55 protein-coding genes (1 of these 55 only partly in view) are annotated in these 55,732 nt (G+C 58.2%); 22 read left to right on the forward strand and 33 right to left on the reverse strand.

Translation table 11 applies throughout. From position 1 onward, the window contains the following. Positions 1-427 precede the first annotated feature (427 nt). The 3 genes from ACTG2G_RS06980 to ACTG2G_RS06990 all read right to left on the reverse strand — a co-directional run bounded on the left by ACTG2G_RS06980 (position 428) and on the right by ACTG2G_RS06990 (position 2,463). The gene (locus tag ACTG2G_RS06980) at positions 428-1,474 is read right to left on the reverse strand and encodes an NAD(P)H-dependent flavin oxidoreductase (protein ID WP_421209687.1); all 1,047 of its coding nucleotides are present in this window, start codon (positions 1,472-1,474) and stop codon (positions 428-430) included. Continuing rightward, positions 1,471-1,749 (reverse strand): helix-hairpin-helix domain-containing protein, encoded by a 279-nt coding sequence (locus ACTG2G_RS06985; RefSeq protein ID WP_158112850.1) that lies wholly within the window; start codon positions 1,747-1,749, stop codon positions 1,471-1,473. The genes ACTG2G_RS06980 and ACTG2G_RS06985 overlap by 4 nt, the downstream gene beginning before the upstream one ends. 72 nt (positions 1,750-1,821) lie before the next feature. Then, positions 1,822-2,463 (reverse strand): ribonuclease T2 family protein, encoded by a 642-nt coding sequence (locus tag ACTG2G_RS06990; RefSeq protein WP_158112849.1) that lies wholly within the window; start codon positions 2,461-2,463, stop codon positions 1,822-1,824. 197 nt (positions 2,464-2,660) lie between these two features. Between ACTG2G_RS06990 and ACTG2G_RS06995 the strand changes: the two genes are divergently transcribed. Next, complete coding sequence (locus ACTG2G_RS06995) at positions 2,661-3,221, forward strand: gamma carbonic anhydrase family protein (protein WP_005335471.1); 561 nt, start codon at positions 2,661-2,663, stop codon at positions 3,219-3,221. Between the two features lie 80 nt (positions 3,222-3,301). Here ACTG2G_RS06995 and ACTG2G_RS07000 read toward each other — a convergent pair whose 3' ends face one another. Further along, complete coding sequence (locus ACTG2G_RS07000; RefSeq protein ID WP_439985308.1) at positions 3,302-4,210, reverse strand: SAM hydrolase/SAM-dependent halogenase family protein; 909 nt, start codon at positions 4,208-4,210, stop codon at positions 3,302-3,304. Between the two features lie 198 nt (positions 4,211-4,408). Between ACTG2G_RS07000 and ACTG2G_RS07005 the strand changes: the two genes are divergently transcribed. Together ACTG2G_RS07005 and ACTG2G_RS07010 are read left to right on the forward strand one after the other, a co-directional pair. Continuing rightward, entirely contained in the window at positions 4,409-4,873 is a 465-nt protein-coding gene (locus tag ACTG2G_RS07005) for a hypothetical protein (protein ID WP_421206984.1), read from the forward strand. A 217-nt stretch (positions 4,874-5,090) separates the two neighbouring features. Continuing rightward, the gene (locus ACTG2G_RS07010) at positions 5,091-6,341 is read left to right on the forward strand and encodes a DEAD/DEAH box helicase (protein WP_439985309.1); all 1,251 of its coding nucleotides are present in this window, start codon (positions 5,091-5,093) and stop codon (positions 6,339-6,341) included. Between the two features lie 82 nt (positions 6,342-6,423). On the opposite strand, the gene ACTG2G_RS07015 is transcribed toward ACTG2G_RS07010, so the two are convergent. Further along, positions 6,424-7,695 carry a hypothetical protein gene (locus ACTG2G_RS07015; RefSeq protein WP_439985310.1) on the reverse strand — a complete coding sequence of 424 codons (1,272 nt, stop codon included), beginning with the start codon at positions 7,693-7,695 and terminating at the stop codon, positions 6,424-6,426. Positions 7,696-7,911: 216 nt separating this feature from the next. Continuing rightward, a complete protein-coding gene (gene cphA, locus ACTG2G_RS07020; protein WP_439985311.1) occupies positions 7,912-8,676 on the reverse strand; it encodes a CphA family subclass B2 metallo-beta-lactamase in 765 nt (254 codons plus the stop codon). Positions 8,677-9,287: 611 nt separating this feature from the next. On the opposite strand from cphA, the gene ACTG2G_RS07025 reads away from it, so the two are divergent. Then, positions 9,288-10,235, forward strand: a complete 948-nt coding sequence (locus tag ACTG2G_RS07025; RefSeq protein ID WP_439985312.1) for a DUF262 domain-containing protein — start codon at positions 9,288-9,290, stop codon at positions 10,233-10,235. Positions 10,236-10,272: 37 nt separating this feature from the next. Here ACTG2G_RS07025 and ACTG2G_RS07030 read toward each other — a convergent pair whose 3' ends face one another. Further along, the gene (locus ACTG2G_RS07030; RefSeq protein WP_232093577.1) at positions 10,273-11,253 is read right to left on the reverse strand and encodes an IS5-like element IS5 family transposase; all 981 of its coding nucleotides are present in this window, start codon (positions 11,251-11,253) and stop codon (positions 10,273-10,275) included. A 275-nt stretch (positions 11,254-11,528) separates the two neighbouring features. On the opposite strand from ACTG2G_RS07030, the gene ACTG2G_RS07035 reads away from it, so the two are divergent. Both ACTG2G_RS07035 and ACTG2G_RS07040 read left to right on the forward strand, forming a co-directional pair. Further along, on the forward strand, positions 11,529-11,987 hold the full coding sequence (locus ACTG2G_RS07035) for an MAE_28990/MAE_18760 family HEPN-like nuclease (RefSeq protein ID WP_439985313.1): 459 nt from the start codon (positions 11,529-11,531) through the stop codon (positions 11,985-11,987). Between the two features lie 50 nt (positions 11,988-12,037). Further along, positions 12,038-12,151, forward strand: a complete 114-nt coding sequence (locus ACTG2G_RS07040; protein WP_439985314.1) for a hypothetical protein — start codon at positions 12,038-12,040, stop codon at positions 12,149-12,151. A gap of 91 nt (positions 12,152-12,242) precedes the next feature. Here the strand turns inward: ACTG2G_RS07040 and ACTG2G_RS07045 are convergent, their stop codons facing one another. Together ACTG2G_RS07045 and aguA are read right to left on the reverse strand one after the other, a co-directional pair. Next, positions 12,243-13,946, reverse strand: coding sequence for an amidase (locus ACTG2G_RS07045; RefSeq protein ID WP_439985315.1), 1,704 nt, complete (start codon positions 13,944-13,946; stop codon positions 12,243-12,245). Positions 13,947-14,072: 126 nt separating this feature from the next. Further along, a complete protein-coding gene (aguA, locus tag ACTG2G_RS07050; RefSeq protein ID WP_439985316.1) occupies positions 14,073-15,170 on the reverse strand; it encodes an agmatine deiminase in 1,098 nt (365 codons plus the stop codon). A gap of 156 nt (positions 15,171-15,326) precedes the next feature. Here aguA and ACTG2G_RS07055 point away from each other — a divergent pair, with 156 nt between their 5' ends. Beyond that, a complete protein-coding gene (locus ACTG2G_RS07055) occupies positions 15,327-16,280 on the forward strand; it encodes a LysR family transcriptional regulator (protein ID WP_368175497.1) in 954 nt (317 codons plus the stop codon). Between the two features lie 69 nt (positions 16,281-16,349). On the opposite strand, the gene ACTG2G_RS07060 is transcribed toward ACTG2G_RS07055, so the two are convergent. Then, complete coding sequence (locus tag ACTG2G_RS07060) at positions 16,350-16,916, reverse strand: TetR/AcrR family transcriptional regulator (RefSeq protein ID WP_005335495.1); 567 nt, start codon at positions 16,914-16,916, stop codon at positions 16,350-16,352. A gap of 199 nt (positions 16,917-17,115) precedes the next feature. Between ACTG2G_RS07060 and ACTG2G_RS07065 the strand changes: the two genes are divergently transcribed. Then, positions 17,116-18,153 carry an alkene reductase gene (locus ACTG2G_RS07065; RefSeq protein WP_421387050.1) on the forward strand — a complete coding sequence of 346 codons (1,038 nt, stop codon included), beginning with the start codon at positions 17,116-17,118 and terminating at the stop codon, positions 18,151-18,153. Positions 18,154-18,267: 114 nt separating this feature from the next. On the opposite strand, the gene rpoS is transcribed toward ACTG2G_RS07065, so the two are convergent. The 10 genes from rpoS to putP all read right to left on the reverse strand — a co-directional run bounded on the left by rpoS (position 18,268) and on the right by putP (position 26,731). Beyond that, the gene (rpoS, locus tag ACTG2G_RS07070; protein ID WP_421387049.1) at positions 18,268-19,251 is read right to left on the reverse strand and encodes an RNA polymerase sigma factor RpoS; all 984 of its coding nucleotides are present in this window, start codon (positions 19,249-19,251) and stop codon (positions 18,268-18,270) included. Between the two features lie 45 nt (positions 19,252-19,296). Next, positions 19,297-20,367, reverse strand: coding sequence for a LysM peptidoglycan-binding domain-containing protein (locus ACTG2G_RS07075; RefSeq protein ID WP_421387048.1), 1,071 nt, complete (start codon positions 20,365-20,367; stop codon positions 19,297-19,299). 9 nt (positions 20,368-20,376) lie between these two features. After that, positions 20,377-20,958: a YqaA family protein gene (locus ACTG2G_RS07080; RefSeq protein ID WP_021229508.1), complete on the reverse strand. Its 582-nt coding sequence runs from the start codon at positions 20,956-20,958 to the stop codon at positions 20,377-20,379. Continuing rightward, complete coding sequence (locus ACTG2G_RS07085; RefSeq protein ID WP_005335507.1) at positions 20,955-21,572, reverse strand: protein-L-isoaspartate(D-aspartate) O-methyltransferase; 618 nt, start codon at positions 21,570-21,572, stop codon at positions 20,955-20,957. The genes ACTG2G_RS07080 and ACTG2G_RS07085 overlap by 4 nt, the downstream gene beginning before the upstream one ends. Positions 21,573-21,579: 7 nt before the next feature. Beyond that, complete coding sequence (surE, locus tag ACTG2G_RS07090) at positions 21,580-22,341, reverse strand: 5'/3'-nucleotidase SurE (protein ID WP_005335515.1); 762 nt, start codon at positions 22,339-22,341, stop codon at positions 21,580-21,582. Further along, on the reverse strand, positions 22,322-23,380 hold the full coding sequence (truD, locus tag ACTG2G_RS07095) for a tRNA pseudouridine(13) synthase TruD (protein WP_005354508.1): 1,059 nt from the start codon (positions 23,378-23,380) through the stop codon (positions 22,322-22,324). Before truD ends, surE begins: the two co-directional genes overlap by 20 nt. Then, on the reverse strand, positions 23,380-23,856 hold the full coding sequence (gene ispF / locus ACTG2G_RS07100; protein WP_005335518.1) for a 2-C-methyl-D-erythritol 2,4-cyclodiphosphate synthase: 477 nt from the start codon (positions 23,854-23,856) through the stop codon (positions 23,380-23,382). The genes truD and ispF overlap by 1 nt, the downstream gene beginning before the upstream one ends. Before the next feature lie 146 nt (positions 23,857-24,002). Next, positions 24,003-24,695 (reverse strand): 2-C-methyl-D-erythritol 4-phosphate cytidylyltransferase, encoded by a 693-nt coding sequence (ispD, locus tag ACTG2G_RS07105; RefSeq protein ID WP_042059099.1) that lies wholly within the window; start codon positions 24,693-24,695, stop codon positions 24,003-24,005. After that, on the reverse strand, positions 24,688-25,005 hold the full coding sequence (gene ftsB / locus ACTG2G_RS07110) for a cell division protein FtsB (protein WP_005335520.1): 318 nt from the start codon (positions 25,003-25,005) through the stop codon (positions 24,688-24,690). Before ftsB ends, ispD begins: the two co-directional genes overlap by 8 nt. Before the next feature lie 208 nt (positions 25,006-25,213). Further along, a complete protein-coding gene (gene putP / locus ACTG2G_RS07115; RefSeq protein ID WP_139739835.1) occupies positions 25,214-26,731 on the reverse strand; it encodes a sodium/proline symporter PutP in 1,518 nt (505 codons plus the stop codon). 326 nt (positions 26,732-27,057) lie between these two features. On the opposite strand from putP, the gene ACTG2G_RS07120 reads away from it, so the two are divergent. After that, the gene (locus ACTG2G_RS07120; RefSeq protein WP_439985317.1) at positions 27,058-27,951 is read left to right on the forward strand and encodes a VirK/YbjX family protein; all 894 of its coding nucleotides are present in this window, start codon (positions 27,058-27,060) and stop codon (positions 27,949-27,951) included. A gap of 69 nt (positions 27,952-28,020) precedes the next feature. On the opposite strand, the gene ACTG2G_RS07125 is transcribed toward ACTG2G_RS07120, so the two are convergent. The 8 genes from ACTG2G_RS07125 to ACTG2G_RS07160 form a co-directional block, all read right to left on the reverse strand. Next, positions 28,021-28,947 (reverse strand): L,D-transpeptidase family protein, encoded by a 927-nt coding sequence (locus tag ACTG2G_RS07125; RefSeq protein ID WP_005354531.1) that lies wholly within the window; start codon positions 28,945-28,947, stop codon positions 28,021-28,023. Positions 28,948-29,136: 189 nt separating this feature from the next. Further along, positions 29,137-30,375 (reverse strand): mechanosensitive ion channel family protein, encoded by a 1,239-nt coding sequence (locus ACTG2G_RS07130; protein WP_439985318.1) that lies wholly within the window; start codon positions 30,373-30,375, stop codon positions 29,137-29,139. Between the two features lie 143 nt (positions 30,376-30,518). Then, entirely contained in the window at positions 30,519-31,718 is a 1,200-nt protein-coding gene (locus ACTG2G_RS07135; RefSeq protein ID WP_005354534.1) for an acetate kinase, read from the reverse strand. A gap of 221 nt (positions 31,719-31,939) precedes the next feature. Further along, entirely contained in the window at positions 31,940-32,410 is a 471-nt protein-coding gene (locus tag ACTG2G_RS07140; protein WP_019445320.1) for a YhcH/YjgK/YiaL family protein, read from the reverse strand. A gap of 314 nt (positions 32,411-32,724) precedes the next feature. Further along, positions 32,725-33,831 (reverse strand): 1-acyl-sn-glycerol-3-phosphate acyltransferase, encoded by a 1,107-nt coding sequence (locus ACTG2G_RS07145; RefSeq protein ID WP_005362790.1) that lies wholly within the window; start codon positions 33,829-33,831, stop codon positions 32,725-32,727. A 130-nt stretch (positions 33,832-33,961) separates the two neighbouring features. Continuing rightward, complete coding sequence (locus ACTG2G_RS07150) at positions 33,962-34,660, reverse strand: aspartate/glutamate racemase family protein (RefSeq protein WP_439985319.1); 699 nt, start codon at positions 34,658-34,660, stop codon at positions 33,962-33,964. Between the two features lie 126 nt (positions 34,661-34,786). After that, entirely contained in the window at positions 34,787-35,377 is a 591-nt protein-coding gene (locus ACTG2G_RS07155; protein ID WP_005335534.1) for a LysE family translocator, read from the reverse strand. A gap of 124 nt (positions 35,378-35,501) precedes the next feature. Next, positions 35,502-36,098 carry a LysE family translocator gene (locus ACTG2G_RS07160; RefSeq protein ID WP_005335536.1) on the reverse strand — a complete coding sequence of 199 codons (597 nt, stop codon included), beginning with the start codon at positions 36,096-36,098 and terminating at the stop codon, positions 35,502-35,504. Between the two features lie 116 nt (positions 36,099-36,214). Between ACTG2G_RS07160 and ACTG2G_RS07165 the strand changes: the two genes are divergently transcribed. From ACTG2G_RS07165 to ACTG2G_RS07175, 3 genes are all read left to right on the forward strand, one after another. Further along, positions 36,215-37,591 (forward strand): PLP-dependent aminotransferase family protein, encoded by a 1,377-nt coding sequence (locus ACTG2G_RS07165; RefSeq protein ID WP_439985320.1) that lies wholly within the window; start codon positions 36,215-36,217, stop codon positions 37,589-37,591. A 54-nt stretch (positions 37,592-37,645) separates the two neighbouring features. Beyond that, positions 37,646-38,113 (forward strand): hypothetical protein, encoded by a 468-nt coding sequence (locus ACTG2G_RS07170; RefSeq protein ID WP_439985321.1) that lies wholly within the window; start codon positions 37,646-37,648, stop codon positions 38,111-38,113. Positions 38,114-38,281: 168 nt separating this feature from the next. Continuing rightward, on the forward strand, positions 38,282-39,943 hold the full coding sequence (locus tag ACTG2G_RS07175; RefSeq protein ID WP_123172404.1) for a hypothetical protein: 1,662 nt from the start codon (positions 38,282-38,284) through the stop codon (positions 39,941-39,943). Positions 39,944-40,061: 118 nt separating this feature from the next. On the opposite strand, the gene ACTG2G_RS07180 is transcribed toward ACTG2G_RS07175, so the two are convergent. Next, a complete protein-coding gene (locus tag ACTG2G_RS07180; RefSeq protein ID WP_021229522.1) occupies positions 40,062-40,475 on the reverse strand; it encodes a CBS domain-containing protein in 414 nt (137 codons plus the stop codon). A 154-nt stretch (positions 40,476-40,629) separates the two neighbouring features. Between ACTG2G_RS07180 and ACTG2G_RS07185 the strand changes: the two genes are divergently transcribed. The 5 genes from ACTG2G_RS07185 to ACTG2G_RS07205 all read left to right on the forward strand — a co-directional run bounded on the left by ACTG2G_RS07185 (position 40,630) and on the right by ACTG2G_RS07205 (position 46,564). Continuing rightward, entirely contained in the window at positions 40,630-42,540 is a 1,911-nt protein-coding gene (locus tag ACTG2G_RS07185; protein WP_123172403.1) for an ABC transporter ATP-binding protein, read from the forward strand. Beyond that, on the forward strand, positions 42,533-42,994 hold the full coding sequence (locus ACTG2G_RS07190) for a DUF2390 domain-containing protein (RefSeq protein ID WP_005343337.1): 462 nt from the start codon (positions 42,533-42,535) through the stop codon (positions 42,992-42,994). The genes ACTG2G_RS07185 and ACTG2G_RS07190 overlap by 8 nt, the downstream gene beginning before the upstream one ends. Continuing rightward, complete coding sequence (locus ACTG2G_RS07195) at positions 42,988-43,842, forward strand: 23S rRNA (adenine(2030)-N(6))-methyltransferase RlmJ (protein WP_123172402.1); 855 nt, start codon at positions 42,988-42,990, stop codon at positions 43,840-43,842. Before ACTG2G_RS07190 ends, ACTG2G_RS07195 begins: the two co-directional genes overlap by 7 nt. A 916-nt stretch (positions 43,843-44,758) precedes the next feature. Beyond that, positions 44,759-45,453, forward strand: a protein-coding gene (locus ACTG2G_RS07200; protein WP_270657729.1) for an IS1 family transposase whose coding sequence is annotated in 2 segments (ribosomal slippage) — positions 44,759-45,005 and positions 45,005-45,453 — 696 coding nt in all. Because the reading frame shifts where the segments join, the coding sequence is not laid out codon by codon here. 298 nt (positions 45,454-45,751) lie between these two features. Further along, positions 45,752-46,564, forward strand: coding sequence for a DUF2971 domain-containing protein (locus ACTG2G_RS07205; RefSeq protein ID WP_439985322.1), 813 nt, complete (start codon positions 45,752-45,754; stop codon positions 46,562-46,564). A gap of 217 nt (positions 46,565-46,781) precedes the next feature. Here the strand turns inward: ACTG2G_RS07205 and ACTG2G_RS07210 are convergent, their stop codons facing one another. Beyond that, entirely contained in the window at positions 46,782-46,988 is a 207-nt protein-coding gene (locus tag ACTG2G_RS07210; protein WP_123172400.1) for a hypothetical protein, read from the reverse strand. A 191-nt stretch (positions 46,989-47,179) separates the two neighbouring features. On the opposite strand from ACTG2G_RS07210, the gene ACTG2G_RS07215 reads away from it, so the two are divergent. Beyond that, the gene (locus tag ACTG2G_RS07215) at positions 47,180-47,545 is read left to right on the forward strand and encodes a DUF2061 domain-containing protein (protein WP_042084552.1); all 366 of its coding nucleotides are present in this window, start codon (positions 47,180-47,182) and stop codon (positions 47,543-47,545) included. 187 nt (positions 47,546-47,732) lie between these two features. Beyond that, positions 47,733-48,329 (forward strand): MliC family protein, encoded by a 597-nt coding sequence (locus ACTG2G_RS07220; protein ID WP_439985323.1) that lies wholly within the window; start codon positions 47,733-47,735, stop codon positions 48,327-48,329. Positions 48,330-48,367: 38 nt separating this feature from the next. On the opposite strand, the gene ACTG2G_RS07225 is transcribed toward ACTG2G_RS07220, so the two are convergent. Next, positions 48,368-49,543, reverse strand: a complete 1,176-nt coding sequence (locus ACTG2G_RS07225) for a retropepsin-like aspartic protease (protein ID WP_216949250.1) — start codon at positions 49,541-49,543, stop codon at positions 48,368-48,370. A gap of 482 nt (positions 49,544-50,025) precedes the next feature. Here ACTG2G_RS07225 and ACTG2G_RS07230 point away from each other — a divergent pair, with 482 nt between their 5' ends. From ACTG2G_RS07230 to ACTG2G_RS07240, 3 genes are all read left to right on the forward strand, one after another. Continuing rightward, positions 50,026-50,454 carry a VOC family protein gene (locus ACTG2G_RS07230; RefSeq protein ID WP_439985324.1) on the forward strand — a complete coding sequence of 143 codons (429 nt, stop codon included), beginning with the start codon at positions 50,026-50,028 and terminating at the stop codon, positions 50,452-50,454. A 138-nt stretch (positions 50,455-50,592) separates the two neighbouring features. After that, positions 50,593-52,146: a hypothetical protein gene (locus ACTG2G_RS07235; RefSeq protein ID WP_236348508.1), complete on the forward strand. Its 1,554-nt coding sequence runs from the start codon at positions 50,593-50,595 to the stop codon at positions 52,144-52,146. 128 nt (positions 52,147-52,274) lie between these two features. Beyond that, positions 52,275-52,760, forward strand: coding sequence for a GNAT family N-acetyltransferase (locus ACTG2G_RS07240; protein WP_439985325.1), 486 nt, complete (start codon positions 52,275-52,277; stop codon positions 52,758-52,760). 124 nt (positions 52,761-52,884) lie between these two features. Here the strand turns inward: ACTG2G_RS07240 and eno are convergent, their stop codons facing one another. Together eno and pyrG are read right to left on the reverse strand one after the other, a co-directional pair. Beyond that, positions 52,885-54,186 (reverse strand): phosphopyruvate hydratase, encoded by a 1,302-nt coding sequence (eno, locus tag ACTG2G_RS07245; protein ID WP_005335583.1) that lies wholly within the window; start codon positions 54,184-54,186, stop codon positions 52,885-52,887. Between the two features lie 89 nt (positions 54,187-54,275). Next, a protein-coding gene (gene pyrG / locus ACTG2G_RS07250) for a glutamine hydrolyzing CTP synthase (RefSeq protein ID WP_005335584.1) crosses the window boundary here: on the reverse strand, positions 54,276-55,732 show its 3' portion. Its footprint extends 181 nt past the window's final position; 1,457 of the gene's 1,638 nt are visible here — the last part of the coding sequence; its start codon lies off the right edge, out of view; its stop codon occupies positions 54,276-54,278.

Genomic DNA, 55,732 nt, shown 5'->3' on the forward strand with positions numbered 1-55,732 from the left:
CAGATTGCTTGATTCAAATTGTTAAAGAGCGACGCAACAGTGTGTTGCTGCGGGAGTGGAATTCTACTCAACCGCCTTCTCGAGTCAAGCCTTATTTTCAAAGGCTTTTCGAGGTTACCGACGAGGTTGTTTGCGTTGCCGCTTGCCCTGTCGATGTGGCGCATTATAGAGATCCAGCTCACATTGGCAAGGCTTTACCGCAATAAAATTGCAAAAAAGTGCAATTTTTGGTTATTCATATCAACACACAGCCTTTATACAGACTTATCCACAACCAAGGGTAAAGTGAGGACGTTTTACACCGGATAAATGCCTTACAAGGGTACTGGCTTGGCACTCATCCACCATTGCCGCACTGTCGCGTCTAACGCGCAGCGCCCTCGACATCTTCTATATAAGAAGGCCTATGAGGAATATATAGAAGCGCTTATCCCAATCCAGCCTCTTTGACCCAGCACGCCATCAGCTCACCAGCGGGAAGATCCCGGCAGCCCGATACATCCTGCCCAGCCCAGAGCGGAGAGAAGCCACTATCCCCCGCCTTCTCGGCGGCGACGCGCAGCGGGGCCAGTGCGCCACTGGCATAGGGGAAGTGAGGGGCAAGATCCGAGAGCGGGCCCAGCTCTTTCATAAGACGGTTGACGATCCCCCGCGCCGGACGTCCACTGAACAGATTGGTCAGTGCCGTCTGCTGGCCCTCTGGTGAATGGATGGCGGCGCGATGCAACGCCGAGGTGGTCGCTTCATGGCAGCAGAGAAAAGCAGTGCCCATCTGCACGGCGCTCGCCCCCATTGCCAACGCGTTGGCGATCCCCTTGTCATCGACGATACCGCCAGCGGCAATCACCGGCAGATCGGTCACCGCGAGGATCTGCGCCAGCAGGGTCAAGGTGCTCTGCTGCAAGGCGAGATCATCGGAGAGGAAATGACCGCGATGGCCGCCCGCCTCCAATCCCTGAGCGATGATGGCGTCGGCACCGTGCTGGGCAAGCCATACGGCCTCCGCCACCGTGGTGGCGCTGGCCAAGACCTTGGCCCCCGCCGCCTTCACTTGGACAAGCAACTCGGGCGCGGGCAGGCCGAAGTGAAAGCTGACCACCGCCGGTCTGAACTCAGCCACCATGGCGGCATGTTCCCCATTGAAAGGTGCACGGCTTGGCGCCGTCGTAACAGCTGGGGGCTGTACGCCGAACTCGGCATAGTAGGGAGCAAGGCACTGCTGCCAGCGGGCCAGTACAACGGGATCCGGTTCCCGTTGCCGATGGCAGAAGAAGTTGATGTTAAATGGCCCAAGACCACTTTGGGCAAGACGCTCCAGTTCGCTGCGCAGCTCCGCTGGCGTGAGCATGGCGGCAGGCAAGGAGCCCAAGCCGCCCGCACGGGTCACGGCCAGCGCCAGCTCGCAGCCCTGCACACCGGCCATCGGTGCCTGAATGATGGGATAACGCATCCCCAGTTCGCTAAAGAAGCTCATCCATTCATCCCACTTGTCGTATCGGCGACCAGATGTGCACGGGCCAGCGCAATGGCGCCGTCGATGGCACTGCGCGCCTGCGGGCTGTTCTGCCAACAGGTCGAGCCCAGCATGCTGGCTACCCGCTGGACAATATGGGTGGTGTCGGCCTCGGCCAATCCGGCCAGGGTATGGTAGCCAAGCTGTTCGATCCGCTCGATAACCGTCGGCCCCACTCCTTTCACCCCGAGCAGCATTGCCCGCTCTTGCGGGCCAAACCGGTTGTTGCCATCCATCTTTCAGACTCCTTTCCGATAGCTGTGGTTAAACATCAGGCCCGCAAGGGGCCTGATGGAGAGAGTGAAGGCTTAACGCACGCTGCGCAGCAGGAAGTCCGGCTGACCACAGGAGCGACGCTCACGCTTTTGCATTTCGGCGGAGCAGGTGACCGCATCCGTCCCCTCTTTATTGACGCAGATGTAGATCTCCCGCAGGAAGCGGCCACCATCGGCGCAAGCCACCGTGATGTTGTCGGGCGCCAGCCACTGGTTGGCGCTCGCCAGATCGGCCTTGAGCTGGAAGGTGCTCTTGCGCAGCGGCGCTTCCGGGGATTGATAGGCCACCGGGATCTTCACCTTCTGGCGCAGATCGCTAGCCAGCTGATGGAAGGCCTGCTGGCTCAGACCGGAGCAGGTACCGTGCTTCTCCCACTCATGGCGATAGAGGAAACGGCTGGGGTAAAGGTCGGCAAACTCGCTCTCCATATCGGGATCGAGCCGTTCGCGGGTGCAACTGCTGGGATAACCGCGATCGTACTGAGGCCAGAGACCGTGCAGCACGAACCCCAGCTTGCGGGAACACTGGTCCCGATCCGCCGGTTTGACGGCGCAGTGCTCGGGCGACCAGGAGAGCGCCATGGCGTAATAATCAAACTCTCCCGCCTCCCCTTTGGCCTGTGCGGCCGAGGAGAGCAACAAACCACCCGCCAGCAGGGCAATCATCTTCTTCATCTATATATATCCATTTCAACCAACTCGGGAATGGCTGCAATGCTCCCATATTCCAGCGCGCGGAAACAGTGCTCCCGCCAAGGCTTGCGACAAGGGTCAGACCACTTCGGGGTTTCACCGGATAATAACGAGGCGTAAGCTGGCATCCTGGCGCCGGGTGCGCCACCGCATCATTTCAAGCAACCACAGGATGTAACATGATCCGCAAGAATCCCTCCGGCCATCTGCCTGTCATCGACGAATCCGCCTATATCGACAAGACCGCCATCATCTGCGGCAAGGTGATCATCAAAGAGAATGTCTTTGTCGGCCCCTATGCGGTGATCCGTGCCGACGAGGTGGATGAGAGTGGAGATATGGAACCCATCGTCATCGGCGCCAACTCCAATATCCAGGACGGGGTGGTGATCCACTCCAAATCCGGCGCCGCCGTCACCATCGGCGAGTACACCTCCATCGCCCACCGCTCCATCGTCCACGGACCGTGCGAAGTGGGAAACCGGGTCTTTATCGGCTTCAACAGCGTGCTGTTCAACTGCCATATCGGTGACGGTGCCGTGGTGCGTCACAACTCGGTGATCGATGGCTGCGATCTGCCGCCGGAGTTCTACGTCCCCTCCACCACCCGCATCAACCAGCAGAGCGATCTGACCCATATCCCGCGGGTTTCGGTAGATGCCGCCGAGTTCTCCGAGGACGTGGCCCACACCAATATCGATCTGGTCAAAGGGTACAAGGCGCTCTCCAACGAGTTCTGAGCCCTTTCTTTATTACCAGAGAACAAAACGGGCGCCGAGGCGCCCGTTGCTGTTTCTATTTCTACTTATATATGTGCGGGTCAGGAGCACTTCTTCAGGCTTATATGCCAGTTGGCGCCGGATTGCACCTGATGCTTGGCGGCGAAGCTGTCCATGTTCAGCGCCACCGACACCTGCAGCAGGCTGTTGAGGTAGACCAGCGGCTGACCTTCCGGCACGTCACCGAAGCTGCTGACGTAAGGGGCCTTGCCGTCATATTTGACCACATCCCCTTCGCGGATCTTGATGCAGGCGTTATCTCCCTTGTTGATCCCCGCCTTGGTCAGCAGGGCATCATCGATATTGGTCCAGACGTTGCCGTACTGCACATCGAGGATCGGGATGGTGCCCTTGAGGGTGCCATCCTGCTCGGCGACTGCAGGCTGATAGGGGATCTTCACCACTTCGAGGGGCAGCAGCGGGCCGACCTGCTCGTAGCTGATGGCGCCGGAAGCGAGCCGCGCGCCGGTATAGGCGTACACATCGCGGCCGTGGAAGGTGTAGGACTTCTCGGAGCCCTTGAGGCGGTTGAGCTTCTCATCAATCTGGCGCACCGCCTCGATGCCGAAGTGCTCGGCCACCAGGGTCAGGGTGCCGTTGTCCGGGGTCACGATGTAGTGGCCGCTCCTGGTCTTGAGCACTACTGACTTGCGCTCGGTGCCAACACCGGGATCCACCACGCTGACAAACACTGTGCCCTTGGGCCAATACTGCAGGGTCTGGTAGAGGCGGTAGGAGGCTTCCCAGATGTTGTAAGCCGGGATCTCGTGGGTCAGGTCATAGAGCGGCAGGGTGCGATCCACCCCGAAGGCAACCCCCTTCATGGCCGATACGGCACCATCTTTGAGGCCGAAATCGGTCTGGATCACCAGCGCTTCGTTGGCGGCGGCGATGCCGCTTGCCAGCATGAGGGCGAGCGCGATGGCGCGGGGAGCGGTGCGAATATCCATATCTGAACTCCTGAATCATCTGAGGATAACGAAACGGCGACAGCCATTTAGACATCCAGACTGCCACCAATGGATTTTTTTGCAAGGGGTTTGCAACAAAGTGAGGGACGACTCGCAGAAATTGTGCTCGCCAAACGTCGGCGACGGGGGTATCAAAGGCAGAATGGGAAAACGTTTACAATACAGGAGCTCAGCACCATGACACAACCCGTACCGGAGATGATGACCCTGCTGCTGGAGATTGGTGAACAGAGCAGTCAGCTCTGGCTGAGCCAGCCAGAAGCGGCCCCGTCACACTACCCGCTGGCCTTTGGCACCCACGCCATCCAGCCCGGACCGTTTCGCCACGCGCCGCCCACCCCGCTCGAACTGGAGCGGGCCATCATGGTGGTGGAGGATGAGCTGATGCGCATCGCCCCGCAGATCCCGCCCGGCTTGCAGCTGACCCTGCGCAGCCAGCCGTCGCTGGCCGAAGCGCTGGGGGACAACCAGATCGACCGGGATCTGGTGGAGCAAGCCTTTGGCCAGCTGGCCGCGATGGCGGAAGGGGATCCCCTCGCCGCCAGCTTGCTGCCCCGCGACGAGCACTTTGCCGCCGTGCTGCTGATCGTCAGGGAGTGGCTGCACCATCTGGCCAGCGAGAGCGTGCTGATTGTGGAGTAGAGTCATGGCGGATGTCCCTTGCACTGCCGACTCGCGGTAAAACAGGAGCGCGGCGACGAGGTCCTGCGCCACCGCCATGCACGGCATGCAAAACCGGGAGCTATGCGCCCTTGCTCATCATCGCCTTCTGCCGCGCCCCCTGCTTCTGTTACCATCGCGGCCACGATCACTCACTGCATCGTGGCCGCAGGCCGCGATAACCCCGACTGGTGCCCCTATGTCCACAGCCTCCTTTGCCGAACTGGCCCTCTCCCCCCGCTTGCAGCAGACCCTGAGCGAACTGGGCTATGCCGCCCCCACCCCCATTCAGGCTCGCGCCATCCCCGTCATTCTGGCGGGGCGGGATCTGATGGCGGGGGCACAGACCGGCACCGGCAAGACCGCCGCCTTTGTGCTGCCGCTGCTGGAGCAGTTGCTGGCGCAGCCACAAATGGAGTCCCAACGCCCGATCCGGGCGCTGGTGCTGGTGCCGACCCGCGAGCTGGCGGTGCAGGTCGCCGAGAGCGTGGCGCGCTACGGCCAGGGAACCGGTCTCACCAGCACGCAAGTCTACGGCGGGGTGAGTATCGCGGCGCAGGTGGAGGCGCTTCAGACCGGGGTGGATATCCTGATCGCCACCCCGGGCCGTCTGCTCGACCATCTGCGTCAGGGGGCCTTGAGCCTTGATAGCCTCCGCCATCTGGTGTTTGACGAAGCAGACCGCATGCTCGACATGGGCTTTATGGACGAGATCAAGGCGCTGCTGAAACAGATCCCGGCGGGTCGCCAGACCCTGCTCTTCTCCGCCACCTGCGACGACAACCTGTTTGCTTTGAGCAAGGTGCTGCTGCGCGACCCCGAGCTGATTGAAGTGGCGCCGCGCAACACCACGGCGGCCGAGGTGGAGCAGCGGGTCTACACGGTGGACAGTGATCGCAAGCTGGCGCTGGTCGAACACATGCTGAAAGTGAAAGGGTGGGCACCGGCGCTGATCTTCAGCCGCACCCGCCAAGGGGCGGACAAGCTAGCCCAGCAGCTTGGCAAGGCTGACATCAATGCCCTCGCCTTCCACGGCGATCTGTCGCAAAGCGCGCGGGAAAAAGTGCTGCTGGAGTTTCGCGCCGGTACCCTGCAGGCGCTGGTCGCCACCGATGTGGCAGCCCGCGGCCTCGATATCAGCGATCTCAACTATGTGATTAACCTCGAGTTCCCGTTTGTGGCGGAGGATTACGTCCACCGTATCGGTCGCACCGGCCGCGCCGGCAACAAGGGGCTCGCCATTACCCTGTTCAGCCCGGAAGATGCGCCGCTGTTGGAGAAGGTGGAAGCTGTGCTCGACACCCGTTTGCCCCAGCAGTGGTTTCCGGGCTTTGAGCCGGATCTCACCCGCTTCGAGCCCGAGCCGCGCCGCAACAGCAAGGCGGCCCAGAAGCAGCGCGCCAGAAAGCAGGCGCTCGCTGGCAACAAGGGTGGCAAAGGCAAGCGTTAAGCCGCCCTGCGCCGCCAACAAAAAACGCCCGCATGGGCGTTTTTTGTTATCTGACAGGAGCCTGCTCTTGGCGAGTAGAACCCTAGCGGGTCGCCAGCACCAGTGGCAGGGATCGCAAGATCTGCCGCTCCGCCAGGGTCGAGAGGATAAACATCACCATATAGCCAAGCCCCAGCGCCACGATAATCGCCACCACGTTGGCGGTGAACTCGGCCACCAGATAGTAGGCGGCGACCAGCGCCACTATGCCAGCCAGCCGGATCAGCAAACTCCGGGTAAAGTGACCGTGAGCCTTGATATAGGCGAGCTGATAGCCGTTAAGCATCATAAAGATAAAGAAGATGGAGAAGTGGAACAGCACAGGCACAGCACCCACGTATTCGGCGGGGAAGAACAGCAATACCAGCGGCTTGCCCGCCAGCAGCATCAAACCAAAGAAGGCCAGACTGACGATGGCGGAGAGCCGGAAGATCCAGCGGCGGATCATCCGGATCTGGCGGTGGTCGCCATTGCGCAGATTGACCGCCAGCTCAGGCAGCACAAAGCGGTAGATGGGGAAGACGAACAAGGTGGTCATATAGGTAAAGATGGGGCGAACCACCACCTGAAAATCCCCCAGCTCGTCGATGCTGAAGTGGCGGATAGTGAGCAGCACAGTGATGTAAATCATCAGAATGCTGGCCCCCGCCTCCAGGGAGGCGGTAAAGCTCTTCTTCACATAGCTCACCATCTCGGGACCGAGCGCCACCTTGGCCAGCGGCCTGGTGGCGATGGCCCGGCGCCGCGAAACATACATATAACCGGCGATGGCGAGCGACGAGAAGGTCAGCCCGTAGAAGAGCGAGGCAAGCGCATCCATCCCGAGCCCAAAGTAGCAGGCCATAAAGAGCAGGCCGTTGGCCAGCGGCTCCAGCCAGGTGACCCGGTTGGAGAGCGCATACATCCGGTACATGGCCACCAGATTGGTGAAGTAGACCTTGAGCCCCAGCCCGAAGATGACCCCCACCAGTTGCAGATACTCCACCCGGATATGGAGCCCGTGCTTGATATAGGGGATCACCGCCCCCCAGGTGAGCAGCACAATGCCGATGAGGAAGTAGCGAAAGATATTGATAATGTCCCGATCGTTTTTGGTCTGGGAGTAGCTCACCACCATGGAGGAACGAAAACCAGTCATCAGGATAAAGGAGAGGGAGATCAAATCCACCACGCTGTTGAACAGCGCCAGCTCCCCCTTGGCGACCCATTGCGCCAGCCACACCTTGAAGGCGAAGCCAATAACGATGCTGACCAGCGAGGCCCACATCCCGGTGATAAAGGCCTGCTTGAGGCGCGCGAGAGAGGCGTATTGCATAACGAAAATGGATAACTTGCAGGGAAAAGAGAGAGGGCCATCTTATGAAAGCCTCCCTCCCTTGAACAGCGTTAATGCCACGCACTCACAGCCACCCAAAAAAACCGCCAATGCAAAACACCCGCTTATTTCCTGAAAACGGGCGTTTTGTGGTGCGCCGTTATGGCTGCTGATTGCAGCGATGGCACGGCTTGCTGCCAGTCTGTCGCGCAACCCTTATGACTGCGGCACCGCCTTGATCAGCTCCTCGTAGTGATCAATCAGCTCGGGGCCGTGCAGCGGCGAGTCGTGACCGCCAATCACCGTCTTGATCGGCAGCTTCATCGCCTTGAGCCGCTCGATGGTCTGCGGATACGCCTTCACATTGGCAAAGCTCAGGTTGCCCAGCTTCTCCTTGAGGATGCAGTTGCCATAGAGCACCTGCTCGTCGGGGAAGTAGACAAAGATGCCGTCCGGCGTGTGGGCCGGGCCCGCGTAGAAGGCGCGCACCTTGCCCTCTTGCAGCGTGAAGTCACCATCGTGCACCACGTTGGGCAGCACCAGCGGCAGATCCGGATACTCCGGCAGCCCCTTGCGGGTAAAGGCGACAATCTCGGCCCAGTCGCTCTTCATCAGATCCCGGGTCTGGCGCGTCGCCACCACCTTGGCCCCGATGGACTTCCAGTAGGCGTTACCGCCCGCCCGATCGGTGTGGTAGTTGGTGTTGATCACCTCCAGCACCGGCTTGCTGCTGACCCGTTTAATGAGCTTGTGCAGCTCGCGGGCGGTATCCGGCGTCCAGGTCGCCCCCACCACCGTCACCCCCTTGGCCCCGAAATAGACCATGGAGTTCTCTTTGACGTAGTAGTTATCTTCAACAACATAGACAGGGCCGCTCACCTGCTTGAGCTCGATCCCCGCCGCCCGCACGCTGCCCCCCCAGAAACTCGCCATCAGCACCACGGCCCCGGCCAATATGCACTTCATCCAACCTTTCATCATCTTGATCCCTCGAACCAACCGCCCCCTCGCCACCCCTGTGGCAAGCCGGGCCTTTTAAGCAGTGAGCAGAAGATACGGGGGATTTGTGAGGGGAAAATGAGGTTGTGTGAAGAGAAGGTGAAGTCAGGGGAACGTACGGAAAAATCGGCAACGACCTCCTTTTCGCGAACATCCGAATACGCTGCGCCATTCGAATCTGCAACACAGATAGCTGCCCCTCACCCTAGCCCTCTCCCGAGGGAGAGGGGATGGCCCATGCCAATTCCAAACTCCCATCCCCACCCGTACCTCGCACGTAAAGCACAATCAGCGGAGCCTATTTGTCCCCTTCTCACCTTGCGGGAGAAGGGCTGGGGATGAGGGGGAGGTAACAATAAGCCACATCATGTAGGGACGATTAGCGCAGCGTAATCGTCCGTTTACCGCCGAGCATCGAGTCATGGCAAGACAGGCAGGACACTCTGGATATCAGCGGCCTCTCGGCAACGCCCTATTCGCGAACGTCCGAATACGCTTCGCTATTCGAACCTACAGCCCTCACATATAGAAAAAACATATTGTTTAATATACAGTATACAGTGTACATAGTCTTACACATTAATGGAGATCTCATGAGTGATGTAGAATCAATAATTAGCACCAAAAGAAATACATTAAAAACAGATCGACTAGACATGTCATTCGGCGAATTAATGAACATGTTTGAAGACGGTGATTTATTTATAACTCCTGAATATCAACGCGTATTTAGATGGACTAATTTTCAGCAAACAAGATTTATCGAGTCTGTATTACTTGGCATTCCCATCCCCCCCATATTTGTTGCTGAAGATAATGATGGAAAATGGGAGGTTGTTGATGGTCTCCAGAGAATTTCAACAATATTTTCATTTTTTGGCTTACTCGATACTTTACCAGAAAAAAACAATTCAACATTAACTACTGGGGAGATGGTCCCTGAACTTGAGGGAATAAACCTAGATACCCTTCCATTAAAACTAAAAACAACTATCAAGAGAGCAGTTTGTCGTGTTGAAATTGTTCGATGGGATAGTCAGGAAGATATTAGATATGAGTTGTTTAACCGTCTAAACACTGGGGCAAGTCCTCTATCTGACCAAGAAATCAGAAACTGCATATTTAGATCATATCCTGTCGACCTTAATGGGATATTACGAGAAATTGCATCTCTTGAGATATTCAACAATTTAATACAACCAAGTAAAGCTAAGAAAGAACAAATGTTTCTTGAAGAACTGGTGTTGCGTTTCTTTGCATTTAAATATTTCAAAGATGACTTTAAAACAACTGTACCACAATTCCTTACTGAATTTATGAAAGCAGTTTCCAGTGGGAAAGAGAGTTTTAATCTAGAAAGCGAAAAGCAATACTTCATAGATTTAATTACTATTTTAAATGGAAAATATGGTAGTAAAATATTCAGACCTAAGGAAGGTGCGAATAAGCGGGGAAATTCTTCTCGGCTGACGCAGTCATTTCATTTCTTCATGTTTGAGCCGATTTTTTCTCCCGTAAATGCCTTGAATCAGCCTATTTAGACCGTTTCTTCGCCATTTAAGGCGTTATTCCCAGTTTTTAGTGAGATCTCTCCCACTGACGTATCATTTGGTCCGCCCGAAACAGGTTGGCCAGCGTGAATAACATCGCCAGTTGGTTATCGTTTTTCAGCAACCCCTTGTATCTGGCTTTCACGAAGCCGAACTGTCGCTTGATGATGCGAAATGGGTGCTCCACCTTGGCCCGGATGCTGGCTTTCATGTATTCGATGTTGATGGCCGTTTTGTTCTTGCGTGGATGCTGTTTCAAGGTTCTTACCTTGCCGGGGCGCTCGGCGATCAGCCAGTCCACATCCACCTCGGCCAGCTCCTTGCGCTGTGGCGCCCCTTGGTAGCCGGCATCGGCTGAGACAAATTGCTCCTCTCCATGCAGCAGATTACCCAGCTGATTGAGGTCATGCTCGTTGGCCGCGGTGGTGACTAGGCTGTGGGTCATGCCACTCTTGGCATCGACACCAATGTGGGCCTTCATGCCAAAGTGCCACTGATTGCCTTTCTTGGTCTGATGCATCTCCGGATCGCGTTGCTGCTCTTTGTTCTTGGTCGAGCTGGGTGCCTCAATGATGGTGGCATCGACCAAGGTGCCTTGGGTCATCATGACGCCTGCTTCGGCCAGCCAGCGATTGATGGTCTTGAACAATTGGCGGGCCAGTTGATGCTGCTCCAGCAGGTGGCGGAAATTCATGATGGTGGTGCGGTCCGGCAAGGCGCTATCCAGGGATAACCGGGCAAACAGACGCATGGAGGCGATTTCGTACAGAGCATCTTCCATCGCGCCATCGCTCAGGTTGTACCAATGCTGCATGCAGTGAATGCGTAGCATGGTTTCCAGCGGATAAGGTCGCCGGCCATTACCAGCCTTGGGGTAAAACGGCTCGATGACTTCCACCATGTTTTGCCATGGTAGAATCTGCTCCATGCGGGACAAGAAAATCTCTTTTCTGGTCTGACGGCGCTTACTGCTGAATTCACTGTCGGCGAAGGTGAGCTGATGACTCATGATGAACCCTGTTCCATGGCTCCAGATGACAAACATGATCTCATATCAGGGACTTGTTCGCACCTTCCCTAAAGGAAACTTTGCCCTTCACATATTTGACTCCATATCATTCTCACTTCCAAAAGTGTTCGATACTATCTCAGGAAATGAGCAATTAATTTTCAAACGAATTGAAAATCTAATTGAAGACGAAGTATATAATGAGATAGGAACGAGCACATTTTCTAATACAAGAATTAGAAAACGAATGGATAGAGCATTAGAGGTATTCTCTAGTGCTACATAAAGTTATTTCAGAAATAATAGAAGAAAATGATTGGAGAGATCGTGAGTTTACAAGACTAAAAGTGAACTCATCAAACGTGGAAGAAATTCTTTGGTGCCGGATGAGCATCCCGATGATCTATGCTCATTGGGAAGGTTTTGTCGTTAATTCATTAAAGATACTGATAGAGCATTTAAACTCCCTCAGTCTAGACCCACTTAATGCGAGTATAAATTTAGTTGTAACTGGATTAGGGGATAACTATAAGTCACTAAGTGGAAAACAATCTTTTCAGCAAAGAATAACTTTCACAAACAACTTTCATAACCTATTAAAAAGTTCATTGAAGTTGTCAAAAAAGATAGATACAAAATCTAACTTGAAGTCTAGTGTTTTAGCGGAAATTTGTGAAATTTTTTCTTTTAACATGGAAAGCTTCAATCCATATACAGCAGATAAGATAGAATAGTAAATATTAGAAATAGCATCGCGCATGGAGAGAACGCATACCAAGTAAACATGGAGAATATAACTAAATATATAACATCTGTAACGGGCGCAATTGACACATTATTGGTTGAAATTGACGATTTCATAAAACAAAAAAAATATTTACGCCCCCAGCAAAATTAAATTCAACCACGTAATAAACCCACCCGCTATGCGGGTAGGTTTATTTTTGTTATTACAAGTCAACCCCAAAATATGTAGCTCACACCAACAATCACCCCAACGGCGGCGTCCGTGGCGGCACCATACGCTTGCTGCCGGTGGACTCGAAGGCCGAGGCAAAGCGCAGCAGGTTGTTGTCGTCATAGGCGCGACCGGCGAAGGTCAGGCCCACCGGCATACCGATATCGGCCATCACCCCCATGGGGACGGTGACGGTCGGCACGCCGAGATGGCGAATGGCGAGGTTGCCGTTGGCAACCCAGATGCCGTTGCTCCAGGCGATATCGGCAGAGGCCGGATTCACATCCGCGTCAGCCGGGGCGACGTCGGCGACGGTGGGGAACAGCACGGCGTCGAGCTTGAGCCCGTCCATCCAGTCTTCCAGGTCCAGCTTGCGGGTCTTTTCCAGACCACGCAGGCCGTCCGGCACTGTGGCGATCTCGTCCCAGGATTTCAGGCCGCGCTTGGCCATATTGACGTACTCGTCCATGCCCGCCGCCAGATCGCCCTCGCGGTTCGGCAGGGTGCCCGGATCGTGGGGGAAGATCTTCGGCCCATCGACATCCTCAAGCTTGTTCAACTTGGGATCGCCGTTGGCGCGCAGGAAGTCGTCGAACGCCCAGCCGGAGAGCTCCCACAGCTCGTCGTTGAGAAACTCCGGGCTCACGATGCCTCGATTGAACACGGTCGGCGCGCCGGGTCGATCCCCTTCGCAGTTGGAGACTAGCGGGAAGTCCACTTCGATGACTTCGGCGCCAGCGGCTTCCAGCGCCTTGCGTGCGTCTTCCCAGAGGGCAATCACGGTCTCGCGGGTATGGATGCGCTGACCGGTCGGGCCGCCGATACCGGGGTTTTCGCTGGTGCCAGCCAGTTCATCCTTGTTGATAAACATGCGCGGCACGCCGAGGCGCTTACCCTTGAGGGCATCGGCCTTGGCAGCCAGCTCCAGATAGGAGGCCGGACGCACCTCGGAGGCCTTGGGCAGCTGCACCCAGGGCTGCATGCGCCACAGATCGCCACGGGTATCGGCATCGTCGGCCACTACCACGTCGAGCACTTCCAGCAGGTCGTTCATGGTGCGGGCATAGGGTACCACCACATCCATGGTCGGAGTCAGCGGCCAGTTGCCACGTACCGAGATGACGCCACGGGACGGGGTGTAGGCACACAGGCCGTTGTTGGAAGCCGGGCCACGGCCGCTCGACCAGGTCTCTTCCGCCAGACCAAAGGCGGAGAAGCTGGCGGCGGTGGCGGTACCGGCGCCGTTGGAGGAGCCGGAGGCAAACGGCGCGGTCAGGTAGTCGGCGTTGTAGGGGCTCTCTGCACGGCCATAGACGCCGCGCTGCATACCGCCATTGGCCATCGGCGGCATATTGGTTTTGCCAAGGCAGATGGCACCGGCGGCGCGCAGGCGCTCCACGGTAAAGGCATCGCGCTGGGCCACCAGATCCTTGAAGGCCGGGCTGCCGGAGGCGGCAGTCAGCCCCTTGACCAGATAGCTGTCTTTGGCGGTGTAGGGGATGCCGTCGAGCGGGCTCAGGGTCTCGCCACGGGCACGGCGGGCATCGGAAGCCTCGGCCTCTTTCAGCGCATCGGGATTGGCGACCACCACGGCGTTGAGTTTGGTGGCTGTCTCGGGGCCGTTGTAAGCCTCGATCCGGGCCAGATAGGCCTTGACCAGTTCGACCGCTGTGGTGCGGCCTGATTCGAGCGCGGCACGCAGCTCGGCAATGGAAACCTCGGTCACTTCGATCATTTAGGATCTCCTGTAAAAGGGTGACTGTTTGTCATGATGTTCGCCGCATCAGCGCCGGCGACCATCACACCATCAAGAGAGAAAACCCCACTGCGTGGGGTTTTGAATACTCACCGGAACCGGTTCTTATTTGCCGGACGGGATCTGTTGTGTAATGCAGTGGATATTGCCACCGCCCAGCAGGATCTCGCGGGCCGGTACGCCGACCACGGTGTGGTCGGGGAAGATCTCTTCCAGAATGCGCTGGGCTTCGCCATCGGTGGCGGCATCCAGCAACGGGTAGACGATGCGATCGTTGGTGATAAGGAAGTTCACGTAGGAACCGGCCAGACGGCCCTCTGCCTCGCGCGGCACACCGCTGCCGCTCTCGACACCGGCAGACTCCTCTTCAGTGCAGAACAGCGGGCCCGGCTGGGGCAGCTTCCACACTTTCAGCTTGCGACCCTTGGCATCCACCGCCGCTTCCAGCACCTTGAGGGCAGCCACGGAGCGGGCGTACTGGGGATCGTTCTGGTCATCAGTCCAGTGCAGCGCCACTTCACCCGGACGCACGAAGCAGCACATGTTGTCGATGTGGCCGTCGGTTTCGTCCATATAGACGCCTTCGTCCAGCCAGATAAAGCTGGTGACGCCGAGATAGTCGCGCAGGTGCGCTTCGATCTGCGCTTTGGTCAGGTGCGGGTTGCGGTTTTCGTTGAGCAGGCACTCGGCGGTGGTCAGGCAGGTGCCTTCGCCATCGACATGGATGGAGCCCCCTTCCAGAATCAGCGGCGCGTCGTAGCGAGCCATGCCGTGCTGGGCCAGCATCTGGGCAGCGACCTCTTCATCCTGATTCCACGGGTAGTAGAGACCGCCCTTGTGACCGCCCCAGGCGTTGAAGCCCCAGTCCACCCCACGGCACTCGCCGGCAGCGTTGGTGACGATGGTCGGGCCGGTATCGCGAGCCCAGCAGTCATCGCTGTTCATCTCGACCAGAGTTACGTGGGCGGGCATGATGGCGCGGGCCTGCTCCATAAACTGGGCCGGTACCCCCATAAAGACCGGGGTGGCGCCACCGATGGCATCGGCCACCTTGGCGAAGGTCTCTTGCGCGAAGCGACCGGCTACGCGCCAGTTGTCCGGGCGAAACGGCCAGATCATCCAGACGGCCTGCTGGTGCGCCCACTCGGCGGGCATGGTGAAGCCGTCGGCGGCCGGCGTGGAGTTAATGGTCTTGATGCTCATCGCAAGGCTCCTTGCATGGATTGAGGCCCCCGTTTACGCCCGATGCGGCGCGGGAACCCGGAAAAATAATAGTGGGTCGCAGAGTAAGACGTTGCGCCCCCATCCATCAAATGAATAGGATGGATTGTCCCATAAACACGGCGAATAATCCCCCCCATGAAACTGCACCAGCTCGACCTCAATCTGCTGCTCGCGTTTGACGCCCTGATGACGCAGGGCAGCGTCACCCGCGCCGCCGAAGCGCTCTTTATCAGCCAGCCTGCCATGAGCCACTCCCTAAACCGGCTGCGCACCTTTCTCGGTGACCCGCTGCTGGTGCGCACCCCGCAGGGGATGCTGCCGACCCCGCGTGCCCAGCGACTGCATCTGGGGGTGCAGCAGGCGCTGCGGCTGCTGGAGCAGCAGCTCACCGAGGAAGAAGAGTTCGAACCAAGCCAGTCGAAGCGGCGCTTCGTGCTCTGCACCACAGATTACGTGGAGTGCGTGCTGATCCCGCCGCTTATTCAGCGGCTCAGACGGCTGGCGCCGGGGGTCACCATCGAGATCCGCATCCTGCGCGACACCCTGCCCGAAGCCGAGCTGGCGAGCGGCGAGATCGATTTGGTGCTGGGCTTTGACGAATACATGCAGGTACCGGGGTATCTCGGCAAGGAGACCTGGCTCACCGAGCCGCTGGCCGGGCTGGTGCGCGCCGATCTGCCGATTGCCAAATCGGCCCCCTCCGGCGCCGAGGATGACCCCTCCCTGTGGCAGGAGCGCATCACCCTGCCGCAGCTGATCGCCATGCCCCATGTGTTCCACTCGCCGCTGGGCACCTCGGAGGCGAGCCTCGACCGCTATCTGAAGAGTCAGGGCTTTAGCCGCACCATCTCGGTCAACAGTCAGAGTTATATGTCCGCCGCCGCCATCGTTAGCCAGAGCGATCACCTGCTGGTGCTGCCCAGCATGGTGGCCGAGCTGCTCGCCACCCACTGGCCGCTGAAAAGCCTGCCGCTGCCCGAGGATGTGCCCGACTACCACCTCAACTGCGTCTGGCATCCAGTGCACGCACAGCAACCAGCACTGGTATGGCTGAAAGATTTGATGAAAGAGCTGGTGGGGCCAAGGTAATGCTGAGGTAAGCCTCCCAAAAACAACAGTGGCTCCCTCAGGAGCCACTGTTGTTTCTGCTGTATCGCGTTACGCCCGCAGGGCCCGCATCAGCTGGGCGACTACATCGTCCAGCAGGGGGCGATCGGGGCGGCACTGGGCGAAGGTGACCAGCCCTTGCAGGTTGATCAGCAGCAGGGCGGTGAGGGTGTGGATATTGCTATCCGGGGCCAGTTCACCCTTGGCCTGCGCCTGTGTCAGCAACTCGGCCAGATCCTGCTCCAGCTCGCCATAGATACCCTTGACCCGCTGGGTCAGCTCCTCATCCTGCTCGCTCAGCTCCATCATGGTGCGGGTCACCAGACAGGAGCCGCAGAGCGCCTCCCCCACAATCCGGTCGAGATAGGCCGCAAGGCCCGCCAGCGGGCTCGGGTTGTCGAGCAGGGAGCGGCGCAGGGTGCGTTTACCCTCGACATAGTGATCCACCGCCGCCAGCAGCAGGCCGCGCTTGTTGCCAAAGGCGCCGTAAATGCTGCCCGGGTGCAGGCCGGTGGCTGCCACCAGCTCCTGCATGGTGGTCTTGGCATATCCCTTGGCGCGAAACGCTTCCATGGCATTTCGCAGTACCTCGTCCCGATCAAACTCGGCTATGCGCATGGTTCCTCCCGTGGGAAATGGTTCACCGGCAAGGGGCAACAGAGCCCGCCGATAAAGAGTGGCTGGAAAGGGCGGCAAGTTTACCCCAGCCGCCCGCTCGGGCCAACCTTCTTGAACGCGCATTCAAAAAAAGCTTGCGCCCGACGCAAAAAACGTCTTGAATGCACGTTCAAGAATAACCCGTTCAGGACAACCTATCATGAATACCCTGTTTCAGCCGTATCGACTCAATGACACTCTGACCCTGGCCAACCGTTTCATGATGGCCCCGCTCACCCGCTGCATGGCAGGCCCAGGTCTGGTGCCGACCGAGCAGATGGCTGCCTATTACGGCCGCCGCGCCGACATCGGCCTGATTGTTTCAGAGGCCGTCATCATCCGCCCCGACGCGCAGGGCTACCCCAATACCCCGGGCCTCTTCACCCAGGCGCAGATCGATGGCTGGAAGAAAGTGACCAGTGCCGTGCACGCCAAGGGCGGCAAGATCTTCGCCCAGCTGTGGCACGTAGGTCGCCTCTCCCACCCCTTCTTCCATCAGGCTGAAGTGTTGGCCCCCTCTGCCGTGGTGCACGAGGGCACTGTGCCCCGCATGCGCGAGCTGACCTATCAGGTGCCGCGCGCCCTGACCGAGGCCGAAATAGCCCAACTGGTACAGGATTACGCCCAAGCCGCAGCCAACGCCATCGAGGCGGGCTTTGACGGGGTGGAGATCCACGGCGCCAACGGCTACCTGATCGACCAGTTCCTGCACCACTCCACCAATCTGCGCACCGACAACTACGGCGGCAGCCCGGAAAAGATGAGCCGCTTCGCGCTGGAAGTGGTCGATGCCATCAGCACCCGTATCGGTGGTGATCGGGTAGGTATTCGCCTCTCCCCGGGTGCCTATGTCCATCTGGCGGGCAGCCCGGAAGATCGCGCCGTGTTCGACTACCTGCTGGGCAAGCTCAACGATCGCCCGCTGGCCTATATCCACCTCGGCATCTTTGATGACAACCTCACCTTCGATTATCTGGGTGGGCGCGCCTCCGACTATCTGCGCGCCCACTACAAGGGCAATCTGGTCGGTGTGGGCAACTACGACGCCGAGCGCGCCGCTGCGGCCATCGAGGCCAACCGCTTCGATCTGGTGGCCATCGGTCGTCCGCTTATCGCCAACCCGGACTACCTCACCAAGGTGAAGAAGGGAGAAGCACTGGTACCCTACGCCGACACCATGCTGGCCGAGCTGGTATAACCGCGAAGCCATCGCCAGACGACAGGCAATAAAAAACGAGGGGAGCTGTTGCTCCCCTCGTGCTATCTGGCTGATGCCGCATTCCGTTGGTGCGGGCTTAATTGGTGCGGATGCTTAATTGGTACGAAATAGCGCCTCGATGGAGAGCCCCTGGCTCAGCAGGATCTCCCGCAGACGGCGCAGCCCCTCCACCTGGATCTGGCGAACCCGCTCGCGGGTCAGGCCAATCTCGGCTCCCACATCCTCGAGGGTGGCCGGCTCGTAGCCCAGCAGACCAAAACGACGGGCCAGCACTTCCCGCTGCTTGGGATTAAGCTCCTCCAGCCAGTGGACAATGCTGCTGCGCATATCATCTTCCTGAGACTCCAGCTCCGGCCCCATGCCACGCTCGTCGGAGAGCACATCCAGCAACGCCTTGTCGCGATCGCCGCCAATGGGGGTGTCCACCGAGGTGATCTTCTCGTTGAGTTTGAGCATGCGATTCACATCGTCCACTGAACGATCCAGCGCGAAGGCGATATCCTCGGCGGTCGGTTCATGATCAAGACGGTGAGAGAGTTCGCGCGCGGTGCGCAGGTAAACGTTTAACTCCTTGACCACATGAATGGGCAGACGGATGGTGCGGGTCTGGTTCATGATGGCCCGCTCTATGGTCTGGCGGATCCACCAGGTGGCATAGGTGGAGAAACGGAAGCCGCGCTCGGGGTCGAACTTCTCGACCGCACGGATAAGACCGAGGTTGCCCTCTTCGATAAGATCCAGCAGCACCAGGCCGCGGTTGTTGTAACGACGGGCGATTTTGACCACCAGTCGCAGGTTGGACTCGATCATGCGCTTGCGGGCGGCTTTGTCACCTCGCAAGGCACGACGGGCGTAGTAGACTTCCTCTTCGGCAGTGAGCAGCGGGGAGAAACCTATCTCCCCCAGATAGAGTTGCGTGGCATCCATCACCTTGTTCAGTTCCGGTGCCAGGAACTCATCGGAGATAGTCTCGTCCGCCTCGGCGGCTACCTCCTGCAACTCTTCTACCTCGTGAGATTCGGGTTCAGCGTCAAACTCTAACTCTGCATCCTGCATTACCAGTTGTTCTTGGCTCATGGTGTGTCTCCCTGACGTTACCAGAGTAAGACGGTCTCTCTGGGGTTAACGCTTTGGCAAATAGCTCATCGGATTGATCGACTTGCCTCTGTACCGGATCTCGAAATGCAATCGCACATCCGGCGCGTCCGTGCTACCCATGTTGGCAATGACCGAGCCCCCCTTGACGCTGTCCCCTTCCTTCACCCGCAACTCGTCGTTGTGTGCGTAAGCGGAGAGATAGTCATCATCATGCTTGAGGATAATCAGCTTGCCGTACCCCCTTAAAGCACTGCCAGCGTATACCACTTTACCGCTGCTGGCGGCGTAGACGGGTTGCCCCTTCTGGCCGGCTATGTCGATCCCCTTGTTACCCTGTTCTGCAACAGAGAACCCCTCGACAATCCGGCCTTTTGCGGGCCAGTGCCAAGCAAGTCTCGACTGGGAGTTGTTTGTTTTTTGTTCTTTGGACTGAGCGTATTCCTTCGGTGCTGCCGGAGCAACGGATTTCTGAGAGATGAACGGCGTGGTCTGACCAGATCCACTCGGCTCGGCCAACGGACGCGGACCGTTGCTCGGACGGCTCACGGCCACCGGTGTCACGGTTGCCGGACGAGTCGCAGCTACCATCTGGGTCGAACCGCCGCCTGCGGTCTGGACATTGAGCACCTGACCCGGTTGCAGCGCATAGGGGGCGCTCAGGTTGTTGCTCTGGGCCAGCGCCTGCGGTGTCATGCCGAACTGGCGGCCGATGCTGCTCAGGGTATCGCCGCGGCGCACCTCATAGGTACCGGCACTGCGGCTGCTGCCGACACTGGCGCTGGAGCCATCGAGTCGCAGACGCTGCCCCGGATAGATGTTGTAGGGCGGGCTGATGTTGTTGAGGCTGGCCAACGAGGGTACGTCGTTGCCGGAGTTGAAGGCGATGGAGTAGAGGGTATCGCCCCGCTTCACCACATAGCTACCGCCCTGAATGGGGGCGCTGACCTGGGCACCGCTTTGGCGAGCCGGAATGGTCGAGACAAACTGCCCCTCATCAACACCATCTACCGGAGCTGCATTTTTACTGGAGGAGCAGGCAAGCAGCAGCCATGACAACACCACGACACTGCTTCCTTGCCAAATACGCGAACGCATAATGGATCCTTAACGACTAAACCAGAAATAGGCCACCACGGCCAGACCAATACAGAGCCAACCGAGCACATCAACATAGTGCATCAGTTTGCGTTCCATCTTCTCGCCACCCCAACGCATCAGGCCCGCAACCAGGAAAAAGCGCATGCCACGACCGATGAGGGAGGTGATGATGAAGGGCAGCAGAGCCATTTGCAACAACCCTGCCGTCACGGTAAACACCTTGTAGGGGATAGGGGTGAAGCTGGCAATGAAAATGACCCAGATCCCCCACTGCTCAAACCAGTTGCGAGCAATCTCGATCTTGTCCTGATAGCCCACAGACTCCACCAGTGGCAGCACGACCGGATCCCACAGGGCATAGCCAAGGGCATAGCCAAACAGGGCGCCCAGCACAGAGAAGAGGGTGGCCAGCGTGGCGTAGTGCCACGCCTTGTGGGGCTTGGCGAGCGCCATCGGCGCCAGCATCACGTCCACCGGGATCGGCCAGAATACCGACTCGATGAACGCGGTGATGGAGAGATACCAGGGGGCATGCTTGTGGCGAGCCCACTGCATCACCAGTACGTACAAACGGGAAAACAACTTCACTCAACATCTCCGTCAATCAGGGGAACAAAACGTACCGGCTCCAGAATACGGCTGGTCAGCTGGGATCCGGATCGTTCGATCAGCTGCAGGGTCTGCTGGCTGTCACCCACGGGCAACACCAGTCGGCCCCCTTCGGCCAGCTGATCGGTGAGCGCCGTCGGGATCTCGCTCGCCGCGGCCGTCACCAGAATGGCGTCATAAGGCCCCTTGTTGGGCCACCCCAGCCAGCCGTTGCCGTGCTTGGCCGAGACATTGTGCAGATCGAGCTGGCGCAGTCGGCGTCTGGCCTGGAACTGCAGCGACTTGATCCGCTCCACGGTATACACATGCTCCACCAGATGGGCGAGGATCGCCGTCTGGTAGCCCGAGCCAGTGCCAATCTCCAGCACATGGGCCGGATTGTTTTGCATCAGCAACTCGGTCATTCGCGCCACCATATAGGGCTGCGAAATGGTCTGGCCGTGGCCAATGGGCAGGGCGGTGTTATCCCACGCCTTGTGCGCCATGGCCTCGTCCACAAACAGCTGGCGCGGCACTTTCGCGATGGTCGCCAGCACGCGAAAATCGCGAATATCCTGCGCAATGAGCTGATTTAACAGGCGCTGTACTATCACACCACCCTCATCCCTGCAGATCTAACCAGGCCCCCAGACCGGCGAGACTGTCGTAGGCAGTCATGTCGATGGTCAGAGGGGTAATCGAGACATAGCCCTGCTCGATGGCAGCAAAATCGGTGCCTTCACCGGCATCCTGCTGGCTGCCGGGGGGGCCGATCCAGTAGATGGGCTGGCCACGGGGATCCTCGGTGCAGATCACCGACTCCGCCCGGTGGCGGTTGCCAAGGCGGGTGGTCTTGATCCCCTTGATCTGCTCGAGGGGCAAGTCCGGCACGTTGACGTTGAGGATCTGATCGGCAGGCAGGGGGTGTTTCATCAGCCCCTTCACCAGCAGGGCCGCATAGTGGGCCGCCGTGGCGAAGTGGGTCTTGCCCACCAGCGAGATGGCGATGGAGGGGTAGCCAAGATGGCGCCCCTCGGTGGCCGCGGCGACCGTGCCCGAGTAGATGACATCATCCCCCAGGTTGGCACCGTGGTTGATGCCGGCCACCACCATGTCGGGTTCAGGACGCACCAGCTCGTTGACCGCCAGATGCACGCAGTCGGTCGGCGTGCCCTTCACCGCATAGCTCTCGCACCCATTAAAGCCGTTTTCTGCAATGCGGGTAACCCGCAGCGGTACTTCCAGCGTCAGGGAGTGACTCGCGCCGCTGCGGTTACGATCCGGCGCCACCACAATGACCTCGCCGCAGGCGCGCAGCGCCTCGCTGAGGGCACGAATCCCCTCGGCATGCACACCATCATCATTACTGACCAGAATTCGCATCGGTCTGATTCCTGAAACCGTGATCGGCCTCTTCGGCCTGCATTAACTCGCGCACCACGCTGGTGGCAAACGCGCCCGCCGGCAGGAAGAAGGAGAGGGTCAGCGCCTCGCCGTCCAGCTGCCAGCTCATCTGCTCCGGCTTGAGCAGCAGGGGGCGCCTGTCCTGATCCAGCCCGGCCTTCTCCAGCCCGTCACACCAATCGCTGTAAGGAGCCAGCACACCCTGTTCGAACTCGGCAGCGGCGCCCTGACTGGCCAGGCGGCCACGGCCCCACTGGGGCGCGGTAAGCTGCACGTCGCCGGAGGCAAGACGCGCTTCCAGCTCGGGGGTCACGCTCTCTTCGCTGAAGATGGAGTGGCTGCCCTTGAGCATCACGCAATCACCGGCCAGCAGCTGATGAGCCAGCCCCTGCTCGATACGGGCGCTGACAATGGCGTTGAACAGCATGCTGCGGGCGGCAGAGAGGTAGAGGGAACGCTTGTTGCGATCCTTGATCCGCTTGCCGGCAAACATCGCCTTGGCCGCTTCCAGGTTGTTGCCATCGCGGCCAAAACGCTGCTCACCATAGTAATTGGGCACGCCCTGAGTGGCGATGGCCTGCAGGCGCGCTTCCAGCCCGTCGGCCTGTTCCAGACCGGTGAGACGCAGGGTGAAGTGGTTGCCCTTGAGGTAGCCAACCCGCAATTTGCGGTTGTGACGCCTGGCTTGCAGGATCTGGATGCTGTCGCTCTCGATAACCGACAAGTCCGGTTCGGCCTTGCCCGGCAGGTGAATGCCGAACCACTGCTCGGTCACCGCGTGGCGATCTTTCAGGCCCGCCCAGGTCACCGCATTGCGGTTGACACCGGCCGCATCGGCCAGCAGACCCGCCACCCAGGCGGTGTTCTCGCCGGTTTTGCGCACCCGGACGAAGATATGCTCCCCTTCCCCGCAAGGCTCGAAGCCGAGATCTTCATTGACCACGAAATCGGCGGCCTCGGCCTTGAGGATACCGCGGGCAGTGGGCGCCCCGTGCAGATAGGCAAGTTGTTCCAGCATTATTGTTTCACCAGTAGGACGACGGCTTCGGTGGCGATCCCTTCCTTGCGCCCCGTAAACCCAAGCTGTTCGGTGGTGGTCGCCTTGACGTTCACCCGGTTCAAATCACATTGCAGATCGGCGGCCAGCACGGCGCACATGGCGTCGATATGGGGCGCCATTTTGGGGGCTTGGGCGATGATGGTCACATCCAGGTTGCCGATGGCATACCCCGCCTTCTGTACCCGGGCAAAGACATCACGCAGCAGAATGCGACTGTCGATCCCCTTGAACTCGGCAGCGGTATCGGGGAAGTGGCGACCGATGTCACCGGCGCCGATGGCCCCCAGCAGGGCATCGCTCACCGCGTGCAGCACCACATCGCCGTCAGAGTGGGCAACCAGCCCCTGCTCGTAGGGAACCGGCACGCCACCCAGCATGCAGGGGCCAACACCACCAAATTTATGGACATCAAAACCATGACCAATGCGCATCATCAGCGGCAACCTCCCAACATGCTGAAACCAACCCCATCAATTTTGTGTACGTCCACACCATGTCCAATCCGGCTCATGCTAACTCCTTGTTCGGGCCTGTTTGTTCGAGACGCTCTGCTCTGAGCTGTCTGTTCTGACTGAGGGGCTTATGCCTGCTGGCTTAAAAACAGCCCCGCCAGCGACAAGTCTTCCGGCCGGGTCACTTTGATATTGTCGGCGCGCCCCTCCACCATGCGCACCGTGAATCCGGCCCGCTCCATGGCGGAGGCCTCGTCGGTGATGGTGGCGCCCAGCATCAGTCCCTCTTCCAACGCCCGTTTCAGGGTACGGGTCGGGAACATCTGCGGCGTCAGGGCATGCCAGAGCTGCTCGCGCTCGACGGTAGCGATGATATTGCCCTCCCCATCGGAGCGTTTCATGGTATCGCGCACCCGACTGCCGAGAATGGCACCGCCGCAGTTCATGGCCGCGGCAATCAGCGCATCGAGATCGCCGTGAGTCAGGCAGGGGCGGGCCGCATCGTGCACCAGCACCCACTCCCCTTGCGCCACATGGAGACCATTGAGGACGGAGAAGGCGCGCTCGGCGCCTCCCTCTACCCGCACAATGCGCGGGTCGGCCGCCACGGGCAGGGCCTCGAACCAGCGATCATGGGGCGCCAGCGCCACGATCACCTGGGCGATGGCCGGGTGGGAGAGCAGCCGCTCCAGGGTATGTTCGAGAATGGTTTTACCCGCCAGTTGCAGGTACTGCTTGGGGCAATCGGCCCCCATTCGGCTGCCGATACCGGCGGCAGGGACGATCGCCGTCAGGCCGGATACCCGGCTGGCATCAGTCATCGTAGGGCTCATCGTCCGGCGCTGTCTCTTTGTCTTTCTCTTTGGGGATGATCCGGTAGAAGGTCTCCCCCTGCTTGATGTAACCCAGATCGTTGCGTGACAACTCCTCGATGGCCTCGAGGCCAGAGGTGAGATCATCTATCTCGCGGTAAATGAGGTCGTTACGATCCTTGAGAGTCTGGTTGTCCCGCTGTTGCTGCGAGATGGCTTCCGACAGGTTCTGATAATCGGATAGCCCGTTCTTCCCCAGCCAGAGGTCATATTGCAGTCCCCCCAGCAGGAGGATCAGGATCAGGGTGAATAGCCGCATGCACTAGGTCTCCTTCAGGCGGCCTAGTGTCCCATATTCGGTGCCAAGACAAAAGAAAGCGAGCACCCGGGAGACACCGGCCGAACATAAAAAAGTGCCCAAGAGTGAATCAGATAGCACAAAGCCCCGCCAAACCGGTGCAAGGATGGCCAACCAGGGCGCTCCTTGTCCGGGGGCGGGGCTCTCAATCAGAAAGCGGTAAGGGGGATCAGTTCACCGCGACCGGCTCTCCCGCGCTCTCGGCCGGAGTGTTGTACTCCTCCTCGGCATCGCGGAAACGCTCCAGCATCGCTTTTGAGGGTGCTTCGCCCAGCAGGCTGCCCACCACGATGGCCAGCAGTGCGAACAGGAAGCCCGGGATGATCTCATACAGCCCCAGCCAGCCGAACTGCTTCCAGACGATGACGGTGATGGCACCGACCAGCATGCCCGCCAGCGCGCCGTTGCGGGTCATTCGCGGCCACAGAACCGAGAGCAGCACCACGGGACCAAAGGCGGCACCGAAACCGGCCCAGGCGTAGCTCACCAGCCCCAGCACCCGGTTTTCCGGATTCATGGCAACGGCGATGGCAATCACGGCGATCAGCAGCACCATCAGGCGACCCACCCACACCAGCTCACGCTGGGAGGCGTTCTTGCGCAGGAACGGCTTGTAGAGATCCTCTGTGATGGCGCTGGAGCAGACCAGTAATTGACAACTTAGAGTGCTCATCACCGCCGCCAGAATGGCGGAGAGCAGCACACCGGCGATCCAGGGGTTGAACAGGATCTTGGAGAGCTCGATAAAGACCCGCTCCGGGTTGCCGGTCACTCCAGCCGCCACTTCCGGGAAGCGGGCGAAGTAGGCCAGCCCGAAGAAGCCGATGGCCACCGCACCAGCGAGGCAGAACACCATCCAGGTCATGCTGATACGGCGGGCATTGGCCATGGAGTGGTGGGAGTCCGCCGCCATGAAACGGGCCAGAATGTGGGGCTGACCAAAGTAGCCAAGGCCCCAGGCCATCAACGAGACAATGGCGATCACATCCAGATTCTTGAACATGTCGAGGTTGGTAGCGCTCTTGGCGGCCACCTCGATCATGGCGCTGTCTATCCCGCCGACGGCGATGATGACGAAGACCGGGGTCAGGATCAGGGCGAAGATCATCAGGGTCGCCTGCACCGTGTCGGTCCAGCTCACCGCGAGGAAGCCGCCGAAGAAGGTGTAGGTGATGGTGGCAGCGGCACCGACCCAGAGGGCGGTGTTGTAATCCATGCCGAAGGTGCTCTCGAACAGGCGGGCACCGGCCACCACGCCGGAGGCGCAATAGATGGTGAAGAAGAGCAGGATCACCAGCGCCGAGAGGATGCGCAGCACCTTGCTGTGATCTTCAAAGCGATAGGTGAAATAGTCCGGCAGGGTCAGGGCGTTGCGGTTCTTCTCGGTATGCACCCGCAGGCGACCCGCTACCCAGCGCCAGTTGAGGTAGGCGCCGATGACCAGACCGATGGCGATCCAGCTCTCGGAGATGCCGCTGACGAAGACGGCGCCGGGCAGCCCCATCAGCAACCAGCCGCTCATGTCGGAAGCGCCGGCGGAGAGAGCGGTCACCCAGCTCCCCATCCGGCGGCCGCCCAGAATGTAGTCATCAAAGTTGCGGGTGGCGCGATAGGCGACGAAGCCGATCAACACCATTCCGAGGATATACACCAGGAAGGTGATTAACATGGGTGTGCTAGCTGTCATGCAAAACTCCGTTTTGTGTCATTTTCTGCCCGCTCTGGTGACGGGCTCATCCCTAAAAAACCGGCCTAGCTTAATCAGCCGTTCGCGCCAGCTCAACCACTTTTAACAAACACAAAACACAATAAAAACCTTTGCGCATCAAATCATCTGCCGCATCAAGAGGATGGCGCCAGATTTCCTGCCGTGGCCGTGACGGTCATCTCGCAGCGCCAGCCGCTACTGAGCGTTATGTTTTCACATTTTGTTACTATCCATTTTTTTACAAGCCAGCGCCCCGCTCCTACACTCCCCGCCCTGTCTCATCACACCAGTCAGAGGTCGGCACCATGTCATCTCATCTGTCACACCTGCGAACCCTCGCCCGCCGCCTTCATCCGGTGGAGGAGTCGGGTCATCTCATCCGACGGGCCAAGTATGTGGGGCGTCTCTGGCTCAATCCTGGCGCCCGCGCCCTCTATCGCCAGCAGCAGGAGCAACCGCTGCTGGCGCAGGCGATCAGCCGCTTCCCCGATATTCTGGAAAAGCCGATCCACCCCTATCGCCACAAGGGGCTCCGCAAGCGCCTGCGAGCCGGGCTTATCAGCGGCCACTACCAGCAGCTGGCACGTCAGCTGCCCAAGGCGCAACAACTGGCAATCTACAGCGGGCACGGCCTGCTGCTGGCCCAGTGGCAGAGCGACAAGCTGACGGCACCGCTGACCCTGCAACTGGATTACCAAACCCACATGGGCAAAGAGGGGGAGATGAGCCTGACCCTCAAGCTGGGTGACGCGGCCCTCTATTACATGGCCCTCAATCTGCGCCCCGCGCCGAACCCGACCCTCGAAATCTGTTCGCTGCAGGGCGGCAAGGGGCAGAGCGAGGAGATCAAGCAGGTCACCAAGGCGTGCGGCGGGCTGCGCCCCATGTCCCTGCTGGTCTATATGGCCGCCGAGCTGGCCCGGGGGCTGGCGTGCAAGAGCCTGCTCGGGATCCGCACCCAAAGCCACGTCTATCAGAGCAGCAAGCGCACCGCCGATCGGGTCAAGTTCGATCTCGACGGCTTGTGGCAGGAGCATCAGGGCAGCGTGCAGGATGAACTTTGGATGAGCCTGCCGCTGGAGGTGCCCCGCAAGACGCTGGAGGAGACCCCCTCCCGCAAGCGGGCCAGCTACAAGGCGCGCTATCAGCTGCTCGATCAGCTCGGCAGCGAGCTGCAGACAAATCTGCTGCGAAGCTGAATCAGCACAGTAGAAACACAAAGGGCGAACAGCATGCTGTTCGCCCTTTGTCGTGACGGGGATTTGCCGTTAGCGGTTGATCGCCATCGGCATGCCGTTGCGCTGCTCCAGCGCCTGCTTCACCAGTTGGGAGTCGCTGTCTGCGTGGGCAATGAAGCGGGTCACCGCCGGGGTCATCGGCAGCGGTGCCGGTAGCTTGGAGTTGAACTCCTCTTCGCTGCGCGACAGCGGCTGATGCACTTCCAGATAGCGGACACCGTTGGGCTCGAGGGAGGCCTTGATCGGCTGGTTGACGAACTGGACGCGAGTACCGACCGGTACCTGCTTGAACAGGTAGGCGATGTCGTCGTTGCGCAGACGCACGCAACCGTGGCTCACCCGCAGGCCGATGCCGAAGTTGGCGTTGGTGCCGTGGATGGCGTACATCTTGCCGATGTAGAGGGCAAACAGACCCATGGGGTTGTCCGGACCGGCCGGCCATACCGCAGGCAGGCTCTCGCCACGGGCGGCATATTCGGCATGCATCTTGGCGGTCGGGGTCCAGGTCGGGCCCGCTTTCTTGCGCTGCACGCTGGTCACCCAGTTTTCCGGAGTATCGGTACCGAGCTGGCCGATGCCAATGGGCAGCACTTCCACCACTTTTTTACCCTTGGGGTAGTAGTAGAGCCGCATCTCGGCCACGTTCAGCACGATCCCTTCACGGGGTGCATCCGGCAGGATCAGTTGCTGGGGGATCACCAGCTTCTCGCCGGTCTGTACCAGCAGGGGATCCGCATCGGGGTTGGCTTCGGTCATGTTGGTGAGCCCCAGCTGGAATTTGGCCGCAATGGCCTCCAGCGGCTGGCCGTTCTCTTCGGCCGGAACCACATATTCCAGATTCTCCCCTACCAGACGGCTGTTGGCCGCAGGCAGAGCATATTCAACAGCGAAAACCGGCGCAGCGGTCAGCAGCAGGCTGTAGCAGAGTGTTGCCACACTATTGCGAAGGAGCTTCATAACTTTCCCATGATGATGACTTGAAGTGACGTCTCTGGGCTGGCAGCTGATCAAGCGGGATCAGGGGCGCGAAGAGAAGGCCGCCATTTTTCTCCTCTGCACGGCAAATTTCAACTGACAAGTGGCGACGGGTCGATGATTAATATGCGGTTTTTTCCGCGTCCTCGACCCGTCCGGTTTCCCTGTTTATCACCGTTGCCAGGCACGCATATCGTAACCTGTGGGAGATTGATGCAACCGCAGATGAAATTGCTCAATGATGGCGAAGATATGGTCGAAAATATCGGCCTGGATCCCTTCGTAATCGGCCCATGCGGTGGTCGCGGTAAAGCAGTAAATTTCCAGCGGCAGACCGTCTGACGTGGGTGCCAGCTGGCGCACCATCAGGGTCATGTCCTTGCGAATGCCGGGGTGGGCGCGCAGGTAGGCATCCAGATAGGCGCGCAGGGTGCCGAGGTTGGTGAGGTGACGACCGTTGATGGGACAGCTCAGGGCATCGCTCAGCTGCTGGTTGTAAGCGCTCAGCTCCTGCTCCTTGCGACTGAGATAGGGTGCCAGCAGCTGCGCCTGCTTGAGCTGCAACTGCTCCTCGGCCGTCAGAAAACGCACGCTGGTCATGTCAATATTGACGCTGCGCTTGATGCGTCGGCCGCCCGACTCGGTCATCCCCTGCCAGTTCTTGAAAGAGTCGGAGATCAGGGCATAGGTGGGAATGGTGGTGATGGTCTTGTCCCAGTTCGATACCTTGACCGTGGTAAGCCCGATGTCGGTCACCTCGCCATCGGCGCCGTACTTGTCCATCTGCAGCCAGTCACCGACGCTCAGCATCCGGTTGGCGGATAGCTGGATCCCCGCCACCAGCCCGAGGATGGGGTCCTTGAACACCAGCATCAGCACTGCGGTCATGGCACCCAGACCGCTGAACAGGAACAGCGGCGACTTGCCGAGCAGCAGGGCGATCATCAGGATGCCCACCAGAATGCTGCCTACCAGCTTTGCCCCCTGGAAGATGCCACGCAGGGGCAAGTCGCGGCCAAGGCGGGTATAACGGCTCACCGACAACAGACAGTCGAGCAGGGCGAAGAAGGCCAGCAGCAGGAACAGCAAAATCCAGAGCTGGGCCACCATCTCGATAAGTTTGAGGCTATCCGATTGACGGGGCAGCCAGATCTCCGCCTGACCGAGCAGCACGGCCCCCTGCAGCACAAAGGCGAGCCGGTTGAAGAGGCGCTGTTGCAACTGGGGCGGCAGCCATACCTGCTTGGCCTTGCCGAGGATCCCCACCAGCCGGACCAGCAGCACCCGGTGCAGCGCCATATGCAGCAGCAACGAGGTGATGACGATAAAGCCCAGCGCGATCACCAGCGCCATCATGCTGGTCACTTCCACCCCAAGGCCCGACAACCAGTTAAAAAACGCCTCTTTCATTGCTCTCTCCCGAACCGGGCAGCCCGCTGGCTGCAAAAACAGTGGTGGTCAGGGTACCGCTCCCCTCCCCCATGTCAAATCTGCGTACGCCAGAAACGACAACGCCCGGCACAGGCCGGGCGTTGTTTCAAAGCGAGGTTGACTTAGCAGACCAGGCTCAGGGCATCGCGAGCGATGACCAGCTCTTCGTTGGTCGGGATCACCATGGCGCAACGGCTGTCGGCGGTGGTGATGCGACCTTCGCCACCCAGTACCGCAGCGTTGTTGGCCTCTTTGTCCACCTTGAAGCCGAACAGAGCCAGACGGTTCAGCACCATCTCGCGCACCATGGCGGCGTTCTCACCGATACCGCCGGTGAAGACCACGGCGTCCAGACGACCGTCCATCGCAGCGGCATAGGCGCCGACATACTTGGCCACACGGTAGGTGAAGACATCCAGCGCGCGCTTGGCACCGGCGTCAGTAGCGTAGTTGGTGGTGACGTAGCGGCAATCGCTGCTCGCTTCGGTCATCCCCAGCAGACCGGACTCACGGGTCAGGGTGTGGTTGATCTGCTCAACGCTGTAACCGAGCTGGTCGTGCATGAAGAAGACCACGGCCGGATCGATATCACCGGAGCGGGTTCCCATCGCCAGACCTTCCAGCGGAGTCAGACCCATGGAGGTGTCTACGGATTCGCCGTTCTTGATGGCGCAGACAGAGGCACCGTTACCCAGGTGGCAGTTGATGATGTTCAGCTCATTCAACGGCTTGCCCAGCTCTTTCGCCGCTTCTTCCGCGATGTAGCGGTGAGAAGTACCGTGGGCACCGTAACGACGGATGCCGTGTTCGCGGTAGAGCTTGTGCGGCAGCGCATAGAGGTAGGCCTCTTGCGGCAGGGTCTGGTGGAAGGCGGTGTCGAACACGGCCACGTTCTTCTCGGACAGCTGCGGGAACACTTTCAGCGCGGCGCGAATACCGATGAGGTGCGCCGGGTTGTGCAGCGGAGCGAACGGAATGGCGGCTTCGATACCGGCGATCACGCCGTCATCGATACGCACGGAACGGGAGAACTGCTCGCCACCGTGTACGATTCGGTGACCGATGGCCACCAGTTGCTCGGCAAGAGTCGGATCCTGCGGCAGGATGTGACCCACGATATGGTCTAGGGCCTCCTGGTGAGCGGCACCCGCTCCCAGCATGGCTTCGCCCTTGACCCCGTGGAGTTTCCATTTGATACGTGCATCATCCAGATTGAAGCATTCGGCCAGGCCGGACAGCATGTCCTCACCTGTTTCGGCGTCCATTACGGCAAATTTCAGGGAAGAGCTACCGCAGTTAAGGATCAATACCAACTTGCTCATTTTCTACATCTTCCTGTGCTTCGGCTTTATGCCGACAGTGTCGTGTCATCCAAAAGAGGATGGGATTCCCCTGCCGGGGGCTTATGGTCGCAGGAGGGTGCGTCCAATTTTTCAATTCTTGCTCTTGAAAGAGTCATCGCAACTTGTGGTGCGTATCACTGGTTTCAATGCTTGCGAGTCTCAACGCATCAGCTGCGCAGGGCTCGCCTCAATGGGAGTGCTCAGGCGATAGCCAGCAGATCCTTGTGTACCTTGACCACCAGCTTCTTCACCTTGGCGGGCTGGTTGAAGGTACAGAGCGGGCGGTGCAGCTCGCCCGGCCAGAAGATGGCGAAATCGCCCGGTTGCAGCGCCAGATAGCTGGTCTGCTCGTCATCGACAAACCAGAGGTCGGGATGGGGATGGTCGGCGCCGTCGCTCACGTAGTCGTGGGGGCCCACACCTATCCACTCTTCACCGCGCAGCAGCAACTGGATATCGAGATACTGCTGATGGAATTCGCCACGGCGATCCGCGGCAGGCTCGGTCAGATCCTCGCTCACCAGACAGAACAGGTTGAGGCCATCGATCTCGGTCTTGCCGAGCGGAGCGTCACCCCAGTGAGCCACGCTCTTCACCACCTCGGCCATGATGCGGGCCAGCGGGGCGGGCAGCGGCGTCCGCTGCAGGGTGTTCAGGCTACCGGTGATCATGGCGTCTGTTTCCTGTTAGGTATATCTGGGCGGCATCTTTGCCAGCCAATGAAAAAGGACCTGTGACAGGTCCTTCAATAATGCCGTCTGCAATCCGTGCAAACCGGTTTAGAGCTTTTGCTCATGTTCAGCTATATGGGCACTGTTACACACTCGTCAGCACCTTGCCAAGAGACATAATCCCATTTTCATAGTGATCGTACCAGCTGAAACCATATTATTCACCACCCTTTCCCCCTCGACTTTGACCAGACGCAAAAACGGGCGCATCAGCGCCCGTTTTTTTCGCAAAACCGTTTAACAACCGGTTTCATTCAAGCCTTTTTGGCGTTTTCTACCGGTTTGGCGTACATGGCACGCCAGATCGCCTTGTGCTCTTCCGGCACCTCTGACTGACGAGTCAGGAAGGCCGCCTGTTCGATGGTATTGGCCTTGCCGGAGACATCTGCCGCCAGATAGTTGCTGGGGAAGAGGTGGTAACTGCTCCAGATCGCCTTGTCGATCAGCGCGGCCAGTTCGTCCGGATCGCTGAATCCCTCGGTGATCGGCGCACCGAAGGAGACATGTACCCGCCCCTTCATGCCGACGATACCGGCGACGATACTCTCGATATCCTCGAACTCGCCCTTCTCATAGCTGCCGTTGACCGACTTCTCGTAGAGCTCGCGCGCCTTCGCCTTGTCGGTCGGGTCCAGCTCATAGCTTATGCTGACCGGTACGATATTGAGGCTGCGCATGTAGTCGACGAAGTCGATCTTCTGCTTCTTGCCGTCGACGTAGAACATCTTGAGGATGGCGGGATCTGTCTTGTCATCGCCATTCTTGGCGCGTCCTTCCTTCTGGGCGATCCAGATGGAGTGACCTTCGTGAACCGAGTTGCCGATATAGGCAGACAGCTCGCCGAGCGCCTTCATCATCTCCCGCGGCCCCTTGGCGGAGCGTTTGACGATAAAGCTCTTGTTGAGCTTCATCAGCTCGGTGGCGCAGGGTTTGCGCAGCAGGTTGTCACCGATGGCGATGCGCACGGTATCGAAACCGTGGGTGTGCAGCCCCCAATTGACGAACGCAGGATCCATGGCGATGTCTCTGTGGTTGGAGACAAACAGATAGCCCTGCTCTTTCTTCAGATGCTCGATCCCGGAGAAGGTCACCCCCTTGGTAGAGGTGGCGATCATGCGGGACATGTACCGGGTGACCCCCATCTGGACCTGATGCACAGTGGTCACTTTTGACCATTTGCGGCGCAGGAACAGGCGGATCATCGGGCGGATGGCCCAACCCAGCCAGCTCATCAGGGAACCGAAACGATACTTGGCGATGGCGCCGATAAATTCATCATCTTGGATCAGCCGTTCGATGGCTGCCGGCACTTCTTCATCGCGGTAGGGGCGAATATCCGCGAATCTATCTACTTCAGTCACAATGTCAGCCTTGCATGCTAGGAAACCGCAGCCAACCCGCGTTGGCCGGGGAAAATTCAGGGCGCAATTTTACACGCTTTTATGGCAAGGGGTATGAGACAAGCATGAATAGTGAGATCTGACCAGTTTATTAATCGGATGCCAGTGCCAGCGCGACCGCCGCCTCGGCATGAATGGCGGTGGTGTCGTAGAGCGGCACCGCCGCCCGGGCATCCCCCAGCAGCAGGGCAATCTCGGTACAGCCAAGGATCACCGCCTCGGCACCCGCGGCCGCCAGCCCCTCGATAATGGCCAGATACTCGGCCCGCGACGATTCGCGGATCTTCCCCAGACAGAGCTCGTCATAGATGATCCTGTGTACCCGCTCCCGCCCGGCCTCATCGGGTACCAGCACCGCCAACCCGAAGCGCTCCTGCAAACGACCATTGTAAAAATCCTGCTCCATGGTGAAGCGGGTGCCGAGCAGGCCGACCCGGGTTATCCCGTCCGCCCGCAATTTGGCCGCGGTGGCATCGGCGATATGGAGCAGCGGGATATCGATGGCCGCCTCAATCTCGGGGGCGACCTTGTGCATGGTGTTGGTGCCGATCAGCAAGAAATCGGCGCCGCCATTCTGCAACTTGCGCGCCTCCGCCGCCAGTAAGCGAGCGGTGGCGGGCCAGTCACCGGCATGCTGCAGCCGCTCGATACCGGCAAAGTCGACGCTATTGAGCAGCACCCGCGCCGAGTGCAAACCGCCAAGCTGTGCCCGCACCCCGCGATTGAGCGCCTGATAATAACTGACGGTGGACTCCCAGCTCATGCCACCCAGCAGACCGATACATTTCATAGGAACTCCTTTTATCCCAAGGGAGGGCTGAACCACGCCACCTTGCAGGCAAGGCCACGCGGACGAGATAAAAAAGGCCCCGCAGGGCCAACAAGACAGCCGGTAAAGGCCCGGGTCAACCCCGGGCTAAATCCAGATCATCCCGACACAGGCGGCCGTCGCCAGCCCCATGCCCAGATTGAAACGCCGCCAGCCCCGGGCGGTGCGGATGATTTGCCGCACCTGGGCACCAAAAAGCACCCAGAACGCCCCGGTGTAGAGGCCGGTAATAAAGAAGATCACCAACACCCAGAGCGCGGAGGGCCAATAAGCCTCCCCCGCCAGGGTGAAACCGCTGATGGCGGAGAGCGCCATCATCCATGCCTTGGGATTGAGCAGTTGCAGCATGGCCCCCTGATGGGCGGGAATGAGCGGCCGGTTGCCCTCGGCCGGGCCACTGGCGGTCGCCACCTTCCACGCCAGCCAGAGCAGATAGGCCGAACCGATAAGCTTGAGGCCGTCGTGCAGCAGCGGCACCTTCTCGAACACCACGCCAAGCCCCAGCGCGGTGGCGAGGATCATCAGATTGATCCCCCCGACCACCCCAACCAGCAGGGGAATCGTGCGGCGAAAACCCTGCGCCGCACCGGCGCTGGTGAGCAGCATATTGTTGGGCCCCGGCGTGCCGCAGGTAACCAGGGCAAACCCCGCCAGGGGCAGTAACCAGTTCAGATCCATCTCAACCTCTTGTCGATGCAACGCCCCGTTATGGGGAAAGCCTTCTAATATGCAGAGCCAACCCCGTGGCGACAAGTCAGAAATGCCTCTTTCTCGGCCACCTCCCCCATCAGCGCAGCACGACTCAATACCAGAGCATCACCACGCAGAGCGCCGTCAGCAGACCGAGAGAACCGTTGAGTCGGCGCCAGCCCCGATCCGAGCTGATCCAGTTGCTCAGCTGATGGCCGAACAGTACCCAGACAAAGCAGACCGGCAGGGCCACCAGCACAAACATGACCATCACCGCCAGCTGACTCGACCAGTAACTGGCGCCGGGCAGGCTGAACAGACTGATGGCGGAGATCCCCATCATCCACGCCTTGGGATTGAGGAACTGAAAGCCCAGCCCCTCCAGCATGGTTAGTGGACGGGCCCTCCGGGCCGGATCCCCCGGCGCCCCGGCCACCGCGATACGCCACGCCAGCCACAGCAGATAGAGGCTGCCGAAGATCTGCAAACCGAGCCGCAGCAGGGGCCAGCGCTCGAACAGGGGATAGAGCCCCAGCGCCAGCACCAGCTGCAACACCGGCTGCCCCAACCCCACCCCGAGCAGATGTGGCAGGGTGCGACGCACCCCGAAGTTGGCACCGGAGGCCGTCAACATCAGGTTGTTGGGCCCCGGCGTACCGCAGGTGAGTACGGCAAAACCGAACAGGGTGACATACCACTCCATCGTCATATTGTGACTCCTTGCTTGCCACATTGTATCGATACAATGCGTGCTATTTGGTTGTTATCAGGTTGAAATTCACGCTATATTGACAACAAATTTTGATCAATGGATTTATTGTCACCATGACAATCTGGACGCCCGACCTTGCGGCCTTCGATGGCCCCCTCTACCTCAAGCTGGTCAAAGCGATCGAACAGGGGATCGTGAATGGCGAGCTGCCACCGCAGACCCGATTGCCCACCCACAGATCCCTGGCGGATCGTCTGGGTGTCACCGTCGGCACCGTCACCCGCGCCTACAGCGAGGCGGAGCGGCGCGGCCTGCTGGCCGCCCGGGTGGGCCACGGCACCTGGGTCAAGGGAGCGAATACGGATCCCGCCAATGAGTGGGTGATCCGCCAGGAGGAGGGGCACCGCATCGAGCTGTGGCAGAACCTGCCGGTGCAGCTGGATCGGGCGGCCATCATTCGCCCCATGCTGGGGGAAGTGGCGGACGGGGATCTCAACGCCCTGCTCGGCTACGACCAGGAGGCGGGACGGCCGGATCAGCGCCAGCAGTTCGTCAACTGGCTGGCGGAGCAAGGGGTGGCCTGCAGTGAGGATCGCCTGCTGTTCAGCCACGGCGCCCAGCACGGCATCATGCTGGCGCTGCTGGCGACCGGCTGCGTGGGGGAGACCATCCTGTGCGAGGGGCTGAGCTACCCCGGTATGCTGGGCAACGCCCGCCAACTGAAGAATCAGGTGGTGGGGCTCGCGATGGACGAGGAGGGGCTGCTGCCCGAGGCGCTGGACGCCGCCTGCCGTACCCGCCGGGCCAAGCTGCTCTACCTCACCCCGACCCTGCAAAACCCCACCACCGCCATCATGAGTCTGGCGCGGCGGGAGGCCATCGTCGCCATCGCACGTCGCCACGATCTGCTGATCATCGAGGATGACGTCAACGGCCTGCTGCCCCAGCAACCGGTGATCCCTCTGGTCAATCTGGCGCCGGAGCGGGTCATCTATCTGGGCAGTCTGGCCAAGATCGCCTGCGGCGGTCTGCGGGTGGGCTTCGTGCTGACGCCCCCCGCCCTGCGCAGCGCCTTCGCCCAGACCATGCGGCTGTCGAGCTGGATGGTGAGTCCGCTGCTGATCGAGCTCGCCTGCAAAATGGTCAGTCAGCGCCAGATCATGCCGCTGGTCGAGCAGCAGCGGGAGATCCTCAAACGCCGTGGCGAACTGCTGCGCCACCTGCTGCCTGCCGCCCGCTGGCAGCCGGGCAGCATGCACGCCTGGCTGCCGCTGCCTGAGCCCTGGCGCAGCCAGCAGTTTGCTACCGCCGCCGATGCCCTTGACGTTGGTGTGGCGAGCGGGGAACACTTCGCCGCCGGTCAGTTTGCCGCTCCGCAGGGGGTGCGCCTGAGCCTGAGCCAACCCGCCACCGACGCCCGGGTCGGCGAGGGGCTGGCCCGTCTGGCGCAACTGCTGCAGGGGACGCCCCCCAGCAATCCCCTGCTATAGTCAGGGCCAACCGACCTGACCTTCACGCTTCATCGTCATAGCCAAGGAGATGCCGTGCCCCCCATCAGAGCCGCCCTGCTGCTTGCCACCCTGTTGTTGAGTGGCTGCGCCTCGTCAACGACCCACCAGCAGCTGGGGGCCGCGCTCAATGGATTGGAAGGGGAGTTGCAACGACTGGAAGAGGAGCTGGCGGCCATGAACGGCTTGCACTATCAAAAGGCGATCGATGCGCCGCTCAGTTTGCGCCGTGCACTCGGGGCGCCGCAGCCCACCCCAGAGGGGCTGGTGCCGGTGACCAGCAAGCTGGAGGATGGGCCACTCCTGCGCTATCAATACCGACTGCCAGCGGGCATGGGGAGTCTGCCCCAGGACAACCTCTGCCAGCGCTACGAGTTCGAGCTGCGCCATCTGGGCCGCCTCGGCAAACTGGAATTAAGCTGGCTGGGGGAACAGGGCAAGGGGTCGCGGCTGATCCGCCAGAGCGACTGCCCCTTCGGGACGCAGGTCCGCCCTCGGCAATAACAGGTTGCAGCCCTGAGAGATGGCATAACCGATTGAAATAACAGCCCATAGTGCGCCCTCCAGCCCCCTGCTGGCTACTGTCAGCTTTTCACTCAGCGAGTGCTGTGCCTATGTTCCTCTTGGGTCTACCATAATCAACCTAATGGTTTGCTCACAGGAAGTACCTGCATGACGATACTGCTGCTCGAAGAGGATCCCCTGCTCCGTAGCGCCATCACCCGGGAACTGACCGAACAGGGGGTGCCCGCCGACCGGATCCACTATCACAGCCATCCAAACCACGAGCGCAGTGGCCTGCTGGCCCTGCTGCAACAGCACGCCTTCGACGCCATCATCTGTCAGCAGGACAAGCAGCAGGATCTTGACGGAGCCCGGCTGCTGCACGAAGCGCACTATCTCGGCCTGCTACAACCCGGTTGCGTATTACTGCTGCTCGATGCCGATCAGAGCGAGCAGGAGTTTCTCCCCTCGGATCTCTACTTCTCCCTCTATCTGCCCCTCCCCTTCATGACCCAGCAGCTCACCGCGGTGCTCGGCCAGATGGTGAAGCTAAGCAACCTGACCCGCACGCTGGCCGCCCCCATTCTGCTGCGGGAGTGGCAATTGGCTACTGCCCTGTGCGAAGACCTGCTGTTTCAACGGGAGAATCGCTCGCTGACCCCCTGGCTGGATCGGCTCAAGGGCTACCTGCTGCTGCAATCAGCCGAGCGGATCACCGCCGCCCAGCACTATGCCCTCTGTGCCAACGAGTATCAGGCGAGCTGGCCAAGGGCCGGGCTCTTCTACGCCATGCTGGGGCTCGGCAAATTGCAAAGCGCCCGGACCGACTTGCAGCGCCATCAGGCCAGCGTCTCGATGGCCACCCTGCTGGAGCTGCAACTCGCCAGCCAGCTGCATCAGCATCACTGGCTGGCGGCCTGGGAGACCATGGGAGAGCTGCTGCAGATCCGCCCCCATCAGCCGCGCTGGCATCAGCTGGCGATGTTGCTCGGGCTGGTGCTGCAAGATGAGGAGAAGGTGTTGGAGCAGGCCAACAGCCTGACCCTGCGCCACTTCGGCGAGCAGCGCGTCCGGCTCGCCATCGACAGCTTCATGCTCAATGCCAGTCTGGCGGTGCTGTGGCACGCCCCCTCCAGCAACCGGATCCGCTCCCTGCAACAGGAGTGGGAACACCTCAAGCGCACCATCCACCTGCAATCCCACGAATATGAGCTGCTGCAGGCGCTGATGCTGGGGCTGGATTACCGCTTCGACGAGGCGCTGATCCTGATTGCCCACCACCAGCCGGATGAGGGAAGCAATAACCACCTCACCCTGCTGCTCGGCTTTGCGGTCAGCCAGTTCTGCGGTTTGCCCCACCACGCCCAGCGTTACCTGACCCAGCTGACCCAATACCGCGTCAGGGTGGCGCCCCACCCGCTCACCCGCCAGCTGTTCCACCATCTGGTGGCTGAGCTGGGCCAACGCCTGACGGCGAGAGAGCAGCGGCTGAGCGAACTGCGCCAACTGCGCCACAAGGCGATGCAGGCCAGCCAATATCAGACAGCCCTGCAAGCGGGCTTGCAACTGCTGGAGGAGTTCCCCGCCCTGCCGGGCGATGCCTGGCAACTGCTGGAGCTGCTGCAACACTGCTGGCCTGCGGGTATGGCTGCTCCTAGGGTGGCGCTGCTGGTCGATACCCTGGAGCGGCGCCTCAAGCACAGTCCCGCGTTTCTCGATCAACATGCCCAGCAGTACCAGCGCACCCTGCAGGAGATCCGCACTCATCTTCAGCCGCACCTCTCCGGCAGCGGCCCCTCCTGTCTTGTCGCAGGGCAGCCCGAGCCATGATGATGCAAGCGGCGTGCAAACCGGCATTGTCGGCAAAGCCAATAGAGAGAGAGGGGAGCCTTGGCTCCCCCTCTCTCTCTATTTGTTCTCTGTCAGCTGATGGTGCTTAGTGCCAGACTCAAACCAGCGCGTCACTCTCCAGCGCCGCCTTGAGAAAATCCTTCCAGCTGATGATGCCGACCAGGGCGCCATTCTCCAGCACCGGCAGGCAGGAGACCCCCTTCTCCAGCATCAGCTTGACGCCATCGCGCACGGTGAGATGGGGGGCGATGGTCACGGGGTGGCGGCTCATGATCTGATGGGCCCGCTTGGTGAGGGTTTCGGTATCGCGGCTCATCTCGGCTTCGGAGTCGAGATAGGGGCTGATGGCGCGGAACAGATCCCGATCCGAGATGACCCCTACCAGCTCACCCTCCTCCAGTACCAGCAGGTGGCGAAAGTGAGCCTGCTCGAAGATATCCTTGATGACACTGAGTCGATCATCCATTGAAACGGTGGCGACCCGGGTCGTCATAATATCCCTGATATGCATGCTAACCTCCCGTAACCAAACTGGTTTCTCTGTTATGGCATGTTTTTGCAGCGCCAGCCAGTGGCCAGCCCTTCGCTACAGTGCAAATCAGCGTCATTTCACGTAAGATCCGCGCCAGTTTTTCTCCTCCATTTTGAGCAAGCAGATCCCACCCATGATAGTTGCCAGTCAAATCGAACTGATCCGCGGCGGCCGCAAGCTGCTGGACAACGCCTCCGCCACCATTCACCCCGGCCACAAAGTGGGTCTGGTGGGCAAAAATGGCTGTGGCAAGTCCACCTTTTTTGCACTGGTACGGGGCGAGCTGGCCATCGACAGCGGCACCTTCAGCCTGCCCGCTGGCTGGCAGATCGCAGGCGTCGCGCAGGAGACCCCGGCGCTCGACTGCTCCGCGCTCGAGTATGTGATCGACGGCGACAAGGAGTTCCGCTCGCTGGAAGCCCAGCTGGTACAGGCCGAGCAGGATGACAACGGTCTGCTGGTAGCCGAGCTGCACGGTCGCCTCGATACCATCGGCGCCTACAGCATTCGCGCCCGCGCCGCCGAACTGTTGCACGGCCTCGGTTTCAGCGACGAGCAGCTAAGCTCGCCGGTACGCAGTTTCTCCGGTGGCTGGCGCATGCGCCTGAACCTCGCTCAGGCGCTGCTCTGCCGCTCCGATCTGCTGCTGCTCGATGAACCGACCAACCACCTGGATCTCGATGCGGTCATCTGGCTGGAGAAGTGGCTCAAGGGCTATCAGGGCACGCTGGTGCTCATCTCTCACGACCGCGATTTCCTCGATTCGGTCATCAGCCGCATCATCCATATCGAGAATGGCAAGCTCAACGAATACACCGGCGGCTACTCCGACTTCGAACTGCAGCGCGCCGAACAGCTGGCCCAGCAGCAGTCCATGTACGAGAAGCAGCAGCGGGAGATGTCCCACATGCAGGCGTATGTGGACCGCTTCCGCTACAAGGCCTCCAAAGCCCGTCAGGCACAGAGCCGCCTGAAAGCCATGGAGCGGATGGAGAAGATCCTGCCCGCCCACGCCGACTCCGAATTCAGCTTCGAGTTTCGCGAGCCCTCGGCCCTGCCGACCCCGCTGATCGCCATGGAGAACCTCAGTGCCGGTTACGGCGACAAGGTGATCTTGGAGAAGATCAAACTCAATCTGGTTCCGGGTTCGCGCATCGGTCTGCTCGGTCGCAACGGCGCCGGTAAGTCCACCTTTATCAAGATGCTGTCAGGCTCCAACCCGCCGCTCTCCGGCAAGCTCGAAGTGAGCGCCGGGGTGAGCATCGGTTACTTCGCCCAGCATCAGCTGGAGACCCTGCGTCTCGATGATTCCCCGCTCGATCATCTGGCCCGCCTCGCGCCGGACAAGACCGAACAGGAGCTACGTAACTATCTGGGCAGCTTCGGTTTTCACGGTGACAAGGCGCTCGACAAGGTGGCCCCCTTCTCTGGCGGCGAAAAAGCGCGGCTGGTGCTAGCGCTGATCACCTGGCAAAAGCCCAACCTCCTGCTGCTGGATGAACCGACCAACCACCTGGACCTGGAGATGCGCCACGCCCTCACCATGGCGCTGCAAGGCTTCGAAGGGGCCATGGTAGTGGTCTCCCACGACCGTCACCTGCTGCGTACCACCACAGATGACTTCTATCTGGTGCACGGTGGCCGGGTCGAGCCGTTCGACGGCGATCTGGACGACTACCACAAGTGGCTCGGCGAGCAGGAGAAAGAGGCCAACGCCAAACCGGCCGATGGCCCCGTCTCTGCCAACTCGGCAGTGGCACGCAAGGATCAGAAGCGGCGCGAGGCGGAGTTCCGCCAGCAAACCCGTCCCCTGCGCCAGAAGCTGGAAAAGCTCGAAGCGAGTATGGAGAAGCTGCAAGGCAAGCTTGGCGACATCGAGAGCCAGCTGGCCGACCCCGCCATCTACGAAGAGAGCGCTAAAACCAAGCTCTCCGAGCTGCTCAAATCCCAGGGCCCCCTCAAGGAAGAGCTGGAAGAGGTGGAGCTGGAGTGGATGAGCCTCTCCGAAGAGCTGGAAACCATGGAGCAAGCCTTCTTTGCGTGACGAACAGCTGATGGCCAGCGAGCGGGTCGCGGTCCACGAATTGCCGACACCGATCGGCTTCTGGCACTGGAGCGGCAAAGTCTATGGTGAACGCAGCCAGGATTGGCTCACCGTGCAGGAGCAGGGGGGCAACGTCAATCTCGCGCTGCTGCTGCACCGGCTCGATCAGCTCGGCATCGTGGTCGATCTCACCGACCTGCAACCGGCGCTGGTGCAAACCGAGGCGGTGCTGACCCCGTGGCGCGCCCTGCGCCAGAGCGCCAAGACGCGACTCGACGAGCAGCAGTATCAGTCGATGCTGGCCCACGAGCTGGAGCTGGAGCGGCTGCAACAGGGCGTCCTGTTGCAGACCCTGCGCAGCCTCTCCCTGTTTCGCGGCAACAGCCGCAATTTGTTGAACTATCTATCGTTACTGGGTGCCCAGCAGGGCCCCCTCAGAGATCTAATATGCTGAGCTATCGCCACGCCTTTCACGCCGGCAACCATGCCGACGTGCTGAAACACGCCGTTCAGGCCCTGATCATCGAGTCCCTCAAGAAGAAGGAGAAACCCTTCATCGTGCTGGACACCCATGCCGGTGGCGGTCTCTACGACCTGCGCGGCGACTGGTCCCAGAAGAAGGCCGAGTATGCCGACGGCATCGGCCGCCTGTGGGACGAGCGGGCCCAGTGGTCTGCCATGGCCACCTATCTGGGCGTTATCGAGGAGATGAATCAGAACGGCGAGCTGCACTACTACCCCGGCTCGCCGGAGCTCTCCCGCCGCCTCACCCGCGAGCAGGACAAGCTGGCGCTGATGGAGCTGCACAACAACGAGGTCGAAGACCTGCGCGCCAACATGGGATATGACCCCCGCGTCGCCGTGCACCACCGTGACGGCTTCGAGGGGCTGATCGCCCTGCTGCCACCGACCCCGCGCCGCGGGCTGGTGCTGATCGACCCGCCCTATGAGCTCAAGGAAGATTACTTCGCCGTGGTCGACACCCTGAAAAAGGCGCAAAAGCGCTGGGCGACCGGCATCTACGCCCTCTGGTATCCGATCCTCGGGCAAGAGGCGGACAAATCCCGCGACATGCTGCGCGCCATCAAGCGGGAAAACTTCGGCAACGTGCTGGTGGCCGAGCTGGAAGTGGCCGGTCAGACTGCCGACTGGGGCATGAACGGCTCAGGCATGCTGATCATCAGCCCCCCATGGATGCTGGACGAGCAGATTGAAGCCTTCCTCAAACCGCTGTGCGCCAAGCTGGCACAGGGCACCGGTGCCCAGTACAAGGTGGAGTGGCTCAACAAGGCCGCAGAGTAGGCCCACACCAGCTCGCGACGGCGCCTGGCCAACGCGCCAGCAAGTCGCTCACCCAAGCCGTTCACAGTGGCGGCATGGCCAGCAAAGAGAAGCCCCATTCAGGGGCTTCTTGTTTTTTTACCCGCTACCGCTTTACCCACCAACCCTTTTCCCCACTAACTGTTTTCCTTACCAATGGCAGCCACGCGCCCCATCTGCATACCAGATCAGTCGTTATTGACCAATTAGCCGATCCAGATCAGAAATCAGCCATCTGGTCCTTTCCCTCCGCCTGCCCACCGCTAATATACCCGATTGGCAACAAAGCCTCGTAGGAGTCACCCCATGAGCCATGCCAACCCCATCCCGTTGGTTAAACGCAGCAGACTGGAGGCTGTAATTCAGGGGCGGTAGCCATGCCGGATGGAATGGATAAGCGAACGTTGCCCACGACTGCCCAGTCAACATGGTGACAGCCTTATGTTTATTTCTGACCTGTTCATGCAGGCGTGCTTTGGCGGCTCTTTCCACGACTGCGCTGAGCACTGATTTTTTACACAGTAGTAACGGTGGCGCAAAAAGAGGAAGTCAAGCGAATACGCCCAGCATGCGAAGAAAGCTGATGACGTTATGATTTAATGATTGTTTTTACTTAGCGGCAGTGAACATGTTACGGAGTTATATGGAATGCTCTGCTAACGGATTAGTGCCGCCTTCTATCTAATCACTGTTAGGACTCAGTATGACAACGAGAGATATATGATTAATAAACTAGTTAAGGCTATTCGGGCTTCATGTAACTTCTCTATTGATGGGGAAGTTGAACTGTTCAGAAAGACTGCAATTGAGCTTACAAATCACTTGCCAGCTATATTTATTGGTGATGCATCCGATCGGTTGAGTTGATATGATGAACTCTTTTGAGACCGACAGCTTCATGGCATCCATCACCGTTCACTGCCCTCGCTGCAACTCTGACCACGTATATCGCCATGGGAAGACCCCTGCCGGCCATGTTCGCTATCGTTGCCCCGTCTGTCCGCACGTGTTTCAGCTCACCTACACCTATGAAGCCCGCAAGCCTGGCGTCAAAGACAAGATTGTTGATATGGCGTTCAACGGCTCAGGTGTTCGTGATACTGCTCGCGTCCTCAAGATTGGCATCAACACAGTCATACGCACCCTAAAAAACTCACCCCAAGGCAAGTAACCTCCGAAAAGGTGGTGCTCGATGACGTGGCACTTATCTGTGAACTTGATGAGCAATGGGCCTATGTTGGCAACAAACAGCATCGACATTGGCTTTGGTATGCTTTTGATACCAAGAGAAAACGAGTCGTGGCATATACCTTTGGCCCACGCAACGATGAGACATGCCGTCGGTTGCTGAGCCTGCTTTCTCCGTTCCAGATAGGCTTTATCACCAGTGATGATTGGGGAAGCTATGCCAGAGAGGTGCCGAGCGAGATGCATCTGACCGGGAAGATATTCACCCAGCGTATCGAGCGTAACAACCTGACGCTCAGAATGCGCATCAAGCGATTGGCTCGCAAGACCATCTGCTTCTCTCGTTCCGTTGAGCTCCACGAGAAAGTGATTGGTGCCTTTATAGAAAGACACCATTTCAACTGATTGGAGTCATTACCCGAAAAACATTCGTTACTCGAATTCAGCATTTAATCCCAACTTAGCTTTATTTAAAGATGTACCTAAAGTTGATATCGACGATTCAAATGGTGGATTATCAATATTGGTAATTGATGTGACTGAGCTTGAGTCCTAACAAACTCTTCAAGAGGGACAGCCAACGCGTGGCATTTTTACTATGCGTTCGTTTTTGTGATTACGGTGTTGTGCGGGAAGTTGGTAGTAGCGTTGGCTGCCCCTTAAGTGGGCGTTAGCCATTCTCAGTAAATTAAGGGGAAAAATAGTGAGTTCAGTTTTTAAATATACCGATTACAGACCGGAGTTTTTTGATAACTTCTTCTTAAAAGTATCTCGCTTTGGAGAGTTCAATGACCCATTTGAATTGGTTATGGGCAATTATTTGAGCTCCCTTGATAAAGATGAACATGATCATATGATGTCCTTGTCTAGCTCTCTATCAGACCCTACCTCATACTATGATTATGCATGGGATGCTCAGTGTGGTGTTAGGGCTACTGTCGGTGTGTTGTGCTTTGCATCTGTTGAAGACAACCTTTTGATGTGGGCTCATTATGCTAACAATCATGCGGGCATTTGCATTGAGTTCGATAAAGCCGCTGATTTCTTCAATGGTAAATATAAAAACGCTACGACTTTCCTTGGTGAGCGTGTAGATGATCACTACCAAAATATTGGTGAATTGCGCGAAGTGAACTATACGATTGAACGCCCAACCTATATTGAACCAAGCGAATTAGAGCATGATACAGAGTCTTGGTTTGTTAAGTCTCCTGAATGGGAGTATGAGCAAGAGCAAAGACTCTTACTACCACTTAGCCTTGCCGAATATATACCTAATGTTGGTTTCCCATTTTTCCCAGTAGAGCCGACAATGATTAAGTCAATTATTCTTGGTTGCCAAATGCCAGTAAGTAAGAAAAAAGAGGTCGTAGAGGAATGTGAAAGGTTTGGTATTAAAGTTCGTGAGGCGTTTGTGCACTCTCATCAATTTAAATTGGATATAGTGGATTACGATGAATCAAATCAGAGTAATTATCATAATATGTTCAATTTAAATCGTGTTACGTCATGGTGATAGCGAAAGGTTAACAAACAATTTAAGAGTAATTCGGCAAATCTGGGACACCCACCTTTTTGAGCAAGGCGTAACATAGCCAGAGCCCAAAAGATGTGCGCAAATCTGGGACACCCACCTTTCTGAGCAAGGCGTAGCATAGCCAGAGCCCAAAAGATGGGAGCAAAAGATGGGTGTCCAAGGTCTTCGTGAGCAGGAACCCCCTCCACAGCGCGCCCTATGAGCGGGCGGGCAGATCCTGTTTCAGCGCAACCAGCAACAGGGCCAGCAGGCCAAAGGGCGGAAACAGGCAGAGTAGGGAGCAGATAACAGTGACCAGCGCCGGATGCTCGCTCTTGCGGCGCGCCAGTCGCCAGGCGATGACGCCGACGATGGCCATCAACAACACAATGAACTGGCCAAGCAGGGTGGCATTGATATTCATGAAAGATCCTTTTTCATGGGCAAGTGTGAAGAAGCTGTACTTTATCGCCTTGGTTGCGATTGGCAACCGCTGAACCGCACCGGCCACTCGCCCGTTGATAGGTTCTCTCTATTCTGGCAATAGATGAGAATAGTTTTCATTTAATCTCATTTCGGCGGATACTCTCATCATCAACAGAGGGAGCCGCCATCATGAAAAAGACCATCAGCTTTGCCATCCTGCACTTCGGTGTCGCCTTTACCGTGGCCTACCTGCTGACCGGTGAGCTGCTGACCGCCAGCCTGATCGCCCTGATCGAGCCCGCCGTCAACACGGTCGCCTTCTACTTTCATGACCTTGGCTGGCACAAACTCAAGCCAAATCACAGCCTGCAGGCCAAGACCAGCAGCTTCGCGGTGGTCCACTTCTCGGTGGCCTTCGGGGTGGCCTTCCTGCTGAGCGGCGAGCTGCTCACCGGCGGCGTGATGGCGATGATCGAACCGGCCATCAATACCGTGGTGTTCTTCTTCCACGAGCGGCTGTGGCGCGCCCGCAGTCAGCAACTGGCGCTGGCCTGATCGACCGGGCAACCCGCCTTCCCCTTTATCGCGGCCACAAAAAACCCGACATTCCGGCCAGGAGTGTCGGGTTTTTCCGTTTGGCAGCCATTCAGCAGAGCAAACTGAGCTCGGCTCCCCTGCTGTATTGCCCTGAAGAGTGTGCTGTAGTAGGCAGATATGCCCTCCTTATTGCTGGAATCTATCGATGAACAAGACCTTGCTTGCCGCCCTGCTGTTTGCTCCTCTGCTGGCCTGTGCCGCAGCCCCTTCCTTTGACTGCACCAAAGCCTCCGGGTCGGTCGAAACCCTGATCTGCAAGGATGCCGGACTGGCCGCCCTTGATAACGAACTGGCGGCCCTCTACCCCAAGGCGATTGCTGCGCTCTCTCCCGAACAGCTCAAGACAGAGCGCGCCATGCAGCGCGGCTGGATCAAGGGTCGCAACGACTGCTGGAAGGGGCAGGATCTGCGCCAGTGTGTGGAGGATAACTACCTGCTGCGGATCACCGAACTGCAGATCAGCGGCGGCCAGCTGATGGTGCCGGCACCGGTCAACTACCAGTGCGGCAAGAACGTCACTCTCTCTACCTACTTCTATAACGATGCCAAGCTGCCCGCCGCGGTGATCAACCTGAGCGAGGGCGACAAGCAGCAACAAGTGCTCGCCTATGAAGCCCCCAGCGCCAGCGGTGCCCGTTATGAAGGGCAGAACCTCACCTTCTTCACCAAAGGGGACGAAGCCACGCTGGAGCGTTACGGCCAGCCAACCCTCACCTGCATGGAAAATCCGACCAAGGGCTGAGGCTCATGGGGGCGGCTCATCTTGCCGCCCCACCTTGACTAGATGGCGATATCCAGCGGTTTTCCTTCCCGCACAATCCGCAACTTGAGCGACCCCGGCTGGCTAGTGCTGAGCAGTTCACGCACCTTGTCGATCTCGAGGGGACGATAAGCCACCCCGTTGATCTGCTCCAGAATGTCGCCGTTGGCCAGACCATAGGGGGCAAGATCCCGTTCATCGCTGTAGTAGACCTGCAGATGCTTGCCATCAAAGCGCACCCCGATATTGCGCAGGATTGGCGGCACTTTGCGCGCCAGGCTATCGGCGTCGTAGCAGAGCATCATCCGCCCGGGCATGATCGCAAAGCGATTGAAGCGGTTAACAAAATCCAGCCCCAGACCATACTGCTCATTGCTGTTTTCCGACACGCGCAGCTCACCGAGCTGGCGCTCATCAAAATGCAGGCCGGTGAGGATATGGTCACGCCCCTCCACCATACCGCTGGCGTCCACCCCTTTGCGTGGCGAGGCATCTTCGCCAGAGATCGCCTTCTGACTGGCCATAAAGTCGATAAAGGCATGGTCGGCATAGCTCTGATCGGCCCCGGTATCCAGATACATGCGCACGCTGCTCTCGCCGTGGGTCAGATACACTGCCGGGGAGCGGTTGTAGCTATCTTCATAGCCGATGCAACGCTCGAAGGTGGCTGCCGACGGTGCCGTCAGCAAAGCCGTGAGCTGATGTTTGTCGCGATCAAACACCCAGTTGAAACGGCGGATGGTGTCGATCCCGAGGATGCCATCGATACGGCTGCCAAGAGACTGGGAGAAAAGATCGAAATCAACGGTTGCCCACAGATCGCTGTCATCAATGGTGACCGACCCCAGCGAGAAGGGCTGCGGCTCAACAAAGCCAAGCTGCTCGCTGCCCAGTTGACTCGAAACGCTGCTTACACTGGCAAAATCAGCCTGATAGGCCCTGGGCAACTCGCTTAAGGTCAGCGCCTTGAAGCGACTGGCCAGACGACGATCGATAAAGGTGATACTGGCCCCGGTATCCAGCAAAAACTGGTACTGCTCACCGGCGATGGTGACGGGGATCAGGGGGGCACTTTCGTAATGCACCGTCAGCACCGGGCCGGGTGCATTGCGCTTGGTGGATGAATCCGGGGCTGTGCAGCCTTGGACGACGAACAGGGCCAACATGGCCAGCGCCACTTTGAACTGCGACTTCATAACTCTCCTTCCCGATAGCAGATGCCCCCGCGACGCCACCGCATAATGCTATCTTGTTGATTTATAGATAAATAAGCTATTTCAGCGGGGGAGGCGGACAATAACAAAGAGTTTTATGCTGGTTCAAGCCAGATATGACCATGAATATTCTATGGTGATAGATCAAGAATGGCTGTTCACGCTATCTCGGCGCGTCATCAATCGCGGGTGACATTTGATTAATTTATTGATCTTGCACAGAAAATCTCAATATTGAGCTTTCTCTCCACAGCGCCATGGTTAATATTGCCATTTGGCAACATTTGCCTCGTCGGAGTCTCCCATGAGCCATGCCAACCCCATCCCGTTGGTGAAACGCAGCAGACTGGAGGCTGAAATTCAGGGGCGGTAGCCATGCCATATCTCGCCCGGTCCCTTTTTGATCCAACCAAACTGACCGGTAAGCTGCTTATTCACCCACAACATGCAAATCAAGGTGGTGTATGGAAACACAAACCCTGCATCGTGGTCGCTTGATCGACCATATCCAACTGGTGGTCAAAGATTTGGTCGCCAGCCAGCGCTTTTATACGGCCATTCTCACCACCCTCGATATTCCGCTGGGCGGCACAGGTGAGGGCTACTTCTGGGCAGACGAACTGTTTGTCACCTCTGTCGACAGCCCCGCCGCACTGGGGGTGTTGACCGGTCGCCACCACCTCGCCTTTCAGGCAAAAGATCGCGCTATGGTGGATCGTTTTTATCAGGCCGCATTGGCTAACGGCGGCAAAGATAACGGCTCTCCCGGTGAGCGTAATTATCATCCCGGCTACTACGCCGCCTTTGTCCTCGATCCGGATGGCAATAATATCGAAGCGGTTTATCACGGTGAGGCAAAACGCAGTGTGGCGTCAGTGGAAATTCTGTTTTAACAAGAGGGTGGTATGCCTGTGATTAGGACCATTATGATACTACAAAGTAAACACTTCTTATTTAAAATTATAGATATACCCTCTTAATAGAGGTTTTTTAAATTAACTTAGTTAAATCACAACAATGTCAGAGGGTATATGAAATTAGGTTTTTTCTTTGGTGCTGGAGCCGAGGTTGGTTATGGCTTACCTACTGGTGGTAAGTTTGCAATTGATCTTTTCAGACAAGATGTTAGCTCTCACAAAGAGTCTCTACGTAACCAGCTAGGGACGATAAATCAACTCAGTAACTATGCTACAGATTGGCTTCCAGAAAGATATGCGACGCAAAGAATTCATGCTTTCGGAAAGAACGAATTTACAAGCTTGATTGAGTCATCAATCGAGTACAGAAAATCAGAAATTATTAGACGATTAAGTGATTTCGACAACGAAGCAGAGTATGCTTTGTCACAGCTTGGAATTAATAAAAGCACATTGATTGATAAATTCGGTGAAGAAATGGAAACCGCCTATGGTGAGTTATTGTACTCAACGGCTGTTAGGCTCAATCCAATTCTTGCTAATGAAGTACAACTCTTTGGAAGTGAATTTTACTCAGCAATATTAAGCGTAATTAGCAATAAAGAAAACACAGCAGATTTACAACGTTATGCTGGTGCATTTCTTCAGCTATTAGTTGGTGCTCATGGACAAGACTTAGTGCAAAAACTAAATCAGGAACTCTTTGAGGCCGCCCCCGACAATATACCTATTTTTGATGACGTTACAGGTATGTTTAAAATTGAGTTTAGTCGTGCAGGCTTAACTGCTCTTGAGCTATTACTAGAGAAAAAAAGAGTATATGACCTTGAGGGAGGCTCGATTAATGATTTACTTTGTGCCTTATCGCAGCAGTTGATCGAGAATATATTTACCACTGTCCTAGACTATCAGTCACTAATAGATAGTCACTTCAGGTATTTATTTTCCCCCAAAACAGAGTGGGCCAAATTCTCTAAGATGGTAGTATTTCTTAGAGCGACTAGAGCCTATATTGTTACACAACTGGAAAAAGCAGGTGAGCTTCCTGAAGAAGGATACTATCATGACTTGCAACGTTGTACAGAACTGGATATAGAAATTGGTGCTGTTGGCACAGCAAATTATAATAATTTAATAGAAAAGATATCATCAGAATTGGGTTATAGCATTCCATCAGTTCGCCATTTAAATGGTGGAGTTTGTGATTATTACAACCCATATAAAAACTCAGTAATATCATGCGCATCAGAAACTGAAGTTCCTCAAGACCAAATTCACGTCCCTTTTATCTTGACTCAAAGTGGTCTAAAACCACTTACATCTGTTGATATGTCTAGACGTTATGTTGGATTATTTGACGAATATAACTCTTGTGATGCAATCGTCGTTATAGGATATGGCTTTAATATAGATGATAGTCATATCAATGGGTTATTTCGTCAATTAATTGAAGATAATCACAAATTTCTATATTGGATTTGTCTGAGCACAGATGGCTCCGCCGAAGCCCAAAAGGTTAAACTAGTGAAAAAACTTAGAATTAGTACAGCAAACAGAAGTAAAGTTAATGTCATCCCAGTAACACCATCGGAGCGGCTAGTCGTTGATAGAAGCTGGTTAGATGTATTAAAAGAAAATGTAGAACAACAAGGCCGTAGTTCTAATTAACAAAGCGTAATCGGACGCTCGCGATAGAAATATTTCGTGATAGTGCCAGTTGCCTTCAGAGACCGACTTTCACGCTGTCTCATTTTTTACCTGTATCTCTGCTGGCGTAACACTCCCCAAGGAGATTTATGAAGCCCGACTTAACCGGCACTCGGATTGTGCTGCGCACCATTGGCCCGCAGGATGCCGCCGATCTGTTCGAGATTTATGGCAATCCACTGACCATGGAGTTTGCCTCTGATCCCTGCTTTACCTCTCCCGCCATGGTGGCGCAGATGATGGCGAGCGTGGTGCGGCTGGAGCAAACGGGGGAGTCGCTGGAGTGGGCGATTGTCGAGCGGGAGGGCAACAAGGTGATCGGTACCTGCGGCCTGCACAGTTTCAGCGAGGCGGGCCACAGCTGCGAGGTGGGCTGCCTGCTCAATGCGGCCTATTGGCGCAGAGGGTTTATGTCGGAAGCGCTGGGATTGCTGTTCGCCCACGCCAGCACACTGGGTGTCACCTGCCTCACCGCAGATATCGATGCAGATAACGTCCGTTCTATCGCCCTGTTTGAAAAGCTGGGCTTCAAGGCGCATGCAGGGCGCTATCAGCGCATGCTCCCCTTTGTCTGACCCGAGACCAGAGCCACAACGCCCTCGCCTCTCAGGCCGTTGTGGCAAGGATCAGGCATAAAAAAACCGGAACCCTTGGGTTCCGGTTTTTTTTCATTCCAGCCGAGGCTGGCAAACCAGCAAATTAAGCCTGGTTTTTAACTTCTTTCAGACCGCGGAAAGGAGCTTTGGCACCCAGAGCTTCTTCGATACGGATCAGCTGGTTGTACTTGGCAACACGGTCAGAACGGCTCATGGAACCGGTCTTGATCTGGCCAGCAGCGGTACCAACAGCCAGGTCGGCGATGGTAGCGTCTTCGGTCTCACCGGAGCGGTGGGAGATGACGGCAGTGTAGCCAGCGTCTTTGGCCATCTTGATGGCAGCCAGAGTTTCGGTCAGGGAACCGATCTGGTTGAACTTGATCAGGATGGAGTTGGCGATGCCGTTGTCGATACCGCGCTTCAGGATCTTGGTGTTGGTTACGAACAGGTCGTCACCCACGATCTGGATTTTCTTGCCCAGTTCAGCAGTCTGGTAGGCGAAACCTTCCCAGTCAGATTCGTCCAGGCCATCTTCGATGGAGACGATCGGGAACTTGGTGGTCAGGTCAGCCAGGAAGTCGGAGAAACCGTTGGAGGTGAAGACACGACCTTCGCCTTTCAGGTTGTACTCTTTCTTCTCTGCGTCGTAGAACTCGGAAGCAGCGCAGTCCATAGCCAGGGTGATGTCGGTGCCCAGTTTGTAACCGGCAGCGGCAACGGCTTCAGCGATAACTTCCAGCGCTTCGGCGTTGGATTTCAGGTTCGGAGCGAAACCACCTTCGTCACCAACTGCAGTGTTGTAGCCCTTGGACTTCAGCACTTTGGCCAGGTTGTGGAACACTTCAGCGCCCATGCGGACAGCTTCTTTCAGGGTCTTGGCGCCAACCGGCTGGATCATGAACTCCTGAATGTCGACGTTGTTGTCGGCGTGCTCACCACCGTTGATGATGTTCATCATCGGCAGCGGCATGGAGTAAACACCCGGGGTGCCGTTCAGCTCGGCGATGTGGGCGTACAGCGGCATGCCTTTGGCAGCAGCGGCAGCTTTGGCGTTAGCCAGGGAAACAGCCAGGATGGCGTTGGCGCCGAACTTGGATTTGTTCTCGGTACCGTCGAGGTCGATCATGATCTGGTCAACGGTGGCCTGGTCCTTGGCATCTTTACCCAGCAGAGCTTGAGCGATCGGGCCGTTTACGGCTTCGATGGCTTTCAGCACGCCTTTACCCAGGAAACGGCTCTTGTCGCCGTCACGCAGTTCCAGCGCTTCGCGGGAACCGGTGGACGCGCCAGACGGAGCGGCTGCCATACCAACAAAACCACCTTCCAGGTGAACTTCGGCCTCAACGGTCGGGTTACCACGGGAGTCGATGATTTCACGACCGATCACTTTAACGATCTTGGACATGTGTATTTCCTCAGGTTTCGTAAAAAAACAACAAAAATATGCCAAAAAAAGCGGCTGTGGCACAGTGCCCCAACCGCATTTATTTTCAATTACTTCAAATTACGCTTCTGATACTCGCCTGCCGCCTTCACAAAACCGGCGAACAGAGCGTGGCCATCACGAGGAGTAGAGGTGAACTCCGGGTGGAACTGCGCAGCCACGAACCAGGGGTGATCCGGGATCTCGATGATTTCCACCAACTTCTTGTCGGCGGAGAGACCGGTCACTTTCAGACCTGCCGCTTCAATCTGCGGCAGCAGCTTGTTGTTGACTTCGTAACGGTGACGGTGACGCTCGTAAATGGTCGGGCTGCCGTACATCTGACGCACTTTGGAATCTTCGACCAGGTGGCAGAGTTGGGAACCCAGACGCATGGTACCGCCCAAATCGGACTTCTCGGTACGGGTCTCGACGTTACCTTCTTCATCCACCCACTCGGTGATGAGGCCAACGACCGGGTACGCGCAATCTTTCTTGAATTCGGAGGAGTGAGCCCCTTCCATGCCCGCCACGTTGCGAGCGAATTCGATCATGGCAACCTGCATGCCGAGGCAGATACCCAGGTAGGGGATCTTGTTCTCGCGGGCATACTGGGCAGCCAGAATTTTGCCTTCCACACCGCGCTCACCGAAGCCACCCGGCACCAGGATCGCGTCCAGACCTTCCAGCAGCTCGGCGCCACGGGTCTCGATATCCTGAGAGTCGATGTACTTGATGTTGACGGAGTGACGGGTCTTGAGACCACCGTGCTTGAGCGCCTCGTTGACGGACTTGTAAGCGTCCGGCAGGGAGACGTACTTGCCGACCATACCGATGGTCACTTCACCAGTCGGGTTGGCCTCTTCGTAGATAACCTGTTCCCACTCGGACAAATCAGCCTCTTTGCACTCCAGACCGAAACGCTCGGTGAAGTAGGAGTCCAGATTCTGGGACTTGAGCAGTGCCGGGATCTTGTAGATGGAGTCGACGTCTTTCATGGAGATGACGGCGCGCTCGGGCACGTTGCAGAACAGGGCAATTTTGGCGCGCTCATTGGCCGGAATGGCACGGTCGGAGCGGCAGATCAGCACATCCGGCTGGATACCGATGGAGAGCAGCTCTTTGACGGAGTGCTGGGTCGGCTTGGTCTTCACTTCACCGGCCGCAGCCAGGTAAGGAACCAGCGTCAGGTGCATGAACATGGCGTTGTTGCGGCCCACTTCAGCAGCCAGCTGACGAATGGCTTCGAGGAACGGCAGGGACTCGATGTCACCCACGGTACCGCCCACTTCGACGATGGCAACCTGATGGCCTTCGGCACCGGCAATCACCCGCTCTTTGATGGCGTTGGTGATGTGCGGGATAACCTGAATGGTGGCGCCCAGATAGTCACCACGACGCTCTTTACGCAGTACGTCGGCGTAGATACGGCCGGTGGTAAAGTTGTTACGACGGGTCATCTTGGTGCGGATGAAACGCTCGTAGTGGCCCAAATCCAGATCGGTTTCGGCCCCGTCCTCGGTTACGA

This window comes from Aeromonas sp. 55A (assembly GCF_051919665.1).
In the GTDB taxonomy this organism is placed as follows: Bacteria; Pseudomonadota; Gammaproteobacteria; order Enterobacterales; family Aeromonadaceae; genus Aeromonas; species Aeromonas veronii.

What these genes read in the sequence shown, in the direction of transcription:
- ACTG2G_RS07010 (WP_439985309.1), top strand. Translation starts at nt 5,091, where the DNA reads ATGTCCACAGCCTCCTTTGCCGAACTGGCCCTCTCCCCCCGCTTGCAG.
- ACTG2G_RS07155 (WP_005335534.1), bottom strand. Translation starts at nt 35,377, where the DNA reads ATGGATCTGAACTGGTTACTGCCCCTGGCGGGGTTTGCCCTGGTTACC.
- ACTG2G_RS07000 (WP_439985308.1), bottom strand. Translation starts at nt 4,210, where the DNA reads ATGGATATTCGCACCGCTCCCCGCGCCATCGCGCTCGCCCTCATGCTG.
- ACTG2G_RS07230 (WP_439985324.1), top strand. Translation starts at nt 50,026, where the DNA reads ATGGAAACACAAACCCTGCATCGTGGTCGCTTGATCGACCATATCCAA.
- ACTG2G_RS07150 (WP_439985319.1), bottom strand. Translation starts at nt 34,660, where the DNA reads ATGAAATGTATCGGTCTGCTGGGTGGCATGAGCTGGGAGTCCACCGTC.
- ACTG2G_RS07225 (WP_216949250.1), bottom strand. Translation starts at nt 49,543, where the DNA reads ATGAAGTCGCAGTTCAAAGTGGCGCTGGCCATGTTGGCCCTGTTCGTC.
- ACTG2G_RS06995 (WP_005335471.1), top strand. Translation starts at nt 2,661, where the DNA reads ATGATCCGCAAGAATCCCTCCGGCCATCTGCCTGTCATCGACGAATCC.
- ACTG2G_RS07210 (WP_123172400.1), bottom strand. Translation starts at nt 46,988, where the DNA reads ATGAATATCAATGCCACCCTGCTTGGCCAGTTCATTGTGTTGTTGATG.
- cphA (WP_439985311.1), bottom strand. Translation starts at nt 8,676, where the DNA reads ATGATGAAAGGTTGGATGAAGTGCATATTGGCCGGGGCCGTGGTGCTG.
- aguA (WP_439985316.1), bottom strand. Translation starts at nt 15,170, where the DNA reads ATGAGCATCAAGACCATTAACTCCACGCCGGCCGCCGACGGCTTCACC.
- ACTG2G_RS07240 (WP_439985325.1), top strand. Translation starts at nt 52,275, where the DNA reads ATGAAGCCCGACTTAACCGGCACTCGGATTGTGCTGCGCACCATTGGC.
- ACTG2G_RS07045 (WP_439985315.1), bottom strand. Translation starts at nt 13,946, where the DNA reads ATGATCGAAGTGACCGAGGTTTCCATTGCCGAGCTGCGTGCCGCGCTC.
- ACTG2G_RS07195 (WP_123172402.1), top strand. Translation starts at nt 42,988, where the DNA reads ATGCTGAGCTATCGCCACGCCTTTCACGCCGGCAACCATGCCGACGTG.
- ACTG2G_RS07030 (WP_232093577.1), bottom strand. Translation starts at nt 11,253, where the DNA reads ATGAGTCATCAGCTCACCTTCGCCGACAGTGAATTCAGCAGTAAGCGC.
- ACTG2G_RS07040 (WP_439985314.1), top strand. Translation starts at nt 12,038, where the DNA reads ATGGAGAATATAACTAAATATATAACATCTGTAACGGGCGCAATTGAC.
- ACTG2G_RS06980 (WP_421209687.1), bottom strand. Translation starts at nt 1,474, where the DNA reads ATGAGCTTCTTTAGCGAACTGGGGATGCGTTATCCCATCATTCAGGCA.
- ACTG2G_RS07065 (WP_421387050.1), top strand. Translation starts at nt 17,116, where the DNA reads ATGAATACCCTGTTTCAGCCGTATCGACTCAATGACACTCTGACCCTG.
- ACTG2G_RS07180 (WP_021229522.1), bottom strand. Translation starts at nt 40,475, where the DNA reads ATGCATATCAGGGATATTATGACGACCCGGGTCGCCACCGTTTCAATG.
- ACTG2G_RS07215 (WP_042084552.1), top strand. Translation starts at nt 47,180, where the DNA reads ATGAAAAAGACCATCAGCTTTGCCATCCTGCACTTCGGTGTCGCCTTT.
- ACTG2G_RS07130 (WP_439985318.1), bottom strand. Translation starts at nt 30,375, where the DNA reads ATGAAAGAGGCGTTTTTTAACTGGTTGTCGGGCCTTGGGGTGGAAGTG.
- ACTG2G_RS07135 (WP_005354534.1), bottom strand. Translation starts at nt 31,718, where the DNA reads ATGAGCAAGTTGGTATTGATCCTTAACTGCGGTAGCTCTTCCCTGAAA.
- ACTG2G_RS07025 (WP_439985312.1), top strand. Translation starts at nt 9,288, where the DNA reads ATGAGTGATGTAGAATCAATAATTAGCACCAAAAGAAATACATTAAAA.
- ACTG2G_RS07140 (WP_019445320.1), bottom strand. Translation starts at nt 32,410, where the DNA reads ATGATCACCGGTAGCCTGAACACCCTGCAGCGGACGCCGCTGCCCGCC.
- truD (WP_005354508.1), bottom strand. Translation starts at nt 23,380, where the DNA reads ATGCTGGAACAACTTGCCTATCTGCACGGGGCGCCCACTGCCCGCGGT.
- ACTG2G_RS07015 (WP_439985310.1), bottom strand. Translation starts at nt 7,695, where the DNA reads ATGCAATACGCCTCTCTCGCGCGCCTCAAGCAGGCCTTTATCACCGGG.
- ACTG2G_RS07055 (WP_368175497.1), top strand. Translation starts at nt 15,327, where the DNA reads ATGAAACTGCACCAGCTCGACCTCAATCTGCTGCTCGCGTTTGACGCC.
- ispF (WP_005335518.1), bottom strand. Translation starts at nt 23,856, where the DNA reads ATGATGCGCATTGGTCATGGTTTTGATGTCCATAAATTTGGTGGTGTT.
- eno (WP_005335583.1), bottom strand. Translation starts at nt 54,186, where the DNA reads ATGTCCAAGATCGTTAAAGTGATCGGTCGTGAAATCATCGACTCCCGT.
- ACTG2G_RS07175 (WP_123172404.1), top strand. Translation starts at nt 38,282, where the DNA reads ATGACGATACTGCTGCTCGAAGAGGATCCCCTGCTCCGTAGCGCCATC.
- ACTG2G_RS07220 (WP_439985323.1), top strand. Translation starts at nt 47,733, where the DNA reads ATGAACAAGACCTTGCTTGCCGCCCTGCTGTTTGCTCCTCTGCTGGCC.
- putP (WP_139739835.1), bottom strand. Translation starts at nt 26,731, where the DNA reads ATGACAGCTAGCACACCCATGTTAATCACCTTCCTGGTGTATATCCTC.
- ACTG2G_RS07125 (WP_005354531.1), bottom strand. Translation starts at nt 28,947, where the DNA reads ATGAAGCTCCTTCGCAATAGTGTGGCAACACTCTGCTACAGCCTGCTG.
- ACTG2G_RS07005 (WP_421206984.1), top strand. Translation starts at nt 4,409, where the DNA reads ATGACACAACCCGTACCGGAGATGATGACCCTGCTGCTGGAGATTGGT.
- ACTG2G_RS07165 (WP_439985320.1), top strand. Translation starts at nt 36,215, where the DNA reads ATGACAATCTGGACGCCCGACCTTGCGGCCTTCGATGGCCCCCTCTAC.
- ACTG2G_RS07120 (WP_439985317.1), top strand. Translation starts at nt 27,058, where the DNA reads ATGTCATCTCATCTGTCACACCTGCGAACCCTCGCCCGCCGCCTTCAT.
- ACTG2G_RS07075 (WP_421387048.1), bottom strand. Translation starts at nt 20,367, where the DNA reads ATGCGTTCGCGTATTTGGCAAGGAAGCAGTGTCGTGGTGTTGTCATGG.
- rpoS (WP_421387049.1), bottom strand. Translation starts at nt 19,251, where the DNA reads ATGAGCCAAGAACAACTGGTAATGCAGGATGCAGAGTTAGAGTTTGAC.
- surE (WP_005335515.1), bottom strand. Translation starts at nt 22,341, where the DNA reads ATGCGAATTCTGGTCAGTAATGATGATGGTGTGCATGCCGAGGGGATT.
- ACTG2G_RS07185 (WP_123172403.1), top strand. Translation starts at nt 40,630, where the DNA reads ATGATAGTTGCCAGTCAAATCGAACTGATCCGCGGCGGCCGCAAGCTG.
- ACTG2G_RS07235 (WP_236348508.1), top strand. Translation starts at nt 50,593, where the DNA reads ATGAAATTAGGTTTTTTCTTTGGTGCTGGAGCCGAGGTTGGTTATGGC.
- ftsB (WP_005335520.1), bottom strand. Translation starts at nt 25,005, where the DNA reads ATGCGGCTATTCACCCTGATCCTGATCCTCCTGCTGGGGGGACTGCAA.
- ACTG2G_RS07160 (WP_005335536.1), bottom strand. Translation starts at nt 36,098, where the DNA reads ATGACGATGGAGTGGTATGTCACCCTGTTCGGTTTTGCCGTACTCACC.
- ACTG2G_RS07060 (WP_005335495.1), bottom strand. Translation starts at nt 16,916, where the DNA reads ATGCGCATAGCCGAGTTTGATCGGGACGAGGTACTGCGAAATGCCATG.
- ACTG2G_RS06985 (WP_158112850.1), bottom strand. Translation starts at nt 1,749, where the DNA reads ATGGATGGCAACAACCGGTTTGGCCCGCAAGAGCGGGCAATGCTGCTC.
- ispD (WP_042059099.1), bottom strand. Translation starts at nt 24,695, where the DNA reads ATGACTGATGCCAGCCGGGTATCCGGCCTGACGGCGATCGTCCCTGCC.
- ACTG2G_RS06990 (WP_158112849.1), bottom strand. Translation starts at nt 2,463, where the DNA reads ATGAAGAAGATGATTGCCCTGCTGGCGGGTGGTTTGTTGCTCTCCTCG.